General features: G+C 66.9%; 50 protein-coding genes (2 of these 50 cut by a window edge). 22 read left to right on the forward strand and 28 right to left on the reverse strand.

The genetic code is table 11. The features are described from left to right. Positions 1-1,890, reverse strand: partial view of an NAD-glutamate dehydrogenase gene (locus ACZLIF_RS13350; RefSeq protein ID WP_478462033.1) — the 5' portion only. 3,087 nt of this gene lie to the left of the window's left edge; 1,890 of the gene's 4,977 nt are visible here — the first part of the coding sequence; it begins with the start codon at positions 1,888-1,890; the stop codon falls past the left edge of the window. Positions 1,891-2,141: 251 nt separating this feature from the next. On the opposite strand from ACZLIF_RS13350, the gene ACZLIF_RS13355 reads away from it, so the two are divergent. From ACZLIF_RS13355 to ACZLIF_RS13365, 3 genes are read left to right on the forward strand one after another with little or no spacing between them, the layout of a single operon-like run. Next, a complete protein-coding gene (locus ACZLIF_RS13355) occupies positions 2,142-2,798 on the forward strand; it encodes a TetR/AcrR family transcriptional regulator (protein WP_053515419.1) in 657 nt (218 codons plus the stop codon). Then, positions 2,798-4,057: an efflux RND transporter periplasmic adaptor subunit gene (locus tag ACZLIF_RS13360; RefSeq protein ID WP_053515418.1), complete on the forward strand. Its 1,260-nt coding sequence runs from the start codon at positions 2,798-2,800 to the stop codon at positions 4,055-4,057. Before ACZLIF_RS13355 ends, ACZLIF_RS13360 begins: the two co-directional genes overlap by 1 nt. Positions 4,058-4,072: 15 nt before the next feature. Further along, entirely contained in the window at positions 4,073-7,246 is a 3,174-nt protein-coding gene (locus ACZLIF_RS13365) for a multidrug efflux RND transporter permease subunit (protein WP_053515416.1), read from the forward strand. A 79-nt stretch (positions 7,247-7,325) separates the two neighbouring features. Here the strand turns inward: ACZLIF_RS13365 and ACZLIF_RS13370 are convergent, their stop codons facing one another. Next, positions 7,326-7,613 carry a hypothetical protein gene (locus ACZLIF_RS13370; RefSeq protein ID WP_128987765.1) on the reverse strand — a complete coding sequence of 96 codons (288 nt, stop codon included), beginning with the start codon at positions 7,611-7,613 and terminating at the stop codon, positions 7,326-7,328. Between the two features lie 126 nt (positions 7,614-7,739). Continuing rightward, positions 7,740-8,888, reverse strand: coding sequence for an acyl-CoA dehydrogenase family protein (locus ACZLIF_RS13375; protein ID WP_128987764.1), 1,149 nt, complete (start codon positions 8,886-8,888; stop codon positions 7,740-7,742). Positions 8,889-9,040: 152 nt separating this feature from the next. On the opposite strand from ACZLIF_RS13375, the gene ACZLIF_RS13380 reads away from it, so the two are divergent. Genes ACZLIF_RS13380 through metH form a run of 3 tightly spaced genes read left to right on the forward strand, consistent with a single transcriptional unit; the run spans position 9,041 to position 13,817 of the window. Then, positions 9,041-9,970 (forward strand): ArsR/SmtB family transcription factor, encoded by a 930-nt coding sequence (locus ACZLIF_RS13380; protein ID WP_053515410.1) that lies wholly within the window; start codon positions 9,041-9,043, stop codon positions 9,968-9,970. Between the two features lie 13 nt (positions 9,971-9,983). Further along, positions 9,984-11,075, forward strand: coding sequence for a homocysteine S-methyltransferase family protein (locus ACZLIF_RS13385; RefSeq protein WP_065176054.1), 1,092 nt, complete (start codon positions 9,984-9,986; stop codon positions 11,073-11,075). A gap of 57 nt (positions 11,076-11,132) precedes the next feature. Next, positions 11,133-13,817, forward strand: a complete 2,685-nt coding sequence (gene metH, locus ACZLIF_RS13390) for a methionine synthase (RefSeq protein WP_206733955.1) — start codon at positions 11,133-11,135, stop codon at positions 13,815-13,817. A gap of 60 nt (positions 13,818-13,877) precedes the next feature. On the opposite strand, the gene ACZLIF_RS13395 is transcribed toward metH, so the two are convergent. The 5 genes from ACZLIF_RS13395 to ACZLIF_RS13415 form a co-directional block, all read right to left on the reverse strand. Continuing rightward, positions 13,878-14,546: a DUF2058 domain-containing protein gene (locus tag ACZLIF_RS13395; RefSeq protein ID WP_053515404.1), complete on the reverse strand. Its 669-nt coding sequence runs from the start codon at positions 14,544-14,546 to the stop codon at positions 13,878-13,880. Positions 14,547-14,561: 15 nt separating this feature from the next. Then, positions 14,562-14,801, reverse strand: a complete 240-nt coding sequence (locus tag ACZLIF_RS13400; RefSeq protein WP_053515402.1) for a SlyX family protein — start codon at positions 14,799-14,801, stop codon at positions 14,562-14,564. Further along, complete coding sequence (locus ACZLIF_RS13405; RefSeq protein WP_128987763.1) at positions 14,794-16,143, reverse strand: UDP-glucose dehydrogenase family protein; 1,350 nt, start codon at positions 16,141-16,143, stop codon at positions 14,794-14,796. Before ACZLIF_RS13405 ends, ACZLIF_RS13400 begins: the two co-directional genes overlap by 8 nt. Positions 16,144-16,166: 23 nt before the next feature. After that, positions 16,167-17,144, reverse strand: a complete 978-nt coding sequence (locus tag ACZLIF_RS13410; protein WP_065182910.1) for an FKBP-type peptidyl-prolyl cis-trans isomerase N-terminal domain-containing protein — start codon at positions 17,142-17,144, stop codon at positions 16,167-16,169. A 96-nt stretch (positions 17,145-17,240) separates the two neighbouring features. Then, the gene (locus ACZLIF_RS13415; RefSeq protein WP_128987762.1) at positions 17,241-17,828 is read right to left on the reverse strand and encodes a glutathione peroxidase; all 588 of its coding nucleotides are present in this window, start codon (positions 17,826-17,828) and stop codon (positions 17,241-17,243) included. A gap of 613 nt (positions 17,829-18,441) precedes the next feature. Between ACZLIF_RS13415 and ACZLIF_RS13420 the strand changes: the two genes are divergently transcribed. The 6 genes from ACZLIF_RS13420 (at position 18,442) to ACZLIF_RS13445 (ending at position 22,777) form a co-directional block, all read left to right on the forward strand. Beyond that, positions 18,442-18,801 carry a GntR family transcriptional regulator gene (locus ACZLIF_RS13420; RefSeq protein WP_053515392.1) on the forward strand — a complete coding sequence of 120 codons (360 nt, stop codon included), beginning with the start codon at positions 18,442-18,444 and terminating at the stop codon, positions 18,799-18,801. Then, positions 18,801-19,691, forward strand: coding sequence for an ABC transporter ATP-binding protein (locus ACZLIF_RS13425; RefSeq protein ID WP_128987761.1), 891 nt, complete (start codon positions 18,801-18,803; stop codon positions 19,689-19,691). Before ACZLIF_RS13420 ends, ACZLIF_RS13425 begins: the two co-directional genes overlap by 1 nt. Further along, positions 19,688-20,713 (forward strand): ABC-2 transporter permease, encoded by a 1,026-nt coding sequence (locus ACZLIF_RS13430; protein WP_065176060.1) that lies wholly within the window; start codon positions 19,688-19,690, stop codon positions 20,711-20,713. The genes ACZLIF_RS13425 and ACZLIF_RS13430 overlap by 4 nt, the downstream gene beginning before the upstream one ends. A gap of 22 nt (positions 20,714-20,735) precedes the next feature. Then, positions 20,736-21,620 (forward strand): DUF4097 family beta strand repeat-containing protein, encoded by an 885-nt coding sequence (locus ACZLIF_RS13435; protein WP_128987760.1) that lies wholly within the window; start codon positions 20,736-20,738, stop codon positions 21,618-21,620. Positions 21,621-21,650: 30 nt separating this feature from the next. Continuing rightward, entirely contained in the window at positions 21,651-22,262 is a 612-nt protein-coding gene (locus ACZLIF_RS13440; protein WP_128987759.1) for a YggN family protein, read from the forward strand. An 89-nt stretch (positions 22,263-22,351) separates the two neighbouring features. Next, a complete protein-coding gene (locus tag ACZLIF_RS13445; protein ID WP_065176062.1) occupies positions 22,352-22,777 on the forward strand; it encodes a hypothetical protein in 426 nt (141 codons plus the stop codon). A gap of 58 nt (positions 22,778-22,835) precedes the next feature. On the opposite strand, the gene ACZLIF_RS13450 is transcribed toward ACZLIF_RS13445, so the two are convergent. Continuing rightward, positions 22,836-24,272, reverse strand: coding sequence for a class II fumarate hydratase (locus ACZLIF_RS13450; RefSeq protein WP_065182914.1), 1,437 nt, complete (start codon positions 24,270-24,272; stop codon positions 22,836-22,838). A gap of 290 nt (positions 24,273-24,562) precedes the next feature. Here ACZLIF_RS13450 and purB point away from each other — a divergent pair, with 290 nt between their 5' ends. The 6 genes from purB to lpdA all read left to right on the forward strand — a co-directional run bounded on the left by purB (position 24,563) and on the right by lpdA (position 34,700). Next, positions 24,563-25,930 (forward strand): adenylosuccinate lyase, encoded by a 1,368-nt coding sequence (gene purB, locus ACZLIF_RS13455; RefSeq protein WP_128987758.1) that lies wholly within the window; start codon positions 24,563-24,565, stop codon positions 25,928-25,930. Between the two features lie 685 nt (positions 25,931-26,615). Beyond that, positions 26,616-28,025, forward strand: coding sequence for a ribosomal protein uL16 3-hydroxylase (locus ACZLIF_RS13460; protein WP_128987950.1), 1,410 nt, complete (start codon positions 26,616-26,618; stop codon positions 28,023-28,025). A 3-nt stretch (positions 28,026-28,028) separates the two neighbouring features. Next, entirely contained in the window at positions 28,029-28,931 is a 903-nt protein-coding gene (locus ACZLIF_RS13465) for a GNAT family N-acetyltransferase (RefSeq protein WP_128987949.1), read from the forward strand. A 186-nt stretch (positions 28,932-29,117) separates the two neighbouring features. Then, on the forward strand, positions 29,118-31,949 hold the full coding sequence (locus tag ACZLIF_RS13470; RefSeq protein WP_053515372.1) for a 2-oxoglutarate dehydrogenase E1 component: 2,832 nt from the start codon (positions 29,118-29,120) through the stop codon (positions 31,947-31,949). Positions 31,950-31,992: 43 nt separating this feature from the next. Further along, positions 31,993-33,198 carry a dihydrolipoyllysine-residue succinyltransferase gene (sucB, locus tag ACZLIF_RS13475; RefSeq protein WP_065175459.1) on the forward strand — a complete coding sequence of 402 codons (1,206 nt, stop codon included), beginning with the start codon at positions 31,993-31,995 and terminating at the stop codon, positions 33,196-33,198. A 65-nt stretch (positions 33,199-33,263) separates the two neighbouring features. Further along, complete coding sequence (gene lpdA / locus ACZLIF_RS13480; RefSeq protein WP_053515369.1) at positions 33,264-34,700, forward strand: dihydrolipoyl dehydrogenase; 1,437 nt, start codon at positions 33,264-33,266, stop codon at positions 34,698-34,700. A gap of 87 nt (positions 34,701-34,787) precedes the next feature. Here the strand turns inward: lpdA and ACZLIF_RS13485 are convergent, their stop codons facing one another. The 11 genes from ACZLIF_RS13485 to ACZLIF_RS13535 form a co-directional block, all read right to left on the reverse strand. After that, the gene (locus tag ACZLIF_RS13485) at positions 34,788-35,045 is read right to left on the reverse strand and encodes a hypothetical protein (protein ID WP_065175461.1); all 258 of its coding nucleotides are present in this window, start codon (positions 35,043-35,045) and stop codon (positions 34,788-34,790) included. Continuing rightward, positions 35,045-35,263: a hypothetical protein gene (locus ACZLIF_RS13490; protein WP_053515365.1), complete on the reverse strand. Its 219-nt coding sequence runs from the start codon at positions 35,261-35,263 to the stop codon at positions 35,045-35,047. Before ACZLIF_RS13490 ends, ACZLIF_RS13485 begins: the two co-directional genes overlap by 1 nt. A 118-nt stretch (positions 35,264-35,381) precedes the next feature. Next, entirely contained in the window at positions 35,382-36,971 is a 1,590-nt protein-coding gene (locus ACZLIF_RS13495) for an alkaline phosphatase D family protein (protein ID WP_128987948.1), read from the reverse strand. Next, positions 36,971-39,214: a TonB-dependent receptor family protein gene (locus tag ACZLIF_RS13500; protein ID WP_128987947.1), complete on the reverse strand. Its 2,244-nt coding sequence runs from the start codon at positions 39,212-39,214 to the stop codon at positions 36,971-36,973. The genes ACZLIF_RS13495 and ACZLIF_RS13500 overlap by 1 nt, the downstream gene beginning before the upstream one ends. Positions 39,215-39,433: 219 nt before the next feature. Further along, positions 39,434-40,858, reverse strand: coding sequence for a replicative DNA helicase (locus tag ACZLIF_RS13505; protein WP_053515359.1), 1,425 nt, complete (start codon positions 40,856-40,858; stop codon positions 39,434-39,436). Between the two features lie 348 nt (positions 40,859-41,206). Next, entirely contained in the window at positions 41,207-41,767 is a 561-nt protein-coding gene (locus ACZLIF_RS13510) for an NADPH-dependent FMN reductase (RefSeq protein ID WP_128987946.1), read from the reverse strand. Positions 41,768-41,832: 65 nt separating this feature from the next. Then, the gene (asnB, locus tag ACZLIF_RS13515) at positions 41,833-43,773 is read right to left on the reverse strand and encodes an asparagine synthase (glutamine-hydrolyzing) (RefSeq protein WP_128987945.1); all 1,941 of its coding nucleotides are present in this window, start codon (positions 43,771-43,773) and stop codon (positions 41,833-41,835) included. Between the two features lie 3 nt (positions 43,774-43,776). After that, a complete protein-coding gene (locus tag ACZLIF_RS13520; protein WP_128987944.1) occupies positions 43,777-46,056 on the reverse strand; it encodes a thiamine pyrophosphate-dependent enzyme in 2,280 nt (759 codons plus the stop codon). 88 nt (positions 46,057-46,144) lie between these two features. Then, complete coding sequence (locus ACZLIF_RS13525) at positions 46,145-46,804, reverse strand: glutathione S-transferase family protein (RefSeq protein WP_053515351.1); 660 nt, start codon at positions 46,802-46,804, stop codon at positions 46,145-46,147. Between the two features lie 127 nt (positions 46,805-46,931). Continuing rightward, positions 46,932-47,474 carry a GNAT family N-acetyltransferase gene (locus ACZLIF_RS13530; protein ID WP_053515349.1) on the reverse strand — a complete coding sequence of 181 codons (543 nt, stop codon included), beginning with the start codon at positions 47,472-47,474 and terminating at the stop codon, positions 46,932-46,934. A 109-nt stretch (positions 47,475-47,583) separates the two neighbouring features. Further along, on the reverse strand, positions 47,584-48,426 hold the full coding sequence (locus tag ACZLIF_RS13535; protein ID WP_128987943.1) for a glycine zipper 2TM domain-containing protein: 843 nt from the start codon (positions 48,424-48,426) through the stop codon (positions 47,584-47,586). Positions 48,427-48,588: 162 nt separating this feature from the next. Between ACZLIF_RS13535 and ACZLIF_RS13540 the strand changes: the two genes are divergently transcribed. Both ACZLIF_RS13540 and ACZLIF_RS13545 read left to right on the forward strand, forming a co-directional pair. Then, positions 48,589-48,804, forward strand: a complete 216-nt coding sequence (locus tag ACZLIF_RS13540) for a DUF6116 family protein (RefSeq protein ID WP_053515346.1) — start codon at positions 48,589-48,591, stop codon at positions 48,802-48,804. Beyond that, positions 48,801-49,574, forward strand: coding sequence for a TatD family hydrolase (locus ACZLIF_RS13545; RefSeq protein WP_128987942.1), 774 nt, complete (start codon positions 48,801-48,803; stop codon positions 49,572-49,574). The genes ACZLIF_RS13540 and ACZLIF_RS13545 overlap by 4 nt, the downstream gene beginning before the upstream one ends. A 35-nt stretch (positions 49,575-49,609) precedes the next feature. On the opposite strand, the gene ACZLIF_RS13550 is transcribed toward ACZLIF_RS13545, so the two are convergent. Further along, complete coding sequence (locus ACZLIF_RS13550) at positions 49,610-50,425, reverse strand: tRNA threonylcarbamoyladenosine dehydratase (RefSeq protein WP_128987941.1); 816 nt, start codon at positions 50,423-50,425, stop codon at positions 49,610-49,612. A 79-nt stretch (positions 50,426-50,504) separates the two neighbouring features. On the opposite strand from ACZLIF_RS13550, the gene ACZLIF_RS13555 reads away from it, so the two are divergent. Further along, entirely contained in the window at positions 50,505-50,939 is a 435-nt protein-coding gene (locus tag ACZLIF_RS13555; RefSeq protein WP_065175471.1) for a hypothetical protein, read from the forward strand. Between the two features lie 136 nt (positions 50,940-51,075). Beyond that, a complete protein-coding gene (locus ACZLIF_RS13560; RefSeq protein WP_053516924.1) occupies positions 51,076-51,570 on the forward strand; it encodes a glycine zipper 2TM domain-containing protein in 495 nt (164 codons plus the stop codon). Between the two features lie 313 nt (positions 51,571-51,883). On the opposite strand, the gene ACZLIF_RS13565 is transcribed toward ACZLIF_RS13560, so the two are convergent. The 7 genes from ACZLIF_RS13565 to trbJ all read right to left on the reverse strand — a co-directional run. After that, entirely contained in the window at positions 51,884-52,129 is a 246-nt protein-coding gene (locus ACZLIF_RS13565) for a DUF2274 domain-containing protein (RefSeq protein WP_026069911.1), read from the reverse strand. Continuing rightward, a complete protein-coding gene (locus ACZLIF_RS13570) occupies positions 52,126-53,415 on the reverse strand; it encodes a TraB/TrbI/VirB10 family type IV secretion system protein (RefSeq protein ID WP_026069910.1) in 1,290 nt (429 codons plus the stop codon). Before ACZLIF_RS13570 ends, ACZLIF_RS13565 begins: the two co-directional genes overlap by 4 nt. A gap of 2 nt (positions 53,416-53,417) precedes the next feature. Then, positions 53,418-54,380, reverse strand: a complete 963-nt coding sequence (gene trbG, locus ACZLIF_RS13575; RefSeq protein WP_019184028.1) for a P-type conjugative transfer protein TrbG — start codon at positions 54,378-54,380, stop codon at positions 53,418-53,420. Between the two features lie 176 nt (positions 54,381-54,556). Then, a complete protein-coding gene (gene trbF / locus ACZLIF_RS13580; RefSeq protein ID WP_014646150.1) occupies positions 54,557-55,258 on the reverse strand; it encodes a conjugal transfer protein TrbF in 702 nt (233 codons plus the stop codon). Between the two features lie 18 nt (positions 55,259-55,276). After that, positions 55,277-56,650: a P-type conjugative transfer protein TrbL gene (gene trbL / locus ACZLIF_RS13585; RefSeq protein ID WP_014646149.1), complete on the reverse strand. Its 1,374-nt coding sequence runs from the start codon at positions 56,648-56,650 to the stop codon at positions 55,277-55,279. Beyond that, entirely contained in the window at positions 56,647-56,910 is a 264-nt protein-coding gene (locus ACZLIF_RS13590; RefSeq protein ID WP_425520536.1) for a hypothetical protein, read from the reverse strand. Before ACZLIF_RS13590 ends, trbL begins: the two co-directional genes overlap by 4 nt. A 39-nt stretch (positions 56,911-56,949) precedes the next feature. Beyond that, on the reverse strand, positions 56,950-57,254 hold the final stretch of the coding sequence (trbJ, locus tag ACZLIF_RS13595; RefSeq protein ID WP_478462640.1) for a P-type conjugative transfer protein TrbJ. The gene runs 388 nt beyond the window's last position; only the last 305 of its 693 coding nucleotides appear in the window; the start codon falls outside the window, past its right edge; it ends in the stop codon at positions 56,950-56,952.

A 57,254-nucleotide genomic window follows, 5' to 3' on the forward strand; every position in this document is an offset into this window, starting at 1 on the left:
GGCCGTCGATTCGACCTCGAAGTCCTGCACGTATACCGGGGCGTTGTCGACCGACAGGCGGTACGGACGCTCGGCGATCACGCGCAGGCCCATGTTCTCCATCATCGGCAGCGCGTCGGACAGCGGAATGTCGTCCAGCTGGCGGTACAGCTTCAGGCGCAGGCCATCGCCGCTTTCGCGCGGCACCGCCTGCAGGCTCAGGCGCAGATCGTCCGGACCGGTCAGCGCGTCGAGCTGGCTGACGTCGTTGGCGGCAACTGCGGTGCTGTTGTCTTCGATGTAGCCGGCCGGCAGTGCCTTGCCGATGCGGGCCGCGATGCGCAGGCCTTCGCTTTCGCCATGACGGGCCACCAGCGCTTCGCGCAGGTCGTCCTGCCAGTTGCGCAGCACCTGGGCGAGCTTGCGCTCCAGTTCGGCGGTATCCACGTCAAGCATCTCGCCGGGCTTCGGGCGCACGATCAGATGCACCTGCGCCAGCGGCGATTCACCCAGCACCACCGAGCTGTCGACGTACTCGCCATGCAGCGCTTCCTTCAGCATCGCCTCGATGCGCAGGCGCACGTCGGTGTTGAAGCGCTCGCGCGGCAGGTAGACCAGCGCGGAGATGAAGCGGCTGTACTTGTCACGGCGCAGGAACAGGCGGCTGCGCACGCGCTCCTGCAGGCCCAGAACGCCCATCGCGGTGCGGAACAGTTCGTCCTCGCTGGACTGGAACAGTTCTTCGCGCGGCAGGGTTTCCAGGATGTGGCGCAGTGCCTTGCCGCTGTGGCTGGACGCGGCCAGGCCGGACTGCTTCATCACGTATTCGTGGCGCTGGCGCACCAGCGGGATTTCCCACGGGCGGCGGTTGTAGGCACTGGAAGTGAACAGGCCGAGGAAGCGCTGCTCGCCGATGATCCTGCCATTGGCGTCGAATTCCAGCACGCCGATGTAGTCCATGTAGCCTGCGCGGTGCACGCGGGAGCGCGCATTGGTCTTGGTCAGGATCAGCGCGTCCTTCAGCCCCGACGTGGCGTTGAGGCCCTGGGCGGCGAGCGTCTTGACCGGGCGTGCGGCGGACTTGTCCTTGCCGCGCATCAGGCCCAGGCCGGTCTCGTTCAGCGGCGCAAGCACGTCTTCCTTGCCCTGCTTCTCGACGCGGTACTCGCGGTAGCCGAAGAAGGTGAAGTGGTTGTCGGCGGCCCAGCGCAGGAACTCCTGCGCTTCCCTGCGCGAGGCATCGTCGACCGGCAGCGCACGGCTGCCCAGATCGTCGGCCAGTGCCAGTGCCTTGTCCTTCATCGGCTGCCAATCGCGCACGATCGCCCGCACTTCGTCCAGCGCCTTGCCGATGGCCTGCTCGATGGCGGCCATGGCATCGGCCGGCTGGCGGTCGATCTCCAGCAGCATCACCGATTCGGCCTCGCCCTCGCCGACCTTGACCAGCTTGCCGGCCTTGTCGCGGGTGAAGCGCAGCACCGGGTGCCCGAGCACGTGCACGCCCACGCCCTGTTCGGCCAGTGACATGGTCACGGTGTCGACCAGGAACGGCATGTCGTCGTTGATGATCTGCAGCACGGTGTGCGGCGATTCCCAACCGTTCGCCTTCACCGTCGGATTGAACACGCGCACGTTGGCCTTGGCGGCCTTGCGGGCACGGGCGAACTCCAGCGTCTCGGCCGCGAGCGCGGCCCACTCTTCAGCGCTGTGGTGCGGGAACTCGTCCGCCTCCATGCGCTTGTAGAAGTCAGCGGCAAACGCCACTGCTTCGGCCTGGGCGGCCGCCGGGTAACGCTTGCGCAAGGCCGTGTATACCGGCTCCAGGGAGAAACCAGCGGTCACTGCGACCTCCGACTCAGCTGGTTTGGTCTTGTTTTTCACGGTCTTGGCTGCGGTTTTTTGCGGTTTCATGGCAGAGCGATGCGCTTGCTCAGTTGGGAAAATGAAATTGTAGCCCTCCCGCGCGAAAAGGCCTTGCTGCAGGACGGAATAAGCAGATTCGGGTTTGCTGCGGTTTAGACGCCTATTCAGTTCGCCCAGGTACGGAGCGAGCGGGGGGCGGCCGCCTTGCCGACAGGATCGGCAAAGCGTGTTACCGGAAGACACACGCGGGAACGTCGTTTCGATTCCACAATCCTGAACTGGACGGTATAGTCCACCGCGTGAACCCGGCCTACTTCCCCGTTGCCCTCGATGCGCGCGATGAGCGCGTGTTCGATGCCGTGCGCGAACTGCTGGCCCGGCAGGGCATGCAGATGAGCATGGATGCGGTGGCCCAGCAGGCCGGCTGCTCCAAGCAGACCCTGTACTCGCGCTATGGCAGCAAGCAGGAACTGCTGCGGCGGGTGATGCAGCGGCATGTGGGACACGCGACGGGGGCAATGCTGCGTGCACTCCGCAGTGACGACCTGCGTGCCAGCCTGTTGCAGTTCGCCATCGACTTCCTGGAGCATTTCAACCAACCGCATGTCGGCCAGGCCTGCCGGCTGATCGCTGCAGATGCCGCCCAGTTCCCCGAAGAGGCCCGGGCGCTGTACCGGCATGGTGCTGGCGCGCTGACACTTCATCTTTCTGAATGGATTGAAACCGTTTGCAGGCGTGGCCTGCTCCGGCATGACGACCCGCACTTCATGGCCGAACTGCTGCTGAGCATGATCGCCGGTCAGGATTTCGACAAACAGCGCTTCCATACCCCCCATCGTGATGACGCGCTCCTGCGTCGGCGCTGGGCAGAGTTCTCCGTCGACAGCTTCCTGCGCGCGTTTGCGCCGCAACCGTCGCCGGCCCCGTCTACAAACCAACCCCGGAGTTCCTCCTGATGACCGCCCCACTCCGCACCCTTGCCTTGACGTGCGCCGTTGCTGTCGCGCTGGCTGCCTGCAAGAAACCGGAACAGCAGACACCCCCGCCGCCGGAGGTGGGCGTGATCGATGCGAAGCCGCAGACCCTGCCGCTGCAGCGCGAGCTGGTCGGCCGCCTGTCGCCGTTCCGCAGTGCCGATGTCCGCGCACGCGTGCCGGGCGTGCTGCTCAAGCGCGTCTACCAGGAAGGCTCCCAGGTCAAGCAGGGGCAGACCCTGTTCCTGATCGACCCGGCACCGCTGCGCGCCTCGCTGAACGCGTCCGAGGCCCAGCTGGCGTCGGCGCGCGCCACCTACGCCAACGCCAAGGTGGCGGCCGATCGTGCCCGCTCGCTGGCACCGCAGCAGTTCGTCTCCAAGTCCGACCTGGACAACGCCGAATCGGCCGAGCGCACTGCGTTGGCCGCGGTCAAGCAGGCCGAAGCGGCGGTGACCTCCTCGCGGATCAACCTGGGCTACGCCGAAGTGACCGCGCCGATCAGCGGCGTGGCCAACAAGCAGCAGGTGACCGAGGGCGCACTGGTCGGCCAGGGCGACGTGACCCTGCTGACCACCGTTGACCAGCTCGATCCGCTGTACGTCAACTTCTCGCTCAGCGTGGACGAGCTGACCCAGCTGCGCGCGCAGCAGGCCAAGGGCGCCCTGGCCCTGGCCGGCGACGGCAAGGCCACCGTCAACGTGAAGCTGGCCGATGGCAGCACCTACAGCGAGCCGGGAACCCTCGACTTCTCCTCGACTACGGTCGACCCGGCCACCGGCGCGGTGTCGCTGCGTGCGCTGCTGCCCAATCCGCAGCAGATCCTGCTGCCGGGCGCCTTCGTCAGCTTCCAGGCCAACCTCGGCGAGCGCAACAATGCCTACCTGGTGCCGCAGCAGGCGCTGCTGCGCGACACCACGGGCGGCTACGTGATGGTGGTCGGTGCCGATGGCAAGGTGGCGCGCAAGAACGTCAAGACCGAAGGCGCACAGGGCGGCAACTGGCTGGTCAGCGATGGCCTGGCCGCCGGCGACAAGGTGATCGTGGCCGGCGTGCAGAAGGTCAAGGAAGGCAGCCCGGCCGTCGCCAAGCCCTGGACCCCGGGTCAGGACGCCGCCGGCAAGCCCGCCGCCGGCGGTGCCGGCCCGGCCGCACCCGCCGCTGCCGCCGACAAGGCTCCGGCCCAGACCGACGCAGCCGACAAGGCCGCGCCGGCCGCCACCGACTCGAACAAGCAGTAACGGGAACCTTCCGTCATGCCTAAATTTTTCATCGAACATCCAGTCTTCGCCTGGGTGGTAGCGATCCTGATCTCGCTCAGCGGCGTGATCGCGATCCTCAACCTGGGCGTGGAGTCCTATCCCAACATCGCTCCGCCACAGGTGACCGTCTCGGCCACCTATCCGGGCGCCAGCGCGGACACCACCGAAAAATCGGTCACCCAGGTGATCGAGCAGCAGCTGACCGGTATCGATCACCTGCTGTACTTCAGCTCTTCGTCCTCGTCCAATGGCCGCGCGCAGATCACCCTCACCTTCGAGACCGGTACCGATCCGGACATCGCCCAGGTGCAGGTGCAGAACAAGGTGTCGCTGGCGACGCCACGACTGCCGTCGGAGGTGACCCAGCAGGGCGTGGTGGTGGCCAAGGCCAATGCCGGCTTCCTGATGGTCGTGGCCCTGCAGTCGGATACGGCGGCGATCAACCGTGACGCGCTGAACGACATCGTCGGTTCGCGCGTGCTCGACCAGGTCTCGCGCATTCCCGGCGTCGGCAGCACCCAGCAGTTCGGTTCCGAGTACGCCATGAACATCTGGCTGAACCCGGAGAAGATGCAGGGTTATGGTCTCTCGGCCAGCCAGGTCCTGGCTGCAGTGCGCGCGCAGAACGTGCAGTTCGCCGCCGGTGCACTGGGCTCGGACCCGTCGCCGGAAGGCCAGCACTTCACCGCCACCGTGTCGGCTGAAGGACGTTTCAGCTCGCCGCAGGAGTTCGAGAACATCATCCTGCGCGCCAATGCCGATGGCTCGCGCGTGCTGCTCAAGGACATCGCCCGCGTCGCCTTCGGTGCCAACAACTACGGCTTCGACACCCAGTACAACGGCAAGCCGACCGGTGCCTTCGCCATCCAGCTGCTGCCGGGCGCCAACGCCCTGAACGTGGCCGATGCGGTGCGCGCCAAGATGGACGAACTGCAGCCCAGCTTCCCGGCCGGCGTGACCTGGTTCTCGCCGTACGACAGCACGACCTTCGTCAAGATCTCGATCCAGGAAGTGGTCAAGACACTGTTCGAAGCGGTGCTGCTGGTGTTCCTGGTGATGCTGATCTTCCTGCAGAACTTCCGCGCCACCCTGATCCCGACCCTGGTCATCCCGGTCGCCCTGCTGGGTACCTTCCTGGGCATGTGGATGATCGGATTCACGATCAACCAGCTGACCCTGTTCGCGATGGTGCTGGCGATCGGCATCGTGGTCGACGACGCCATCGTGGTGATCGAGAACGTCGAACGCATCATGAGCGAGGAGGGCCTGGCGCCGAAGCCGGCCACGCAGAAGGCGATGACCCAGATCACCGGCGCGGTGGTGGCGATCACCGTCGTGCTGGCAGCGGTGTTCATCCCGTCCGCACTGCAGGGCGGTGCCGCCGGCGAAATCTACAAGCAGTTCGCGCTGACCATCGCCATCTCGATGGCGTTCTCGGCCTTCCTGGCGCTGGGCTTCACCCCGGCGCTGTGCGCGACCTTCCTGAAGCCGACGCACAACGACAACCCGAACATCGTCTACCGCACCTTCAACAAGTACTACGACAAGATCAGCCACACCTACGTGGGCCACATCACCTCGGCGGTGCGCCATGCCCCGCGCTGGATGATCCTGTTCGTGGTACTGACCGCGCTGTGCGGCTTCCTGTTCACGCGCATGCCGGGCAGCTTCCTGCCGGAAGAAGACCAGGGCTATGCGCTGGCGATCGTGCAGCTGCCCCCGGGCTCGACCAAGGGCCAGACCAACGAGGTGTTCGCGCAGATGCGCGGCATTCTGGAAAAGCAGGATGGCTTTGAAGGCATGCTGCAGGTGGCCGGCTTCAGCTTCGTCGGTTCCGGCGAGAACGTGGGCATGGGCTTCATCCGCCTGAAGCCGTGGGAAGAACGCGAGTTCACCGCGCCGGAGTTCATCCAGAACATGAACGGCGCGTTCTACGGCATCAAGGAAGCGCAGATCTTCGTGGTCAACCTGCCGACAGTGCAGGGCCTGGGCCAGTTCGGTGGCTTCGACATGTGGCTGCAGGACCGCAGTGGTGCCGGCTACGAGCAGCTGACGCAGGCCCGCAACATCCTGCTCGGCCAGGCGGCGCAGAAGCCTGAAGCACTGGTTGGCGTGCGTCCGAACGGCCTGGAGAACGCTCCGCAGCTGCAGCTGCACGTGGATCGCGTGCAGGCGCAGTCGATGGGCATGTCGGTGTCGGACGTGTACAGCACCATCCAGCTGATGCTGGCGCCGGTGTACGTCAACGACTTCTTCTACGAAGGCCGCATCAAGCGCGTGACCATGCAGGCCGATGGCCCGTACCGCACCGGCCAGGAGTCGCTGAAGAGCTTCTACAGCCCCTCCAGCCTGACCACCAACGCCGACGGCACCAACGCGATGATCCCGCTGAGCACCGTGGTCAAGTCCGAATGGGTGTCCGCATCGCCGTCACTGAGCCGCTACAACGGCTATTCGGCGATCAACATCGTCGGCTCGCAGGCGCCGGGCACCAGCTCGGGTGAGGCGATGCAGACCATGGAGAGCATTGTCAACAACGACCTGCCGGCCGGCTTCGGCTACGACTGGTCGGGCATGTCCTACCAGGAAATCCTGGCCGGCAACGCAGCGACGCTGCTGCTGGTGCTGTCCATCGTGGTGGTGTTCCTGTGCCTGGCGGCGCTGTATGAAAGCTGGTCGATCCCGGTAGCGGTGCTGCTGGTGGTGCCACTGGGCGTGCTCGGTGCCATCGGCCTGTCGATGATGCGTGGCCTGCCGAACGACCTGTTCTTCAAGATCGGCCTCATCACCGTTATCGGCCTGGCGGCGAAGAATGCGATCCTGATCGTGGAGTTCGCGGTGGAGCAGCGTGCAGCGGGCAAGAACCTGCGCGATGCCACCATCGAGGCGGCACGCCTGCGCTTCCGCCCGATCCTGATGACGTCCTTCGCGTTCATCATGGGCGTGATCCCGATGGCGATCTCCAGCGGCGCCGGCGCCAACTCCCGTCACGCCATCGGTACCGGCGTGATCGGCGGCATGCTGTTCGCCACCCTGCTCGGCCTGCTGATGATCCCGGTCTTCTTCGTGGTCGTGCGGCGCATGCTCGGCGACAAGCTGGACGAGCCGTCGAAGGAATTCCTCAGCCGCCAGCGTGAGGGCGAAGCAGCGCATCGTCCGGATCGCTGATCCACCCTGCGCTGCAACGAAAAGGCCCCGGAGCGATCCGGGGCCTTTTTTGTTTATCGCGGGGGGATGCCAGAGCAGATCAGCGCAGCAGCGCGACCGCCACGCACACCGCCAGCAGAACCAGCGCGGCCCATTGCATGGGTACGAAGAAGAAGTGGTGGGGCGCAGTTTCCCCTTTCTGCCGGGGAGTACGGTTGAGCCACAAGCCCAGCAGCACGTTCACGGTTGCACCAATGCCTGCCCCCAGCAGCACCTGGGGCAGCGGGATGTTGCCCCGGGGGCCATTGTGCGGGAAGAGGTAAGCCAGCAGCAGGATCGCTGCGATCGGCGTCACCAGTGTCAGGATTCCCCAACCTCGATAGATCATCTCTGCAGAACCTGTAAAAAAGGCCCTGCATTGAAACAGATCGGCATCGCCCGACCAACAGGCCCGTGCATGCAGGGCATGGATCTACCGGCTGCGCCGCTGTTGCAGCGGCGCAGCCGTTTCGACTCAGCGCAGCCCGGTCTCGTTGCGGGCGATCACCAGGCGCTGGATCTCCGAGGTGCCCTCGTAGATCTCGGTGATCTTGGCATCACGGAAGTAGCGCTCCAGCGGCATTTCCTTGGAGTAGCCCATGCCACCATGGATCTGCACGGCCTGGTGGGTGATCCACATCGCCGCTTCCGACGCCGTCAGCTTGGCGATGGCCGCTTCATTGCTGAAACGCTTGCCCTGGCCCTTCACCCATGCCGCGCGCAGCGTCAGCAGCAGGGCTGCGTCCAGCTTGCACTTCATGTCGGCGATCTTGGCCTGGGTCATCTGGAAAGTACCGATCGGCGCGCCAAACGCCTTGCGCTCCTTCACATACTCCAGCGTCGCTTCATAAGCGGCACGGGCGATGCCGATGGCCTGCGATGCGATGCCGATGCGCCCGGCATCGAGCACGCCCATGGCGATCTTGAAGCCTTCGCCCTCCTGACCCAGCACGTCGTCCGGCTGGGCGACGTAATCGTTGAATTCGATCTCGCAGGTCGCCGAGGCACGGATGCCCAGCTTCGGCTCGGTCTTGCCACGGCCGAAGCCGGCCTTTTCGGTGTCGATCAGGAAAGCCGTGATGCCACGCGCGCCCTTGTCCGGCTCGCTCATCGCGAACAACACGATGTACCGGGCCACCGGGCCGGAGGTGATCCAGCTCTTCTTGCCGTTGATGACGTAGGTGCCGTCGGCCTGCTTGACCGCGCGGCAACGCATGGCGGTGGCATCCGAACCGGACTGCGGCTCGGTCAGGGCGAATGCACCGATGGCCTCGCCCTCCGCGATGGCGCGCACGTACTTCTGCTTCTGCTCCTCGTTGCCGTGGGTCAGGATGCCGTTGCAGAACAGCGAATTGTTGACCGACATGATGGTCGAATGGGCCGCGTCGCCGGCGGCGACCTCCACCATCGCCAGCACATACGCGATCGGGTCCATGCCGGCGCCGCCGTATTCGGTCGGTACCTCAATGCCCATCAGGCCGTTCTCGCCCAGCAGGCGGATGTTCTCCAGCGGGAACTCGCCGGTACGGTCATGATGCTCCGCGCTCGGGGCGATCTTCTCCTGCGCGATGCGCCGTGCCACGTCCTGCAGCATCAACTGCTCTTCAGTAAAGCTGAAATCCACAACACCCTCCCGGGTACATGAGGTTATGGCCGCGCAGCGCGCGCCCAGGTGCGCCGATTGTACCGGGGCCCGGGGAGTTTCCATACGCCACCGACTTGACCACGGCGGCCGATCCAGCGAATATATCTCTATATCGCGATAGGTAGATATTCATGGATCTGGAAGACTGGTCAACCCGCCTGAAGGTGTTCGCCGATGCGACGCGGGTGCGCCTGCTGGCGCTGCTGGAGCAGGAAGAGCTGACCGTGGCCGAGCTTTCGGCGATCACCCGGCTGGCCCAGCCGCGCGTGTCCACTCACCTGGCGCGCCTGAAGGAAGCGGGCCTGGTCCGCGACCGCCGCGCCGGCGTGTCGGCCTACTACCGCTTCGACGAAGCGCAGCTGGATCCGGCGCAGCGCGCATTGTGGCATGCCTTGAGCAACGGAAGCGACGATCCACTGCTGCGCCAGGACGCTGAACGGGTCGCCGCCGTGCTGGCCAGCCGCGCCGCGGACCAGAACTGGGCCGACAGCGTGGCCGGCGACATGGAACGTCACTATTCTCCGGGCCGCACCTGGGAGGCGCTGGCGCGTACCGCCCTGCCCCTGCTGGAAACCGGCGACGTGCTCGATATCGCGTCCGGCGACGGCGTGCTGGCCGAACTGGTGGCACCGCATGCCAAGCGCTACATCTGCATCGACACCAGCGCGCGCGTGGTGGCCGCTGCCAGTGAACGCCTGCGCCGCCTGCCCAATGTGGAAGTGCGCGAGGGTGACATGCATGCCCTGCCCTTCAAGGACCGCAGCTTCGACCTGGTGGTGCTGATGCACGCACTGACCTACGCCAGCAAGCCGGCGCAGGCCGTCACCGAAGCCGCGCGCGTGCTGCGCCCGGGCGGCCGCCTGCTGCTGTGCAGCCTGGCGCGCCACGAACACAAGGCAGCGGTGGAAGCCTATGGTCACGTCAACCTGGGTTTCAGCGACAAGGAACTGAAGAAGTTCGTCGACAAGGCCGGCCTGCAGGTTTCCAGCCTGGAGACGGTCACCCGCGAGAAGCGGCCGCCGCACTTCGAAGTGATCTCGCTGATCGCCAACAAGCCCTGAGTCCGGAATCATCATGCCCGTCCTGCCCTGGTTGCACCCCGAACGTGCCAATGCCCTGCTGGGCGCGCTGCGCGAGCGGATCCTGATCATCGACGGAGCGATGGGCACGATGATCCAGCGCCATGGCCTGCAGGAAGGCGACTACCGCGGTGAGCGTTTCGCCGATGGCTACGATCACCTGCACGGGCCGGGCTGCGACCACGCCGCGCCGCAGGGCCACGATCTGAAGGGCAACAACGACCTGTTGCTGCTCACCCGGCCGCAGGTCATCGCCGACATCCACACCGCCTACCTGGAAGCCGGCGCGGACCTGGTGGAAACCAATACCTTCAACGCCACCTCGGTCAGCCAGGCCGACTACCACCTCGAGCATCTGGTGTACGAACTGAACAAGGCCGGCGCCGCCGTGGCCCGCGCCTGCTGTGATGCCGTTGAAGCCACCACGCCCGGCAAGCCGCGCTTCGTGATCGGCGTGCTTGGCCCCACCAGCCGCACCGCATCGATCAGTCCCGACGTCAACGATCCGGGCTTCCGCAACACCAGTTTCGATGAGCTGCGCGACACCTACCGCGAAGCCATCGATGGCCTGATCGACGGCGGCGCGGACACCCTCATGGTCGAAACCATCTTCGACACGCTCAACGCCAAGGCGGCGCTGTATGCGGTGGAGGAAGCCTTCGATGCGCGCGGTGCGCGCCTGCCGGTGATGATCTCCGGCACGATCACCGATGCCTCCGGCCGCACCCTGTCCGGCCAGACCGCCGAAGCCTTCCACGCCTCGCTGGCACACGCGCGGCCCCTGTCGATCGGCCTGAACTGCGCGCTGGGTGCCGATGCGATGCGCCCGCATGTCGAAACGCTGTCGCAGGTTGCCGACTGCCATGTCAGCGCGCATCCCAATGCCGGCCTGCCCAATGCCTTCGGCGAGTATGACGAGACCCCCGAAGAAATGGCGGCGACCCTGCGCGGTTTCGCCCGCGATGGCCTGCTCAACCTGGTCGGCGGCTGCTGCGGATCCACCCCCGACCACATCCGTGCCATCGCCCAGGCGGTGGCCGGCCTGCCACCGCGTGTCCTGCCGGACCGCCAGGACCAGGCGGCATGAACGTCGCCGCCACCGTTCCGCACTTCCCGCCCTGCCGTTGCTGAGCCACTGCCTGCCATGACGCCTGTCCGCCCCACCCGCCTGTCCGGCCTGGAACCGCTGGTCATCACCCCGGACCTGCTGTTCGTCAACGTCGGCGAGCGCACCAACGTCACCGGCAGCGCGCAGTTCCGCAAGCTGATCAAGGAAGGCCGCTACGAGGAGGCCGTGGACGTGGCCCGGCAACAAGTGGCCAGTGGCGCGCAGATCCTCGACGTCAACATGGACGAGGGCCTGATCGACTCCGAGGCGGCGATGACCCGCTACCTCAACCTGATCATGTCCGAGCCCGACATCGCCCGCATTCCGGTGATGGTCGACTCGTCCAAATGGAGCGTGATCGAAGCCGGCCTGAAATGCCTGCAGGGCAAGAGCGTGGTCAATTCGATCTCGCTGAAGGAAGGCGAGGCCCTGTTCCGCGAACACGCGCGCAAGGTGCTGCGTTACGGCGCGGCAGCGGTGGTGATGGCGTTCGACGAAAGCGGCCAGGCCGACACCTGTGCGCGCAAGGTCGAGATCTGTACGCGCGCCTACCGCATTCTGGTCGATGAGATCGGCTTCCCGCCACAGGACATCATCTTCGACCCGAACATCTTCGCTGTCGCCACCGGCATCGAGGAGCACGACAACTACGCGGTGGACTTCATCGAAGCCACGCGCATCATCAAGCAGACCCTGCCGCACTGCCACGTCTCCGGCGGCGTCTCCAACGTGTCGTTCTCGTTCCGTGGCAACGAAACGGTGCGCCAGGCGATCCATTCGGTCTTCCTGTACCACGCCATCGCCGCCGGCATGGACATGGGCATCGTCAACGCCGGTGCCATGCCGATCTATGACGAACTGGAGCCGGACCTGCGCGAGCGCGTGGAGGACGTGATCCTCAACCGCCGCCCTGACGCCACCGAGCGCCTGCTGGAGATTGCCGAACGCTACAAGGGCAGCAAGGGCAAGGTGAAGAGCGAAGACATGGCCTGGCGCGCCAAGCCGGTCGAGCAGCGCCTGGCCCACGCCCTGGTGCACGGGCTGGATGCGTTCGTGGAAGAGGACACCGAGCTGGCACGGCAGGCCTCCAGCCGTCCACTGGACGTGATCGAAGGGCCGTTGATGGATGGCATGAACGTCGTCGGCGACCTGTTCGGTGCCGGCAAGATGTTCCTGCCGCAGGTGGTGAAGTCGGCCCGCGTGATGAAAAAGGCGGTGGCCTACCTGCTGCCCTATATCGAGGCGGAGAAGGCCCGCAGCGGTGACACCGCCAAGAGCAACGGCCGCATCATCATGGCCACCGTGAAAGGCGATGTGCACGACATCGGCAAGAACATCGTCGGCGTGGTCCTTGCCTGCAACAACTTCGAGGTGGTCGATCTGGGCGTGATGGTGCCGGCGCAGAAGATTCTCGATGCGGCCCGCGAGCACAAGGCCGACCTGATCGGCCTGTCCGGGCTGATCACGCCGTCACTGGAGGAAATGAGCCATGTCGCCCGCGAGATGCAGCGCCAGGGATTCGACCTGCCATTGCTGATCGGCGGTGCCACCACCTCGCGCGCGCACACGGCGTTGAAGATCGACCCGCACTACCATGCCCCTACGGTTTGGGTGAAGGATGCCTCGCGCGCGGTGGGCGTGGCCCAGTCGCTGATCTCGCGCGACCTGCGCGCGGGCTTCGTTGCTGCCAATGAAGCCGACTACGCCGAGATCCGCGCCCGTCACCGCAACCGTGGCGATGCCAAGCGGCTGGTCTCGCTGGAGCACGCGCGCGGCCAGAAATTCCAGGGCGGCTGGGACAGTTATGTGCCCCCGGTTCCGAACCAGCCCGGCCTGCATGTGTTCGAAGACTATCCCCTGTCGGAACTGGTCGATTACATCGACTGGACGCCGTTCTTCCAGGCCTGGGAACTGGCTGGCAAGTTTCCGGCCATCCTCACTGACGAGATCGTCGGCGCCCAGGCCAGCGAGCTGTACCGCGACGCCCGGGCGATGCTGGCGTGCATCGTCGCGGAGAAGTGGCTGACCGCCAAGGCGGTGTTCGGCCTGTGGCCGGCCAACAGTGTCGGTGACGATGTCCGCGTGCAGCATCCACAGGGCGAGACCACCCTGCACTTCCTTCGCCAGCAGGTCGACAAGCCGGCCGAGCGCCCCGACTTCTGCCTGGCCGATTTCATCGCACCGGCCGACAGCGGGCGACAGGACTGGATCGGTGCGTTCGCGGTCACCGCCGGTATCGGCATCGATGCCCATGTCGCGCGCTTTGAAGCCGAGCACGACGATTACAACGCGATCCTGCTCAAGGCCCTGGCCGACCGCTTCGCCGAAGCACTGGCCGAACGCCTGCACCAGCGGGTGCGCACCGAGTTCTGGGGCTATGACCGCACCGAAGCGCTGGACAACGATGCGCTGATCGACGAGAAGTATCGCGGCATCCGGCCCGCCCCCGGCTATCCAGCGTGCCCGGAGCACAGCGAGAAGCGCCGCCTGTTCGATCTGCTGCAGGCAGAAGCCAACGCGGGGATGACGCTGACCGAAAGCTTCGCGATGCTGCCCACCGCTGCGGTGTCCGGCTACTACTTCAGCCATCCACAGAGCCAGTACTTCGTGGTCGGCCGTCTCAGCCGCGAACAGGTGGGCGACTACGCGCGGCGCAAGGGCGTGGATCGCGCCCAGGCCGAGCGCTGGCTCGCATCCAACCTCGACTACGATCCCGAATAAACCGCGCAGAAACAGCAACGCCGGGCATTGCCCGGCGTTTCCGATCACTGCGGTGCAGGCTTACCAGACCAGGTCATCCGGCACCTGGTACTGCGGATCGGCGTAGGGATCGTCCTCGGCCGGGGCATCCGGATCGACCTTCAGCGCCACCGAGGCCGCGAACACGGCTTCGGCCTGGTTCAGCACCTCGGCGGTGACCAGCAGATAGCGGCCATTGAGCTGCACCACGCCCAGCTCGCCGGCATTGAGCGCGGTCAGCTGTGCCGCGGTGACATAGATCCGCTTGATCTTGCCGCCATACGGGAAGTGCCGCGCGATGTCGGCCGCCTCGTCATTCAGGCCCTTGTCCTTCAGCAGTTCTTCCAGCTTCGCCTTCGCCTCGCGGCGCTGACGCGCTTCCTCCTGCTTCAGGCGCTCGGCTTCGATGCGCTCTTCCTTCTCCTTCTGGGCACGGATGGCATAGGCCTTGGCCAGATCCATCTCCTCGGCACTGCGCGGCCTGCGCGGGCCCTGTCCACGGTGCTGCCCCGGCTTGCCCGGCGCACCACCGGGACCGCGACGCTCACCGGGCGTGTGCTCGCCCTTGCCTGCGCCCTGTGGCTTTCCATTGCCGTTGCCGCCCTTGCCCTGCGGGCGGCCATCACGGCGGGGGCCATCATTCTTGCGCTCGGGCTTGGGCGCGGGCTTGAAGCCCAGGCCCAGCAACTGGTCGCGGAGGGTATCGCTCATAGATAAGGGTATGGATCAGTAGTGCGGCGGCGGCGGTTCGCTCGCCGGATCGGAGGAATTCAGTGCGTTGCGGACCTTGCCCAGGTCTTCCAGCAGCACGCGCAGCACATCGGCGTTGCGGGTGCCCTGCATCCGGGCATCGGCCAGTGCGTCGCTCAGTTCGGCCAGCGCGTGTTCCTGGAAGGACACACGCATCTCCAGCTCGACCAGGCGCGCTTCCAGCGCCTGCTCGCGTTCGGTCGGCAGCTCAGACATGCAGTGAACGCCCCCGGCCGATGCCGTAGTACGCCAGGCCCGCCGCTTCGACCTCGGCGGGGTCGTACAGGTTGCGGCCGTCGAACACGACCGCGTCCTTCAGCCGTTCGCGCAGCATCGAAAAATCAGGGCTGCGGAACTGCTTCCATTCGGTCACCACGATCAACGCATCGGCGCCCTGCAGCGCGTCATCGGCGCTGTCACAGAACACCAAATCATCGCGCTCACCGAAGATGCGCTGCGCTTCGTGCATGGCTTCGGGGTCGAACGCACGTACGGTCGCCCCACCCTCCCACAGCTGCGCCAGCAGGCGGCGGCTGGAGGCCTCGCGCATGTCGTCGGTATTCGGCTTGAAGGCCAGCCCCCACACGGCGAAAGTCCTGCCGCGCACGCCCTCGTCCTCGCCCTTGTCGTAGTGGCGCTGGACCAGGGCGAACAGGTGGCCCTTCTGCGCATCGTTGACCGCTTCCACCGCGTTCAGCAGCTTCGGCTCCAGGCCGCTCTGCTGGGCGGTGCGGGCCAGCGCCTGCACATCCTTGGGGAAACACGAGCCACCGTAACCGGCGCCCGGATAGATGAAATGCCAGCCGATGCGCGGGTCCGAGCCGATCCCCTGGCGGACCTGCTCGACGTCGGCGCCGACACGCTCGGCAATGTTGGCAATCTCGTTCATGAACGAAATCTTGGTCGCCAGCATCGCGTTGGCGGCGTACTTGGTCAGCTCGGCCGAGCGTACGTCCATCTCCACCACGCGGTCGTGGTTGCGGTTGAACGGTGCATACAGGCGACGCATCACCGCCACCGACTCGTCGCTGGTGGCACCGATGATGATGCGGTCCGGTCGCATGCAGTCGGCGACCGCGTCGCCTTCCTTCAGGAACTCCGGGTTGGAGACCACATCGAAGGCGATGTCGGCGCCGCGCGCCGCGAGTTCGTCGGCGATCGCTGCACGGACCTTGTCGGCGGTGCCGACCGGCACCGTCGATTTGTTGACCACCACGGTCGGCACGCTCATGTGCCGGCCGATGGTGCGGGCCACGGCCAGCACGTACTGCAGGTCAGCGCTGCCATCCTCGTCAGGCGGTGTGCCCACGGCGATGAACACCACCTGGCCATGCGCGATCGCCGCGGCCGCGTCGGTGGTGAACGCCAGCCGCGCCGCAGCGTGGTTGGCCTTCACCATCGGCTCCAGGCCCGGCTCATAGATCGGGATGATGCCCTGGTTCAGGCCATCAACCTTGCCCTGGTCGATATCGACGCAGATCACCTGGTGGCCGACATCGGCCAGGCAGGTGCCCGTCACCAGGCCGACGTAACCGGTACCGAAAATCGCAACGCGCATGTCCGTGCAGGCTCCGTGGTGGCTTACGGCAGGACGCCCAGCAGTTCGACGTCGAAGGTCAGCGTGGCGTTCGGACCGATCGGGCCGCCCGGGGTGCCGTTCTCACCATAGGCCAGCTCGCCCGGGATCCAGAAGCGGTACTTGGAGCCGACCGGCATCAGCGCGACGCCTTCGGTCCACCCCTTGATCACCTGGTCCAGGCCGAACTCGGCCGGGCCACGGCTGGCGGAGCTGTCAAAGACGGTGCCGTCGAGCAGCTTGCCTTCGTAGTTCACGCGCACCTTGCTGGTCGGCAGCGGACGCTCGCCGCTACCCGGGCGGATCACCTGGTACTGCAGCCCAGAGGCCGTGGTCACCACGCCCGGCTGGGTCTTGTTCTTGGCCAGGAATGCATTGCCTTCCTGACGGTTGGTCTGGGCAGCCTGGGCGGCCTTGGCCTGCATTTCGGCCTGCTTGGTGCCCATGAACGCCTGGATGGTGGCCGTGGCGTCAGCCTCGGTCATCTTCGGCTGGCCCTTGCTCAGACCAGTGCTGATTGCGTCAAACAGCGACGCAACGTCAATGTCGTCCTTCAGCTGTGCCAGCGACGGACCCACCGAGTAGGAACCGATCATCTGTGCGACCTTCACCCGATCGACCTTCGGCGGCTGCGAGCCCGGCGCAACGCCCGGCACCTGCTGGCCGCTGCGGGCCATCACGACCTGGCGCAGGGCGGCATCGGTGGCCTTGGCCTGTTCCTGGGTGATCTGCGGCTGCAGGCCTTCGAACGAACGCTCCACGGCCGTGCGCAGGGCAGCGACGTCGATTTCATCGGCGATCGGGGTGAACGACTTGGCGACATCCAGGCCGATGGCGTAACCGAGCTTCTGCTTGGGGGAATTCAAGGTTGCGGTCTCCTTGGCGGCTGCGGGGGCCGCCGGTTGTTGCGACAGAGCGACACCCGAAGTGCCCATCGCCAGAATCAGAACCGACGCCGCTGCGCCGCGCATTCCCATCTTCATTCGCTGCATTCCTGGAAGTGACTGGGCGCCGACGTCGGCGCGAAAAGAAGCATTGTCGCACGCATGCCGTCGATGTCGAGGCATCCGTGCCGGATATCAACGCGTGGCGGCGGGCGCGGCCAGTGCCTTGTCGATGGCCGCGATCAGCTGCGGATCATCCGGCGTGACCTTGCTGGCGAACTGGGCGATGACCCTGCCGTCGCGGCCGACCAGGTACTTGTGGAAGTTCCAGCCCGGCGCCACGCCGGTTGCCGCGGTCAGGCGCTGGTACAGCGGGGTGGCCTGCGCGCCGACCACGTGGACCTTCTCGAACATCGGGAACTTCACGCCATAGGTCAGCGTGCAGAATTCCTGGATCTGCGCTTCGTCACCGGGTTCCTGGCCCTTGAAATCGTTGGACGGGAAGCCGAGGACCGCGAACCCGCGGCGTGCATAGCGCTGCTGCAGCGCTTCCAGGCCTTCGTACTGCGGCGTGTACCCGCACTTGCTGGCGGTATTGACCACCAGCAGCACCTGGCCGTGATAGCGCTGCTGCAGGTTGACCTGCTGCTTGCCGGCCAGGGGCCGGTAGTCCACATCCAGCAGATCGGCGGCCAGGGTGAGGCCGGGAAGGGCCAGCCCGGCCAGCAGGGTCAGCAGGGAAAGACCGCGCAGGCGGCACGGGAAGACGGTCGGCAGGGGCATCGGAGCGGTCCGCGGTGGCCATTCACAGGGCCCGGCCGGGAGCGGCCGGGAATCGGCCGAACTATAGCACCGGCCCCGGGGGCACCCGGCCGCGCGACCGCCCCGGCGCTTTGCGCGGATTGGCGGCAACGCAGCCGGAGCCAGAAGCTGGCCGGTGCTTGACATAGCATGGACGCAGCTGAATGGAAGCGACGCGACGGCCTGCGCCCACCGAGCATCATTCCGCATTCAAATCAATGGCTTACAGAATTGCGTCTATGCCATGACACCCCCTGCCATCAGTTGGGTCATGTCGGGGGTTGCACGTCGGCGTGCCGGTGTTATAGTTGCATACAACACCAGTCACCTGAGACAGGGGGTATGCCATGAACACCCGGATGCATCGCAACGTCACCGCTCCCGCGATCACCGCCGTTTCGACCCTGCTCGTGATGGCGTGGCTGGCTTCGCCACGCGCGCCCACTGCCCCCTCTCTGTCCGATACCCCGCAGGACGCGCCCACTCCCACGGCCGGGACGCCGGAAGCTTCACCCTCCCCCCCGCGTCGGCTGCACAGCTCCCTGTCCATGCCGTATTTCTCGTTCGCACAGCCGCTGACCCCACGGAGCTGACCATGAGCGACATCCAGTGGAGCGACGGCGCTCCCATCTACCGCCAGCTGAAGGAGCGCGTGATCGCCATGATGCTCGACGGAATCCTCAAGCCGGGCGATGCCCTGCCTTCGGTGCGCCAGGTGGCCGCCGACTACCAGCTCAACCCCATCACCGTTTCGCGCGCCTACCAGGAACTGGCTGACGAAGGCCTGGTCGAGAAGCGCCGGGGCCTGGGCATGTTCATGACCGAGCAGGCGGCCACGCAGCTGCGCAGCAGCGAGCGCGAGCGCTTCCTCAATGAAGAATGGCCGGCCGTCCTGGAGCGCATCCAGCGCCTGGGGCTGAGCCTCGACGAATTGCTGACCCAGGGGAAAGTCTGATGAATGCCAGCCTCACCAGTACCGCTGCAAGCGACGCGGTCATCACCGCCCGCGGCCTGCGCAAGGCCTACAAGAGCACGGTCGCACTCGACAATGCCAGCTTCACCATTCCGGCGGGCCGGATCATCGGCCTGATCGGACCCAACGGTGCCGGCAAGACCACCGCGTTGAAGGCCATCCTCGGCCTGACCACGGTGGAAGGCGACCTCAGCGTGCTCGGCCGCGACCCACGCCTGCATCGGGATGAGCTGATGAAGGACATCTGCTTCATCGCCGACGTCGCGGTGCTGCCTCGCTGGCTGAAGGTGCGCGAGGCCATCGACTTCGTCGCCGGCGTGCATCCACGCTTCGATCGCGCCCGCTGCGAGCGCTTCCTGGCCAACACCAAGCTGCAGCCGAAGCAGCGCGTGCGCGAACTGTCCAAAGGCATGATCGTGCAGCTGCACCTGGCCCTGGTGATGGCCATCGACGCCCGCGTGCTGGTGCTGGACGAGCCGACCCTGGGCCTGGACATCCTGTACCGCAAGGAGTTCTACCAGCGCCTGCTGGAGGACTACTTCGACGAGCAGAAGACGATCATCGTCACCACCCACCAGGTCGAAGAGATCGAGCACATCCTCAGCGACGTCATGTTCATCCGCGACGGCCGCATCGTGCTCGACGCAGAGATGGACGATGTCGGCCAACGCTACACCGAGCTGCTGGTCAACGCCGAGCAGCTCGACACCGCGCGTGCGCTCAGGCCGATCGACGAGCGCGCCCTGGCCTTCGGCAAGACCGTGCTGCTGTATGACGGCGTGCCGCGTGACCAGCTCACCTCCCTCGGCGAGACCCGCAGCCCGGGCCTGGCTGATCTGTTCGTCGCTGTCATGAAGGGGACCTACGCATGAACGCCGTCAATCATCCCGTCGGTCCCGCCGGCACGCTGCGCTGGCTGCTCAAGCGTGAATACTGGGAGAACCGTGGCGGGTTCCTCTATGCGCCGCTGATTGCCGGCGTGGTGTCGCTGCTGATGAGCGGTGTGGGCATCGCCTTCGGCCTGTTCGCCCTGCATCGGGCTGCGCGCGACGGCAATCTGCACATCGATGGCGAGGACGTGAACATCAACGGCCTGGACCTGGCGCTGCTGACCCGCAACATCAGTGCCAAGGACATGGCCGACCTGGGCAACGGCCTCGACCTGACCCTGGTGCTCAGTTCGGCCTGGCCATTCCTGGTGCTGGCGTTCGTGATGTTCTTCTACTGCCTTGGCGCGCTGTATGACGACCGCCGCGACCGCAGCATCCTGTTCTGGAAATCGCTGCCACTGTCCGATACCCAGACCGTGCTTTCCAAGGTGATCAGCGCGCTGGTGATCGCCCCGCTGATCGCAGTGGTCGCGGGCATCCTGACCATGTTCGGCTTCCTCGCCATCATCAGCCTGGTGGCCGCGCTGCACGGTGGCAGCCCGATGAACCTGATCTGGGGACCGGCCAGCCCGCTGACCCTGGCCGCCGGCCACCTGTCCTGGATTCCGGTCTATGTCCTGTGGGCGCTGCCGACCGCCGGCTGGCTGCTGCTGTGCTCGGCCTGGGCCAAGTCAAAGCCGTTCCTGTGGGCGGTGATGCTGCCACTGTTCGCCGGGATCATCGTCTCCACTACCAAGGTCATGACCCTGTTCGGGCTCACCAGCGGCTGGTTCTGGCAGAACGTCGTCGGTCGCCTGCTGCTCAGTGGCGTACCCGGCATGGACCTGATCTACCGCACCGGCCTGCAGGATTCGCGTGCGGACCTGGAATCGGTCACCGCGCTGATGGGCCCGGTCGCGCAGCTGAAGTCGCTGGCGATGCCGGGACTGTGGATCGGCGCTGCGTTCGGCGCGCTTTTCATCTTCCTTGCCATCCGCCTGCGCCGCCGCGCCGGCGAAATCTGACCCCTTACCGGAGCCACCACCCATGCGTTCCCTGCTCGCCTGTACCGCGTTGTTGCTGATGCCGCTGTCGGCCCTGGCCGCCGATGCACCCAACTGCAAGTTCACCGCTGCACGCACGTTGAAGCTGGACGCGGCCGGTGCCAAGGCGGTGGTGTTCGAGGTGAACCAGTTCGATCTGAAGGTGACCGCCCGCAGTGGAGGCGGTCAGCTCGACGGCCGTGCCTGCGCGTCCAGCCAGGATCTGCTGGACCAGCTGGTGCTGGACCAGCGCCGGGAAGGCGACAAGCTGGTGGTCAGCCTGCGCCGCGCAAGCCGTGCCGGCCTGAACCTGGGCAACTTCTACGCCTGGCTGGACATCCGCGGCAGCGTGCCGGACAACCTGCCGCTGCAGTTCAAGGTCGGCTCTGGCGATGCCAGCATCGACAACGCGCAGTCACTGAGCGTGGATGTCGGCTCCGGCGACGCCGTTGCGCGCGGCACCCGCGGCACCATCCATGCCTCCGTCGGCTCCGGCGACCTGGAGATCGACGGTGGCAGCGCACTGAACCTGCTGTCGCTCGGCTCGGGTGACGTCAAGGCGCGCAACATCGGGGGCGACGCGATCGTCGGCACGGTCGGCTCCGGCGACCTCACGATCAGCGACGTGCGTGGCAACGCACGCCTGGACACGGTCGGATCGGGCGACGTCGACTTCAAGCGCGTGCAGGGCAGCGTGCAGATCGGCGTGGTGGGCTCGGGGGGCATCGACCTGGGTGACATCGGCGGCGATGTGCACGTGCGCAGCCATGGCTCCGGCGACGTCGAGGTCGATGGCGTGCGCGGCAACCTCACCGTCGATCACAGCGGCAGCGGCGACGTCGTGCACCGCAACGTCAGCGGCAGGGTCACCCTGCCCCGCAACAAGTAAATCCCAACCCACCGATTCGAGGGGAATGCCATGAACCTGATGCGCCTGCTGCCTGCCACCCTGCTGTGCCTGCCGCTGATCGCCTGCGGTGGCACGTCTTCCGCGCCCGACACCAGTGTCGGCAAGAGCGTCGCCGAAACCTCCAGCGGCGTTGGCAGAAAAGTCCAGGAAGCCATGGATGAGGCCCGCAGGGAGATCACTGAGGGCAACATCAAGATCTCCGCCGACAGTCAGCCGCGCGCGGAGATCACGCCGGACGGACAGCTGCTGATCGGCGGCAAGGATGTGCCGACCAACGACGCGCAGCGCCGCCAGCTGCTGGAGTACCGCGGTCACGTGGTCGCCATCGCGACGGACGGCATGAATGTCGGCCTGGCCGGTGCCAAGCTCGGTGCCAGCGCTGCCGGTGAAGCGCTCAAGGGTATCTTCAGCGGTGACAGCGAAGGCGTGGAGAAGCGGATCAACGCCGAGGCCGCCAAGATCGAAGCGCAGGCCAAGCGCATCTGCGACCGGCTGCCGGCGATGCTGGCCAGCCAGCAAGCGCTTGCCCGCGAACTGCCGGCCTTCAAGCCCTACGCCAGCATGGACCAGAGCGACGTTGACGACTGCGGGAAGGACGGCTCGGTCACCTTCTCCAACTGAGACACTTCAGCGCACCCGGCCGGCAGCGGGCCCCCGCTGCCGGCACCGGGCTTACAATGGGCACCCCGGATGCCCCCGATCGAATCGTCATGAAGAAGCTGTTTCTGCTGCTGGCTGCCCTGTTCTGCCTGGGCCTGGCCGGCTGTGACCAGGATTACCGCAACCACCGCGCAGAGCGTGGCAAGCCCAAGATCTCCGTCAGCGAAGGCATGGTGACCGTGCGCCGTCCACCGGCACCGAACATCATCATCCTGGCCGACGGCACGATGAAGATGGACGAGATCCAGATCCCGCTGGACGACGCGCAGAAGCAGATGCTGCAGACGATGTTCGGCAAGCTGCAGGTCCTGCGCCAGAACACGCTGGTGGCCGCCCCGGCCGATCCGAACATGCAGCCGGTGAAGATCCAGCCGCCGGAGGGCATGGACGTCATTCCAGACGATCTGATCCAGCGCATCCCCGAGTTCAAGGACTACACCGAGACCTTCGGCAACATCGTCGCCGACCGTCGCTGAACGCAAACGCCGCCCGAGGGCGGCGTTTCTCATTGGCCCGGCACGCCTGCTCGGCAGATCAGCCGCCGCCACCGCCTCCCGCATGGATGCCGCCAGCGGTCAGCGCCGTCGGATCCAGCAGGCGCCGCAGTTCCGCTTCGCCCAGGCCGCTGTCCTCCAGCGCCACCTCCAGCACCGGCCGCTGTTCCTTGTAGGCGCGCTTGGCGATTGCCGCGGCCTTCTCATAGCCGATGATCGGGTTCAGCGCAGTGACCAGGATCGGGTTGCGCGCCAGCGCCTCCGCCACGCGATCCTCGCGCACCTTCAGGCCTGCGATGGCGCTGTCGGCCAGCAGCGTCGACACGTTGGCCAGCAGGCCGATGCCTTCGAGCAGGTTCACCGCGATCAGCGGCAGGGTCACATTGAGCTGGAAATTGCCGGTCTGCCCGGCCACCGTGATCGCCGTGTGGTGACCGATCACCTGCGCGCAGGCCATCACCGTCGCCTCCGGAATCACCGGATTGACCTTGCCCGGCATGATCGAGCTGCCCGGCTGCAGGGCCGGCAGTTCGATCTCGCCCAGCCCCGCCAGCGGCCCGGCATTCATCCAGCGCAGATCGTTGGCGATCTTGATCAGCGCCACCGCCAGCGCATTGAGCTGGCCGGACAGCTCCACCGCATCGTCCTGCGCGGCCAGGCCTTCAAACTTGTTGTCGGCACTGTCGAACTTGAAACCCGAGTGCTGCTTGAGGGCCTTGGCCACCTGAGCGCCGAAACGCGGATCGGCATTGATGCCGGTACCGATGGCGGTGCCGCCCAGCGGCAGCCGGCGGACGCGCTTGAGGCTGTCCTCGATGCGCGCCTGTGCCGATGCCAGCTGTGCCGACCAGGCGCCGAACTCCTGCTCGAAGGTCAGCGGCATGGCGTCCATGAGGTGGGTACGGCCGGTCTTGACCACCTTGCGCAGGCTGCGGCCCTTCCTGTCGATGGTCCTGCGCAGATGCGCCAGCGCGGGCAGCAGTTGTTCGTGCGCCGCCAGCACCGCCGAGACGCGCAGCGCGGTCGGGATCACGTCATTGGAGCTCTGCCCCTGGTTGACGTGGTCGTTGGGATGGACCGTGGTCTTGCCGGCCTTGCCGGCGCGGTTGGCCAGGGTCGCGATGACCTCGTTGGCATTCATGTTCGAGGACGTACCCGAACCGGTCTGGTAGACATCGATGGGGAAATGCGCGTCCCAGTCGCCCGCCGCCACTTCCGCGGCGGCGGCCTGGATCGCCTTGGCCACGTTCCTGGGCAGGTGGCCCAGTTCGGCATTGACGCCGGCAGCGGCGCCCTTGACCAGACCCAGCGCACGGATGAACCCGCGCGGCATGCGCTGGCCGGACACCGGGAAATTCTGCACGGCGCGCTGGGTCTGCGCGCCCCACAGGGCATCGGCAGGCACCTGCAGCTCGCCCATGCTGTCGTGTTCGATCCGGAACGCCCGGGAGGCACCCTTGCTTGCAGCTTTGCTCATTGCATCGACTCCGCACTACTTCAGTTGGGGAAAGGGAAGCGGCGGCTGGCAGGGTGTCGCTTCCCGGGCTGGCGGCGGCAATCACGATACTCTCTTGCCCGTTGCATGGCATGACGGAAGCGGGCCGGATCGTTTCATCTGCGGCACCGTTGCCCATCGGGAGCGCCGGGCCCGGCCGGGCGAGGACAGCGCGCAGCCTCCCTGCGCCCGGCGTGGCCCGGTGCTGCCAAGCATGCGAAGGCCACGCGTCGTAGAATATCGGCCCCGCCGCTCGCTCCCGCCCTGCCGACATGTCCGATTCCGCCCTGCTCGCCCTGTCCCCGCTCGATGGCCGCTACGCCGGCAAGGTCGATGCCCTGCGCCCGATCTTCTCCGAGTACGGCCTGATCAAGGCCCGCGTCACGGTCGAGGTGGAGTGGCTGCTGGCGCTGGCCGCCGAGCCGGGCATCGTCGAGCTTGCAGCGTTCTCCGAAGCCGCCACCGCCCGTCTGCGCGCGCTGGCCAGCGGTTTCAGCCCCGCCCATGCCGCCCGGGTGAAGGAGATCGAGCGCACCACCAACCATGACGTCAAGGCGGTGGAGTACTTCATCAAGGAGCAGCTGAAGGACGACGCCGAGCTGGCGCCGGCACTGGAGTTCGTGCATTTCGCCTGCACCAGCGAGGACATCAACAACCTCAGCTACGGCCTGATGCTCGAGCAGGCGCGCCGCGAGGTGCTGCTGCCGACGCTCGACGGCATCGCCGCCACCCTGCGTGGCCTGGCCCACGCCCAGGCCGCGCAGCCGATGCTGTCGCGCACGCACGGCCAGACCGCTTCGCCGACCACCCTGGGCAAGGAGCTGGCGAACGTGGTGGCGCGCCTGGAGCGTCAGCGCCGCCAGATCGCCGCGGTCGAGCTGACCGGCAAGATCAACGGTGCGGTTGGCAACTACAACGCGCACGTCGCCAGCTACCCGGACGTGGACTGGCCGGCCTTCGCCGAACGCTTCGTGACCGGGCTGGGCCTGGTGTTCAACCCGTACACCACGCAGATCGAGCCGCACGACAACGTCGCCGAAATCGGCGATGCCGCCCGCCGCGCCAACATCATCCTGATCGACCTGGCCCGCGACATCTGGGGCTACATCTCGCTGGGCTACTTCAAGCAGCGCCTGAAGGAAGGCGAAGTCGGCTCGTCGACCATGCCGCACAAGGTCAACCCGATCGATTTCGAAAATGCCGAAGGCAACTTCGGCATCGCCAACGCGCTGTTCGAGCATTTCAGCGCGAAGCTGCCGATCAGCCGCTGGCAGCGCGACCTGACCGACTCCACCGTGTTGCGGGCGCTGGGTACCGCCTTCGGCCACAGCCAGGTGGCGCTGGACTCGCTGGCCAAGGGACTGGGCAAGCTGGAGGTGAATCCGCAGCGCCTGGATGCCGACCTGGATGCGGCGTGGGAAGTGCTGGCCGAAGCGGTGCAGACGGTGATGCGCCGCCACGGTCTGCCGAACCCGTACGAGCAGCTGAAGGCACTGACCCGCGGCCAGGGCATCACCGCCGAGTCGATGCGGGCGTTCGTACAGGGGCTGGAGCTGCCGGCGGATGCGAAGCAGCGGCTGCTGGAGATGACCCCGGGCAGCTATACCGGTCTGGCCGAGGCGCTGGCGAAGAAGATCTGAGGGGTTTTCTCTGCGGCGGCGGCCGCGGCGCTGCCTGCGGCAGGCGTGTACTGCCAGGGCAACAGCAACAGCAACAGCAACAGCGGTCCAGGCTCTGGATTGCTGGGAGTTGGGCGGGGCGGGTTGGGTTCGCGGGGGACGCCGTGAACCCGTCCCTGGGGGCTTGGCCGCGGCATCCATGCCGCGGACACCCCCGCGAACCCAATCCGCCCCACCTCTGACAGCATCCCGGTGACGGATCGAAGAGCATTTGTTGTCGGGACGGAATGTGAAGGAGGGACGCGGCTTTGCCGCGTCCCTCTTTGGTTTTTTGGATTCTGCAGGGCCGGGCAAGCGCAGCGCGCGAGCCGCTGTTGCCTTTGATTTTCTTCTTCCATTCCGTGGCGGACCCCGCAGGAAACTGTCAGGGGCCGGGCGGGTGGGCTGCGCGGGGGTGTCCGCCGCATGGATGCGGCGGCCAAGCTTACAGGGACGTACTTGCAGCGTCCCCCGCGCAGCCCACCCGCCCGGCCAAGCACGGCTTTTTGCCTTCACGCGACCAAGCACCCGCCACGAGGGGCTCCGCCGTTGGCCGGACACCCCGCGACAAACCACCGCACGTGCGCAATCCCAACGAACGTCGGACAATGGACGCCTTGGCGGCACGCCGCGCCGCCCTCCCGCTTTCCGCTGCAAGGATTCCCCCATGGCCGCCCGCAAGTCCTCCGCCCCGCTCATCGAAGTCACCGCCCGTCCCGGCCAGCCGCTGGGCATGTCCCCGGCCGTGTTCCTGCGCGATTTCTGGCAGAAGCGTCCGCTGCTGATCCGCAACGCCTTCGCTGATTTCCAGTCTCCGGTGCAGCCGGAAGACCTGGCCGGGCTGGCCTGCGAGGAAGGCGTGCTGGCACGCCTGATCGAGCATGACAAGCGCCAGGACGGCTGGCGCGTACGTACCGGCCCGTTCCAGGAAGACGTATTCCCCGCCCTGCCCGACCACGACTGGACCCTGCTGGTGCAGGACGTGGACAAGTGGGACCCGGACGTGCGCGCGCTGATCGAGCACTTCCGCTTCCTCCCGCGCTGGCGCATGGACGACGTCATGATCAGCTTCGCCGCCACCGGCGGCTCGGTCGGTGCCCACGTCGACCAGTACGACGTGTTCCTGCTGCAGGCCCAGGGCCATCGTCGCTGGCAGATCGACGCCAGCGAGTCGATCAAGGGCCGGCGCCCGCCGCTGGGGTTCCGTCCGGACGTGGAACTGAAGCTGCTGGAGGTGTTCAAGCCCACCCACGACTGGGTGCTGGCGCCGGGCGACATGCTGTACCTGCCGCCGAACGTGCCGCACCATGGCGTCGCCGAAGACCCCTGCCTGACGTTCTCCTTCGGCATGCGCGCGCCGTCCTCGGCCGAACTCATCAGTGACTACCTGGACACCCTGATCGCCGATGCCGACGAGAACATCCGCTACCAGGACCCCGACCTGAAGCTGCCGGCCGATCCGAACGAGATCGACACGGTGGCGATGGCACGGGTGATCACCGCCCTCAACGCCATCCGCATGAACGACCCGGACAAGCTGGGCGACTGGTTCGGCCGCTTCATCACCACCTACCGCGCCGCCGGCGAAGTGATGGCCCACCAGGCCGCGCCGGAACAGGAAGAGGTGGTCGCCGCCCTGCAGTCCGGCCTTCTGCTGCAACGCCACCCCTGGGCCCGCCTGGCCTGGCGCCGGGCCAAGCGGGGCGCCAGCCTGTACGTCAGCGGCCAGGACTTCGCGCTGCCGGTGAAGGATGCGCAGCGCCTGGCCGGTGCCGAGCAGCTCGACGCGGCCGCCTATCGCGGACTGTCGGACAAGGGCCGCGCGGTGGTCCAGCAGCTGCTGGTCGGCGGCGTGTTCCAGCTGATCGACCCCAGCGAGCTGTATGGCGCCGACGACGAGGGCGAGGATGAAGACGTCCTCGGTGAGGTGGTCGAAGGCCGCGACCAGGTGGAGGTGATCGATGACGACGCCGTGTCCGACGATGTCCACGTGGTGACCGTGCATGACGATGGCATCGAGGTCATCGTCAACTTCGAAGACGACGAAGAAGACGACAGCGACGCCGGTCGCGCCTGAGTCATGCCCTCGATCCGCGTCCATCAGGTAGGTCATGCCGATGCGCATGGCGCCATCCACGCTGTGCGCCAGCAGGTGTTCGTGCAGGAGCAGGGCATTGCCAGCGACCTGGAGCGCGACGCGATGGACCCGGTCAGCGCCCATGTACTGGCGCTGGATGCCGACGGCACGCCGGTCGGCACTGGCCGGCTCACACCTGATGGCCGCGTCGGCCGCATGGCGGTGCTGGCGAGCCACCGCAGCCAGGGCATCGGTGAAGCCCTGCTCGAGGCCCTGGTCGAGTCCGGCCATGGCCTCGGCCTGGCCGAGCTGCATCTGCACGCACAGCTGCCCGCCCGCGACTTCTACGCGCGGCAGGGCTTCCTGCCTGAGGGCGAGGTCTTCGAGGAGGCCGGCCTGGGGCACCAGCAGATGCGCCGCCGGCTGGACGCGGCCAGCGCGATCAACAGCCACGCCGAGGCCGTGGCCGCCACCACCGCCCTCCTCCACCGTGCCCGTCGCCAGGTATGGCTGCACAGCCACCTGCTGGACCCGGGCCTGCTCGATGCCGGCCCGGTACAGGCCGCCCTGCGCCGCTTCGCCAGTGCCCGCCACGACAAGCAGCTGCGGGTGATCGTGCATGACGCGGCAGCCATTGGCCGTGCCGGCGCGCCGCTGCTGGCGATGGCACAGCGGCTGCCCAGCGTGATCCTGTTCCGCGAGGTGACCGATCCGGTCGACCGGGCACTGGCGTCCGCCTGCCTGATCAATGACAGGGGCGACTTCTACTTTCGTCTGATCGGCCATCGCCTCGACGGCGAGGCCGGCATCGCGCTGCCGGCACGTTCGCGGCAGTTCGAGCAGCAATTGCAGCGCGTCTGGGACCGTTCGCGCGATTGCAGCGAACTCCGCGCGCTCGGCCTCTGAGCGCGACGGTCGGGTTCAACCTGTCTGGAAGCGGCACCGGGGGACGCACGATGGCCTCCGCGATGCCCCTTCGTGTCCGGATGGGGGTACAATTTGGCTGTTTGAACGCGCCTGCGCAGGGCTATTCATCTTCCTGCCGGGTCCTTCTTAAGCCATACCCCACAAAGCGAATCAACACCCTCCATCGTGGACAATCTACTGAAGCAGTTTGCGCAATCTTCGCAACTCGCCGGCGGCAACGCCTCCTATGTCGAGGATCTGTACGAGCAGTACCTCGTCTCCCCGGACAGTGTCGATCCCAAATGGAAGACCTACTTCGACGGCTTCAAGGGCCGCGAAGCAGGTGACATTCCGCACTCGGCCGTCATTTCCCACATCGCGGACGCGGCCAAGGATGCGCTGAAGGCCGGCACCGGCGCAGGTGCGGGCGACGAGCGTGAGCGCAATGTCGGTCGTCTGATCACCGCCTACCGTTCGCGCGGCCACCTGGACGCCCGCCTGGACCCGCTGGGCCTGGCTGCGCCGGTCAATACGCCGGACCTGGGCCTGCCGTTCCACAGCCTGTCCGATGCCGACCTCAACAGCGAGTTCAGCACCGGTGGCGTCGGCGGCCAGCCGCGCATGAAGCTGCGCGATCTGCTGGCGCGCCTTAAGGCGACCTACACCGGTTCGATCGGTGCGGAGTTCATGCACATCGCCGAGGTCGAGCAGCGCCAGTGGATCTACAAGAAGCTGGAACTGGCCGGCGGCAACTACCAGCTGGACGCTGACACCCAGCGCCGCACCCTGGAGCGCCTGACCGCGGCCGAAGGCCTGGAGCGCTACCTGCACACCAAGTACGTCGGCCAGAAGCGCTTCTCGCTGGAAGGCGGCGATGCGCTGATCCCGATGATGGACACCATCATCCGCAGCGCCGGCAAGGACGGCGTCAAGGACGTGGTGATCGGCATGGCCCACCGCGGCCGCCTGAACGTGCTGGTCAACACCCTGGGCAAGAACCCGCGCAAGCTGTTCGACGAGTTCGAAGGCAAGTTCGAGCACGACGAGCACGCCTCGGCCGGCGACGTGAAGTACCACATGGGCTTCTCCGCCGACGTGGCCACCGAGGGTGGCCCGGTCCACCTGGCGCTGGCGTTCAACCCGTCGCACCTTGAAATCGCCGACCCGGTCGTGGCCGGTTCCGTGCGTTCGCGCCAGGAGCGCCGCAAGGACACCGCCCGCAAGCAGGTCATGCCGATCCTGATCCACGGCGACGCGGCCTTCTCCGGCCAGGGCGTGGTCATGGAACTGTTCCAGATGTCGCAGGCCCGCGGCTTCGCCGTCGGCGGCACCGTGCACATCGTGGTCAACAACCAGGTCGGCTTCACCACCTCCAATCCGCTGGATACGCGCTCCACGCGCTATGCCACCGACGTGGCGAAGATGATTGCCGCACCGGTGCTGCACGTGAACGGAGATGACCCGGAAGCGGTGGTGTTCGCCGCGCAGCTGGCGTTCGAGTTCCGCCAGAAGTTCGCCAAGGACGTGGTCATCGACCTGATGTGCTACCGCCGTTGGGGCCACAACGAGGCCGACGAGCCGGCGATCACCCAGCCGCTGATGTACCAGGTGATCCGCAAGCACCCGACCACCCGCGAGATGTATGCCGAGCAGCTGGAAAAGGCGGGCGTGATCGCCGCCGGCGCCGGCAAGGCGATGGTCGATGCCTACCGCGAGAAGCTGGACGCCGGCGAAGTGACCACCGAACTGGCCAAGGTCGAGAAGACTCCGCCGAGCAGCCCGCTGTTCGTTGATTGGCCGAAGCTGCTGGAAGGCAAGCTGTCCGACCCGGTCTCGACCAAGGTCGAGAAGAACAAGCTGGTCGAGCTGGCCAAGCTGATCAACACCATCCCGGACGAAGTGCAGCTGCACTCGCGCGTGGCCAAGGTCTACGACGACCGCCGCAAGATGGCCGCTGGCGAGATTCCGGGCGACTGGGGCTTTGCCGAAAACCTGGCCTACGCCACCCTGCTGGACGAAGGCCATGCACTGCGCCTGGTCGGCCAGGACGTCGGCCGCGGTACGTTCACGCACCGCCATGCGATCCTGCACGACCAGAAGACCGACAACTACTACATGCCGCTGCGGCAGCTGGTGGATTCGCCGGAGAAGGCCACCGTCATCGATTCGCTGCTGAGCGAAGAAGCGGTGATGGCCTACGAGTACGGCTTCTCCACCACCGATCCGAACACGCTGTGCATCTGGGAAGGCCAGTTCGGCGACTTCGCCAACGGCGCCCAGGTGGTGATCGATCAGTTCATCGCCGCCGGTGAAGCCAAGTGGGGCCGCATTTCCGGCCTGACCCTGCTGCTGCCGCATGGCTATGAAGGGCAAGGCCCGGAACACAGCTCGGCGCGCCTGGAGCGCTTCCTGCAGCTGTGCGCGCTGGAGAACATGCTGGTGGTCGTGCCGTCGACCCCGGCCCAGGCCTTCCACATGCTGCGTCGCCAGCTGCACATGACCACCCGCAAGCCGCTGGTGGTGATGTCGCCGAAGTCGCTGCTGCGCCACAAGCTGGCGGTGTCGACCCTGGACGAGCTGGCCAACGGCGAGTTCCAGCACCTGATCGGCGATGCCAATGCCGACGCCAAGAAGGTCAAGCGCGTGGTGCTGTGCTCGGGCAAGGTCTACTACGACCTGCTGGAAGACCAGACCAAGCGTGGCCAGGACGACGTGGCGATCATCCGCGTGGAGCAGCTGTATCCGTTCCCGCGTGCGCTGCTGGCTGCCGAACTGAAGAAGTATGGCAAGGCCACCGACGTGGTGTGGACGCAGGAAGAACCGCAGAACCAGGGCGCGTGGTACCAGATCCGCCACCACCTGCAGTTCTGCCTGGCCGAGGGCCAGAACCTGCATTACGCCGGTCGCGCACGTTCGGCGTCGCCGGCTGCCGGTCACATGGCTGACCATGTCCGCGAGCAGCAGCAGCTGATTGCCGACGCACTGGTCAACCCGTTCAACGACCAGGTCGCTGAATAACTCTCCTCCCCCTTATTTAGAAGACAAACCAGGAAGCTCCCGCATGGCCACCGAAGTCAAAGCCCCGGTACTGCCCGAATCCGTCGCCGACGGCACCATCGCCACCTGGCACAAGAAGGTGGGCGACGCCGTCAAGCGCGACGAAAACCTGCTTGACCTGGAAACCGACAAGGTCGTCCTGGAAGTGCCGTCGCCGGTCGATGGCGTGCTGAAGGAGATCAAGTTCGACGTGGGCGCCACCGTGACCTCCAGCCAGGTCGTGGCGATCATCGAGGAAGGCGCCGTGGCGGCTGCCCCGGCTCCAGCCGCTGAAGAGAAGAAGGCCGATGCCCCGGCTCCGGCCGCAGCCGCTGCTCCGGCTCCCGCCGCGGCTCCGGCCCCGGCAGCCAAGTCGGCTGCCGATGCGCTGCCGCCGGGTGCCCGCTTCACCGCCATCACCGAGGGCGTGAACCCGGCCGACGTGGACGGCACCGGCCGTCGCGGCGCGGTGACCAAGGAAGACATCGTCAACTTCGCCCGCAACGGCGGCGCCGGCAAGGCCGGTGGCGCACGTCCGGAAGAACGCGTGCCGATGACCCGCATCCGCAAGCGCATCGCCGAACGCCTGATGGAGTCCAAGAACTCCACCGCCATGCTGACCACCTTCAACGAAGTCGACCTGTCCAAGGTGTCGGCCGCGCGCAAGGAACTGCAGGACGAGTTCGTCAAGGCCCACGGCATCAAGCTGGGCTTCATGAGCTTCTTCGTGAAGGCCGCCGCCAACGCGCTGCAGCGCTTCCCGCTGGTCAACGCGTCGATCGATGGTGACGACATCATCTACCACGGCTACTCGGACATCTCCATCGCCGTGTCGACCGAGAAGGGCCTGGTGACCCCGGTGCTGCGCAACGTCGAGCGCATGTCGTTCGCCGACATCGAGAAGACCATCGCCGACTACGCCAAGAAGGCCCGTGACGGCAAGCTGAGCCTGGAAGAACTGCAGGGCGGCACCTTCACCGTGACCAACGGCGGCACCTTCGGCTCGCTGTTGTCCACGCCGATCATCAACCCGCCGCAGAGCGCCATCCTGGGCATGCACGCCATCAAGGAGCGTCCGATCGCCCAGAACGGCCAGGTCGTGATCGCGCCGATGATGTACCTGGCGCTGTCCTACGACCACCGCATCATCGACGGCAAGGACTCGGTGCAGTTCCTGGTGGACATCAAGAACCAGCTGGAAAACCCGGGCCGCATGCTGTTCGGCCTGTAAGACCTCCCGCCCCCTTCCGCGCCCGCGCGGAAGGGGGTTCCGGTAAAGCATCAAGGACTAATTCAATGGCTGAACAATTCGACGTCGTCGTCATCGGTGCGGGCCCGGCCGGTTACCACGCTGCCATCCGCGCGGCCCAGCTGGGCCTGAAGACCGCCTGCATCGACGCAGCGCTGGGCAAGGATGGCAAGCCGGCGCTGGGCGGCACCTGCCTGCGCGTGGGCTGCATCCCGTCCAAGGCGCTGCTGGATTCCTCGCGCCAGTTCTGGAACATGAGCCACATCTTTGGCGACCACGGCATCAGCTTCAAGGACGCCAAGATGGACGTCGAGGCGATGGTTGGCCGCAAGGACAAGATCGTCAAGCAGTTCACCGGCGGCATCGCCATGCTGTTCAAGGCCAACAAGGTCGCCACCTACTACGGCTTCGGCGAACTGCAGCCGGGCAACGTGGTCAAGGTGAAGCAGCACGACGGCTCGGAAGTCGAGCTGAAGGGCACCAACGTCATCATCGCCGCCGGTTCGGATTCGATCGAACTGCCGTTCGCCAAGTTCGACGGCGAGACCATCGTCGACAACGTCGGCGGCCTGGACTTCACCGAAGTGCCGAACCGCCTGGCGGTGATCGGCGCCGGCGTGATCGGTCTGGAGCTGGGCAGCGTGTGGAAGCGCCTGGGCGCTGAAGTCACCATCCTCGAGGCGCTGCCGGAGTTCCTGGCCGTCGCCGACGCCGAAGTCGCCAAGACCGCGGCCAAGGAATTCAAGAAGCAGGGCCTGGACATCCGCCTGGGCGCCAAGGTCTCCAAGACCGAGATCACCGGCAAGGGCAAGAAGAAGGAAGTCGTTGTCACCTACACCGACAGCGAAGGCGAGAAGACCCTGACCGTGGACAAGCTGCTGGTGGCCGTCGGCCGTCGCGCTGCCACCAAGGGCCTGCTGGCCGAAGGCACCGGCGTGAAGGTCAACGAGCGTGGCCAGATCGAAGTCGATGCGCATTGCCACACCGGCGTCGATGGCGTCTGGGCGGTGGGCGACTGCGTGCGCGGCCCGATGCTGGCGCACAAGGGCTTCGAGGAAGGCATCGCCGTGGCCGAACTGATCGCCGGCCTGCCGGGTCACGTCAACTTCGACACGATTCCGTGGGTCATCTACACCGAGCCGGAACTGGCCTGGGTGGGCAAGACCGAAGCACAGCTGAAGGCCGAAGGCATCCCGTACAAGGCCGGCAGCTTCCCGTTCGCCGCCAACGGCCGTGCCGTGGCAATGATCGAGCCGGCAGGTTTCGTGAAGATCCTGGCCCATGCCGAGACCGATCGCATCCTCGGCATGCACCTGGTCGGCGCCAACGTGTCCGAGCTGGTGCACGAAGGCGTGCTGACCATGGAGTTCAGCGGTTCGGCCGATGATCTGGCCCGTATCTGCCACGCCCACCCGTCGCTGTCGGAAGTGGTCCACGACGCGGCGATGGCGGTCAGCAAGCGCGCCATCCACAAGGCCAATTGATCGGCCCGGTGGCATGACAGGAAAACCCCGCCTCGGCGGGGTTTTTTCGTTTGGCCTTCTGATGTGGAGCCGAGCATGGGCCCGGCGCTACACCTTTCCAGCAGGCGGCTCCGGTGCATCGTCACAGATGCGATGCTGCACCACGGTTTCACCCACCTTCCATTCCTTCACCACCCTGCAGCGTTCCTTGGGCCTGTCAGGCTTGGCGAGCTTGGCCGCCGCAGCATCCGCTTCGTCGGCAGCGGCGGTCTGCTGGCGTTCCAGCCAGGCGGACGGCGGTGTCGCGGGCGTGGCAGGGGCCGGCGCCGCGAGCGCCAATACCAGTACCGCGATGGCCGGCGTCATCACGCAGCCACCGGACCGCGGCCGCCACCCAGCAGGCGTGCCGGCAGCATGAACAGCGCGCGCAGGAAAGCGAACAGCGCCGAGAACGTAATGCCGACCAGGCGGAACGGCAGGCTCAGCAGCCACACGAACGGCCAGGCGATCAGGGCAAGGATCGCCAACGGCCAGCACAGCACGAACAGCAGGCACCACACGCCCAGCGCGAACAGGGTCTTCATCACGGTCTCCTTGCAGCGGCCCCTTGCCGCCTGCGACCACAGTGACGCCCTGCACCGGAGGGAGCAAACGGTTTGCGACGAAACCCGGCAGGGCGCGATGAAACCCGGAACGCAGCCGCTATACCTGCACCGCCCCCGGGCGGCCGTGGGCGACCTGGAAACGCGCGGCGGTCCGCACCGCGGCATCGGTACGCAGCACGCTGTCGGCCAAGCGCAGTTCCGCATCCACGGCCTGCCGGTTGAGCTGCAGCTTCCACCAGCCACGACGGTCGCCGTCGAAATAGCGGATGTGCGGATTCAGGGGAATCGACGGTCCGTAGTAAGGGCCATACGGTGTGTCGTCTCCGCCACTGCTGATGGCGGGGGCGATGAACTCGGTGGCCACCACGGGAGCATCGGCCGCATCGAAGTCCAGCTTCAGATCGTTGACGAAGGTGGAATGCCAGTCGCCTCCCAGCACGATCGCATTGCCCTGCCCGCCCGCCTGCAGCGCCTGCAGCAACCGGTTGCGCGCGGCAGGATACCCATCCCAGGCATCGTTCCAGAACCGCTCGCGCGGGGTGCCGCCGTCCAGCCGCAGCTGCGCCATCAGCAGCTGCTGCACCACCACATTCCAGCGCGTGCCCCGCGCGGACGCCATCGACTGCGCGAACCACGCCTCCTGGCCGGGCCCGAGCATGCTCATGCGCGGGTCCAGTGCCGCCTCGCAGCGCGGTGACTCGCCCACGCCGCAGGGGTTGGCCGGACGGAACTGGCGGCAATCGAGCAGGCTCAGCTGCGCGAGGTCGCCGTAGCGCAGGCGCCGGTGCACCCGCAGGCCACCATTGCCGGCCGGAGTGCTGCGCATGGGCAGGTGCTCGTAGAAGGCGCGATAGGCAGCGGCCCGCCGGACGATGAAGTCCTCCACCGGAACGCTGTCCTTTTCAGGATGGACGCCGGAATAGTCGTTCTGCACCTCATGGTCATCCCAGATCACCGCAAAGGCGTGCGCCGCGTGCGCTGCCTGCAGGTCCGGATCGAGCTTGTACAGCGCGTACTGGTCGCGATAACGCTGCAGACTGACGGTCTCGCCGCTGAATCGCTCCGCATCCAGTGTGCGGCCGCGTGCGTTCTGCAGTGGACTGTACTCGTACAGATAGTCGCCGGCATGCAGCACCAGGTCGACATCGCTCCGCGCGATATCACGCAGTACCGGGTAGTAGCCGCTGTTCCAGGCCTGGCAGGTGCACAGGGCCAGGCGCAGCTGCTGCAGCCGCGCGTCCGGCAGCGGCGCGGTGCGGAAGTGGCCGACCGTGCTTTCCTCATCACCGTCGCAGGCAAAACGGTAGTAATAGTCACGGCCGGGACGAAGGCCATTGATCTCCACGTGCACCGAATGCGCCAGCTCGGGCACCGCTGCGGCGACGCCACGCTGCACCGGACGGCGCATGCCGGGATCTTCGGCCACGAACCAGCGCACCGGCACCGCCCGCGGCGGCATGCCACCGCCGTTGAGCGGATCGGGGGCGAGCCGTGTCCACAGCACCGCCCCCTGCGGATCCGGATCGCCGGCGGCGACGCCGAGGGTGAACGGATCGCGGCCCAGACGTGGCCGTGGGCCTGCCGTGGCCAGCCCCGGCATCGCCGCCAGTGCGATCGCCACCCCCGTGCCCTGCCACGCCATGCGCAGCAGGCGGCGACGGTGCTCCGGATCCAAGGGCCGCTGCATCAGAAGCGCACGGTCGCCGTCGCCATCACCTGCCGCGGCGCCCCCACCTGCATGGTCGCCAGGCTGCGCGTGGGATCTGCGGCATAGGTGCCGTTGGTGTTGATCGAAGACAGGTAACGCTTGTCCGCCAGGTTGGTCAGGTTCACTGCCACTGTCAGGTTCTGCGCGGGCCCCAGGGAGCCGAAATCGTAAGCCACCGAGGCGTTGACCAGCCAGTAACTGGGAACCGACAGGTCATTGGTATAGGTCACGTAACGCTTGCCGACATGGTTGGCGGACAGGCGCATGTCCCACGGGCCCGGCGTCCAGGCCAGGGTGCTGGCGAACATCCATTCCGGCGTATCCACGGTCTTCCTGCCGCGGGTCGGTACCACCCCGTTGTTGACGTAGTCGTCGTCGTAGGTGCTGTCGTTCCACGACAGCGCGTTGGACCAGGTCACGTCCTGCACCGGCTTCAGCTGCAGGGTCGCCTCGGCACCGCGGCTGGTCACCGAACCGACGTTGGAGAACAACGCAGGGCAGCCGAGGATGCCCACGCACTGGGCGATGGCAAGCAGGCGGTTGTCGAACTTCACGTCGTACACCGCGACCGACGCCTCATACCCCTGCCCGTAGCCGCGCCAGCCCAGTTCGATCGTGCGCGACTGCTCCGGCTTGAGGTTGCGTGCACTGGCGTCGAAGGCCTGCTGCGGCACGTTGAACGGACTGCCCACGCCCAGCGCATAGGCGGCGATGTTCCTGGCGAACGAACCGAAGATTTCATTGCCTTCGTTGAGCTTGAAATTGAAGCCGGCCTGCGGCAGCAGTCCCTTGCTGGAGGTCAGGCTGCTGTTGTTGGCATAGCTGCCCAGCGGCGTGCGGACGCGGGTGCGGGTGTGCGGCGACTTCGCGCCGATGTCCACCGTCAGGCGGTCGTCGAACAGGCGGAAGCGGTCCTGCACATAGAACTGGCGGGTGATGGTGGTGTAGAGCTGGCGCCACACGCGCTGGTCCGGATTGCGCAGGAAGAAGTCATCGGTGATCGGGCCATCGATGTAGTAGAAGTTGCGCTGCACGCTGTGGCCGTTGTCCTCGTACCACAGGCCGGCTTCCAGCTCGTGCCCGCCGACGTTCCAGGTGAACGCGGAGGTCACGCCGGTACGGTCGATCGCGTACTCGGTGGTGCGGATCGAGATCGGAATCTCGCGCGCGGTGCCCGGATTGGAGGGATTGGACGGACTGAACCAGTGGCCCTGCCCGCGGTTGCTGTGATTGTAGACATTGACCTTCAGGCGCATCGCTTCGTTGAGGCCGAAGTCGCCGGCGACGCTGGAGATATCGTCGTTGCGCAGGCCATGACCGGAGTAGTACGCATCCCAGGGGCTGTTGACGCCGCCACTGAACTGCCCGCGTGCCGCGGCCAGCGCGCGGTCCCAGTCCGGCGCGTAGTTGTCCCAGTTCCAGCCCAGGCGGTCGATCATCTCCAGCGACAGATCCTGGTAGTCCGCCTCGACCCGGCGTGATGCGTTGAACAGTGCGGTGATCCTGCTGTCCACGCCGAAGTTGTAAACGGCCTTGCCGTTGAACTGCTTGAGCTCCTGCGAGCCCTTCCCCTTCCACTTGTCGCCTTCGGAGTACACGCCGGACAGGTACGCGGCGAACCCTTGGTGCTCGCCGGTCTCCAGGCGGGCATAGCTGCGCCGCGCGTTGTCGCTGCCAAAGCCCTGCGCCAGCACCACGCCGTACTCGGTGGAAGGATCGATCGAATAGAACTGGAACACGCCCCCCAGGTTGCTGGTGGACGGCGTCCCCAGCGCGCCGATGCCGGTGGAGACTTCCGCACCGCCCAGGTTCTCGCTGATGACCGCGCGGCTGACATGAAGGCCGTTGCTGTTGCCGTAGCTCATGTTGCCCAGCGGAATGCCGTCCAGCGTGTAGCCAAGCCGGTTCTGGTTGAAGCCGCGCAGGCTGATGCTGGTCGACCACTCGTAGGCACCGGTGGCGTCACCCGACTCGAAATGCACGCCCGGCTTGCTGGCCAGCAGCTTGAGCGGATTCGCGCCCGGCGGCAGCACCTTCATGTCCTCGGCGGTGACACGCTGCACCTGGCGCGCTTCGCCGCGGCCGATCACCGAGATCGAATCGAGGGTGGTCGCCGACTGTGCATCGGAGGTGGGGGCGGTTTCAGCGGCCGCCAGCGACGGCAGCGAGGCACAGACCAGCAGAGCCAGCAGATTGCGGCGGAGCGGAGCGTGGGACGGCATGGGAGGCGGATTCCTTGGACGCGCTGGACGCCAGCGACGGGCGTCGGAAGTGGGAGGACAGCGGCGGCATGGTAGGAAGGCCCAGTTACATGTCAGTTACACGTCATGTGACCATCGCCCGGCAAGGTACGCGCCTTGCGCTCGCACCAACGCAAAGAGCCGGGCACGCGCCCGGCTCCTGCAGGACAGAAGGAGATCGCCGGCCCGCGGCCGGCAGCCCTACTCGAACGAACCGACCGAATCGTGGGCCAGATTGTCGAAACGCGTGTACTCGCCGAAGAACTTCAGTTTGCACGAACCGGTCGGGCCGCCACGGTGCTTGCCGATGATGATTTCGGCCAGGCCCTTGTCCGGTGAGTTTTCCTTGTTGTAGTAGTCGTCGCGGTAGATGAACACGATCATGTCCGCGTCCTGCTCGATGGCGCCCGATTCGCGCAGGTCAGCCATCACCGGGCGCTTGTCGGTACGCGTTTCCAGCGAGCGGTTGAGCTGGGAAAGTGCGATCACCGGCACGTTCAGCTCCTTGGCCAGGCCCTTCAGCGAACGCGAGATCTCCGAGATTTCTGTCGCGCGGTTCTCGCTGTTGCCGGGCACGCTCATCAGCTGCAGGTAATCGATCACGATCAGGCCCAGGTCGTGCTCGCGCTTGAGGCGGCGGCACTTGGAGCGCAGCACTTCCGGCGATACGCCCGGCGTGTCGTCGATGAAGATCTTGGTTTCCTTCAGCATCTTGATCGCGCTGGTGACGCGGCTCCAGTCCTCATCTTCCAGCTGGCCGGTACGCAGGCGCTGCGCGTTGATCCGGCCATTGGAGGAGATCAGTCGCATCGCCAGCTGTGATGCGGACATTTCCATCGAGAACACCGCCACGCCCTTCTTCGACTTGATCGCCGCATACTCGGCGATGTTCAGCGCGAAGGTGGTCTTGCCCATCGCCGGGCGTGCGGCCAGGATGATCAGGTCGGTCGGCTGCAGGCCGGCCGTCATCGCGTCGAAATCGTTGTAGCCGGTTGGCAGGCCGGTGATGTTGCCGCCGTTCTCGAAGCGGTTGCGCAGTTCCTCGAAGGCATCCTTCAGCGCGCCGGGCATAGCGACGAAATCCGTACGCCCGCGTGCGCCCTGCTCGGCAATGGCGAACACGCTCTTTTCCGCCGACGCCAGCAGCTCGCTGCTGTCGCGGCCTTCCGGCTGGAAACCATCGTTGACGATGTCGGTACCGACCTGGATCAGCTGCCGCAGCACCGCCTTGTCACGTACGATCTCGGCGTAGGCAGCGATGTTCGCCGCCGACGGCGTGGTGCTGGCCAGTTCGATCAGATAAGCGCCATCCCCTACCAGCTCCAGCTTGCCCTGCGATTCGAACCATTCGCCCAGCGTCACCGCATCGAAGGGTCGGTCACGCTCGGACAGCTCTCGGATCGCGCGGTAGATCATCTGATGATCGCGGCGATAGAAGTCGGTCTCGGTCAGCTGGTCGTTGACCCGGTCGAACGCTTCGGGTGCCAGCATCAGGCCACCCAGCACCGCCTGCTCGGCCTCCACCGAATGCGGTGGCACCCGCAGCTGGTCGATGCGCGAATCATCGCGTTCGAAGCCATCACCGCGGTCTCTGCGGTTGGAACGGAAGCCGGGACGGGCGGACATGCGGCGGTGTTTCCTGCAAAAGTGGGGCCAGACGAGTGTAGGCATGCGCCGACCCTGGCGGCCATGGACAAGCCTGTGGATAAGCCGTGGAAGAACGGGGGATATCCGCCGGAGCCTGGCCAGAATGGCGCGGAGGCGTCGCACTGCCTGCGACGGGCGCCCGTGCGACGCCCGAGTGCGTCATTATCGCAGATCAGCCGGCCAGGGTCGGATTCCGTGCAGCGTACGGGCTCTGGCCCGCTCAGCTGCAAGTGGGGTCAGAGCCCGCCGCTGCGCGCCGGGATCCGACCCCGGATGTGGCTGGGGTCGGATCCCTCTGCAACGCAGAGGGCTCTGACCCCATACGTCTCAATCGCCCTTCGCGTGCACCGCGATCAGCGCCAGGAACCGGTCCACATACCCCTGCAGGAATTCCCGCGTGGCGTCGTTGTGGATCGTACCGTCGGCGTCGATCAGGCCGTCCTTGAAATGAATGAACGCCTCCGGCTGGCCGAGCACATGCATGTCGAGGAAGGCCAGGCTGTTGCGCAGGTGCTGCTGGGCCACCGCGGTGCCGATCTGGCCGATGGACGCACCGATCACCGCAGCCGGCTTGCCTGCGAATGCGCTGTCGCCATAGGGGCGCGAGCCGATGTCGATGGCGTTCTTCAGCACACCCGGCACAGAACGGTTGTATTCAGGCGTCACGAACAGCACAGCGTCGGCGGCACGCACCTGCTCCTTCAGGCGGACACACGATGGCGGGTAATCGGCGTCGAAATCCTGGTCATACAGGGGAAGGTCGCGGATCTGCACGTACTGGAACCGGGCCCGGTCGCCGGCAAGCTTTTCAAGTGCATGGGCCAGCCGGCGGTTGCATGACTCCCGGCGCAGGCTTCCGACGAACACGGCGATGGTGGGAACGGACATCGGACGGACTCCTCATGGTGCGGGAAACCCATCCTATTCACCGTCCCCTTTCCAGGCAGTGAAGGTCAGCCGCTGATGCTGGCCCGGACCTGGCGCCAGTGGGCCTGCCATGCCTGGAACATCAGCACGTTCCACAGATGCGTGTGCCACTTGCGCTGGCCGCCAAGGAACTGCTGCCACAGCGGCTGCACCGCGGCCGCCGACAGCACGCCTTCGCGTTCCAGCCGCGAAGGCTGCAGCAGATCGTCGGCCCACGGCCGCAGGTCGCCCTTCAGCCAGTCGCTGACAGGCGCACCGAAACCACGCTTGGGCCGGTGCACCATCGCGTGCGGGACGTATCGGCCCAGCACGCGCTTGAGCAGGACCTTGCTGGTCGTTTCACTGCGCTTGAAGCCCAGCGGCAGCGACCAGGCGAACTCGGCCACCCTCCAGTCCAGCAACGGCGCACGCGCCTCCAGGCTGACCGCCATCGAAGTGCGGTCGACCTTGCACAGCAGGTCATCAGGCAGGTAGGTCACGAAATCGGCCAGCATCATCGCGTCTGCCGGCGTGCCCGCGCCGTGCAGCGGATCGGCCAGGTCATAGAAGCTGCCAGCCGGCTGCGCACCGGGCACCACCGCCGCCGGGTCACGCCAGCGCGAAATGCGGTTGCGGTATACATCGCCGATGCCGCGGGCGCCGGTTTCGGCCAGCAGCGCCGCCAGGCCTCCCGTGCGCGATGCCTCGCCCTGCTGCTGCGCGCGGGCACCCATCCAGCGCCGCAGCGGGCCCGGCACGCGACCCAGCATCTGCCAGTTGCGCAGCGCGCGCACGTAGCGGGTGTAGCCGAAGAACAGCTCATCGCCACCATCGCCGGACAAGGCCACGGTCACCCCCTGCCTTGCCAGCCGGGCCACCAGCGCGGTCGGCACCTGCGAGGCATCGGCAAAAGGCTCGTCGAACATCGTCGGCAACTGCGGCACCACCGCCAGTGCGTCGGCCCCGCTGACGTAGAGCTCGGTGTGGTCGCAGCCCAGATGCGCGGCCAGTTCCCTGGCCAGCGGTGCCTCATCGTGGCTTGAATCCTGGAAGCCGATGCTGAAGCTGTGCACCGGCTGCCTGCTCTGCGCCTGCATCAGCGCCGCCACCAGCGACGAATCGGTCCCCCCGGACAGGAACACGCCGACGGGCACGTCCGCGACCATGCGCAACGCCACGGCGTCGCGCAGCAGGGCATCAAGCTGCTCCTCGGCCTCCTCGATGCGGCCCTGGAAGGGTGCGGCCAGTGCGGCCTGCATGCGCGCACGCGCGTCCCAGTACGGACGCTGCGCCTGCTCCGGCCGGTGCGCGCCGGCTCCGGCGGCAACCATCGCCGCATCCACCCGCAGCACCCGGCCGGGCATCAGCTTGTAGCAGCGCTGATGGATGCTGTGCGGCGCCGGGATGTAATCCAGCCGCAACAGCAGCGTCAACGCATCCCGATCGATATCGTTGTCGAACGCTGGATGCTGCCACAGTGCCTTCAGCTCGGAACCGAACACCAGCGCGTCACCGGCCCAGCCGTAGTACAGCGGCTTCTTGCCGACCCGGTCGCGGGCCAGCCAGAGGCACTGCTCGCTGCGGTCCCACAGAGCGATGGCGAACATGCCGTTGCAGCGCTGCAGGGTGTCTTCCAGGCCCCACTGCAGGATCGCAGCCAGCAGCACCTCGGTATCGGAGTGGCCACGGAACGCATGGCCCAGCGGCTCCAGCTCGTCGCGCAGGGCCGCGAAGTTGTAGACCTCGCCGTTGTAGGCCATCACATAGCGGCCGTCGGACGATGCCATCGGCTGGTGGCCCAGCGGGGACAGATCGAGGATGCTCAGCCGGCGGTGCGCCAGTGCGAACCCGGCAGCGGCATCGACCCAGGTGCCACCATCATCCGGCCCGCGATGGTGCAGCGCCTGGCCCATGGCCAGGGCCTGTGCCTGCAGTTCCTCGGCCGGCACCACCGGTGCCGGCAACAGCATTCCCGCCAATCCACACATGCATCAGGGTTCCTGCGCCAGGTCGAGGGCGGCGCCAATCACCGCATTGTCGCTTGGAAGACCGAACATTGCTGCCCCCGCCAGTGGTGTATAGGTATCGGCCCCGCAGACCCGGCGCAGCGGCAGGTGACCGAATCCGGCCTCGACCAGGGCCGTGACCACCCCCTCGCCCACGCCCCCGCTGTGACGCCCCTCGTCCAGCACCAGCACACGCCGCGCCGTGGCCGCCTGGGTGGCAATGAATCCGCCGTCCAGCGGCACCAGCCAGCGCAGGTCAACCACCCTCACCTGCCACCCGAGCTGCTGGTCGATCACCCGCGCGGCACGCAGCGCCATCGGCACGCCATTGCCATAGGTGTAGATCACCAGATCCTGCGCCTCGGGGGCATACACCCGGCCCTCCCCCGGCAGCAGCGCCTGGCCCTGTTGCGGGTAGTCGAACAGCCACTGGCCGTCACCCGGCTCGTGCAGGTCCTTGCTCATGTACAGCGCGATCGGCTCCAGGAACACCGCCACGCGGCCATCCACCCGGGCCAGCGCCGCCAACGTGCGCAGCATCATCACGGCGTCGTCGCCACGCGAGGGACAGCCCACCACCAGGCCGGGAATGTCGCGCAGGGCGGTGATCGAATTGTCGTTGTGGAAATGGCCACCGAATCCCTTCTGGTAGCCCAGCCCTGCCACCCGCACCAGCATCGGGTTCCGGAACTGGTCATTGGAGAAGAACTGCAGCGAACACGCCTCGCCACGTATCTGGTCGATGGCATTGTGCAGGTAGGCCAGGTACTGGATCTCGGGGATCGGCAGCATGCCCATGTTGGCCAGCCCCTGCGCCATGCCCAGGATCATGGTCTCGTCCAGCAGCGTGTTGAACACCCGACGCGGGCCGAAACGACGCAGCAGGTCGCGGGTCAAGGTGTACACGCCTCCCTTCTGCGCCACATCCTCGCCGAACAACAGGCTTTGCGGATACTTGCACAGCAGTTCCTGCAGTCCGTGATTGATCTGGACGGCCAGATGACGCGGCGGTTGTCGCTCCGGCAATGCGTCGGCGCCGCCATACAGCGACAGTCGCGCCTCGTCCGCGACCGCGCGCCGGGCCTCGGCGTGCACCGCTGCAGGCGTATAGGGCGCCAGCGGTGCCATCACCTGCTCAAGGGACTGCAGCTTCGGCTGGCGCTCGGCATCGGCGGCGGCCGCCATGCAGCGCACACGCATCGCTTCATAGGCCGCCTCGACGGCCGCGGCATCCATCCAGCCCGACTCCATCGCGATCTGCGCCGAGCGCAGCAGCGGATCCTGCGCCTCCGCCGCACACAGCTCCGGCAACGCGCGCCACTCCACCTCGAAATCGGTACCGGCATGCCCCATCAGCCGCGTGGTACGCAGGTGCAGGAAGGTCGGCCTGCGGGTTGTCCGGCAATGCTCGACCGCGGCCTGCACCTGCGCATGGCCGCTGGCCAGATCCAGCCCATCAGCGAAGAAGTAGTCCAGTCCCGGCTGGCCGCCAAAGCGCTCGGCGATCCATCCCTCCGGTGTTTTCACCGAAATGCCCAGGCCATTGTCCTCGCAGACGAACAGGATGGGCGCCGGCAGTTTCTGGTAGGCCGACCACATGGCGGTGTTGAACGCCGTCTGTGCGGTGGCGTGATTGGCCGAGGCGTCGCCGAAGGAACAGACCACGATGCTGTCGGCCGGAATCGGCAACGGCCGGCCCAGGCGCTTGCCGCTCTCGATGGCCAACGCAGTGCCCAGCGCCTTGGGCAGGTGCGAGGCGATCGTCGAGGTCTGTGGCAACACCCACAGCGGCCGGCTGCCCCACACCTTGTGCCGGCCTCCGCTGGCAGGATCGTCGGCGCTGGCGGCGAACGACAGTGCCGCGTCGCGCACTGGATCCATGCCCGGCACCTGCCGCGCGCGCTCGGCCATGAAGGCGCCGGAGCGGTAGTGCAGGAACGCAGGATCGGTGTGCCGGCAGGCCCGCGCCAACAGCGCATTGCCCTCGTGTCCGGACGAGCCGATGGTGTAGAAGACCTTGTTCTGCACGCGCAGCACGCGTGCCATCAGGTCCAGCTGGCGGCTGGCCAGCTGCGAATCGAACAGGTCGGCAAAGGCCGCCGCGCTGAGCGTGCTGCCTGGCAGGATCGGCGCGTGCGGCGCGGGCCGTGGCCGTGGCGTGCCCCGCCAGCCGCGCACCGCCTCCAGGAAATTGACGTCGCACACTTCGGCGCGGTTGAGCCCGCGCATGCGCGCGGGAATGGGATCTGGAACCACAGCGAACATCGAACACCCTCCGTGTCGTTGTTGCGTAGCGTGGCGCGGGCCCGCCCGGCGTCCCCCGCAGTCGGCCTGCCCGACGCTCCCCTTGGAATCAGGCCACCGCGTTGAATCGCGCCAGCACCTCCGCGCCCACGGCCGGCATCGGCACGAACCGCGGCTGCGCCCGGACCCGCTGCAGCCAGGCCTGCACCTGCGGGAACGGATCAAGGCGGATGCCACCATCGCTGGCAACGTCGGTGTAGGCAAACAGCGCGATATCGGCGATGCCATAACTGCGGCCGGTGAACCAGGGCGACTGCCGCAGGTGCTGTTCCATCACCGCCAGTGCGGTGCTGGCGCGCTCCTGCAGGCGCGGCAGTTCGGCGCGCCGCGGGGAATCGGCCGGCGTCCAGCCACGGATGAAACGGGCCACCGCCACGCAGGGTTCATGCGTGTACTGCTCGAAGAACATCCAGCTCAACGCCTGCGCCCGCTCCCAGCCATCGCCGGGCAGGTAGGGCGTGCCCTCGGCCAGCCAGAACAGGATTGCATTCGATTCGGTCAACACGCGGCCGTCCTCGCGCACGATCAACGGCACCTTCGCATTGGGATTCAATGCCAGGAACTCCGGCGTGTGGGTCTGGCCATGGGCGCTGTCCACCTCCACCCAGCGATAGCGGCTGCCGAGGTGTTCCAGCAGCATGCGCACCTTGTGGCAATTGCCTGAAACGGACATGCCATGCACCGTCAACGGAACGCGTTCTTCCACCATTGCCTGCTCCAGGAGACCCGGCCAACGACCGGTTGCGCGCAGTCTGGCAAGCGCGCCCGCCGATGCCAAGCGCGGGTGCAGCATGCCCACCGCGCAGCCCGCCGCTGGATGCAGCCCGTCGGGCCCCTCAGCGCACGCGCTGCTGCCACTGCTGGCGCGACTGCCCCCAGATCTGCATCGGTTTGCCCTGGTACGGCGGCGGCAGCTCGCCCATGCGCAGCAGCGTACTGCCCAGCTTGCGGGCCACGACACGGGAATTCTCGTTGTCCTCGGCAATGGTATGGATCACCTCCTCCCACCCGAGTGCGTTGAATGCCCAGTCGATCGCAGCGGTCGCCGCCTCCGGCGCGTAGCCCTTGCCCCAGCTGGCACGCCGGATGCTCCAGCCGACCTCGGTGCCCGGCCAGTCCTGTGGCTGCCAGGGCCCCATGCGACCGACCCACTCACCACTGGATTTCTCGATCACGCTGAACATCGAAAAGCCGAACAACTGCCACGCGCCAGCCAGGCTGCAGAATCCGCGCCATGCCACTGACGGTGGCTGTACTCCGCCCAGCGTGCGCATCACCTCTTCATCCGCGCAGAACGCCAGATAGGGCTCGAAATCCTCGCGATGCGGCGGGCGCAGGATCAGGCGCTCGGTTTCCAGGCGCAGGTCGAAGATGCTCATGCCGACTCCAGGGCGATGACGGAGCGCCATCATCGCAAATGTCACCCGGCCACAAAAACAGACAGGCCGGCAGAAGCCGGCCTGTCGCCTGTCCGCTGCGGCGGCAGGATTACTGGCGGGTCGGTGCCGTGGCGCCGGCTGCCGCTGTCTGCGTGACCAGCTGGCCATCGACCACCGGCAGGCGATCGCTGGCTGGCTTGTTGTCCATGCGCACGGTCTTCTCGGCACCGTCATAGCGGTAGGTCACGTTGTAACCCTTGACCACGTCGTTGGTGCCCATGGCGATGCGGTTGCCGGGCTTGCTGGCCATGCGCATGGTGCCGGTGGTGCCGTCCTCGTTGCGATAGGTGACGTTGTAGCCGGTGACACGACTCGACTCGGAGGTGGCGGTCTCGGTGTGGCACTGGCGCTCGGTGCGGTTGACCACACGGCCACCGACGTGGCGCTTGTCCACCTGGTTGCCTATCAGGCCGCCGGCCACGGCACCGGCTGCGGTCGCCGCCTTCCTGCCATTGCCGCCGCCAACCTGATTACCCAGCAGGCCACCGATCACCGCGCCGGCGACGGTGCCACCGACGTTGCCATCACGCTCGGGCAGGCGTTCCTGCACGACCACATCCTGGCAGACCTCGTGCGGCGTCTGGGTGGTAGAGGTTTCGCGCACCGCGTCGGTGCCGATGACCGTGGCGTACGCCTTCTGCTTTTCGGTGATCGGGTCGACCTTCAGCACATCGGCATACTCCAGGCCGCGCGGCGCGGTGGCATCGAGCTGGTTGCCACGCGCACCATCGTCGGTGGCGCTGCCATCGGCCAGGCGCGATTCGCCGTTGGGGGCGCCGGCGCTGATGGAATCCGACGACGGATTGCCGCTCTTCATGAAGGCGGCCGTGGCGATACCACCCACCAGCAGCGCGCCCGCTGCGACCAGGACAGTTGTAGTTGTGCTTTTCATGACCTGCTCCTTGCGGACCGTCCGCAACGTTCTCGGCACAGATTGCAGCACGGCCTCCCTGAACGGAATCTCCACATTTCCTGCTCGTCGCCGTAACCCATTCAGCATCGGGAAATGCTGGGCCCGTGGTAGCGTTTGCATATTCACCAGGAGGATCCCGCCATGGCCAACCCGATGCTGCTGCCGGTACTGCAATGGGCGCGCCGGCTGCGCTACCCCACGCTGTTCAAGCTCACGGCAGGGCTGTTCGCGCTGACCCTGTTCATTCCCGATCCGCTTCCCTTCGTCGATGAGCTGGTGCTGGGCCTGGGCACACTGCTGCTGGCCAACTGGAAGAGCCGCGGCACCCGCACGCCGCCACCGCTGGAGCAGCGCTGAGCGTGCTGGTCGACAGCCATTGCCATCTCGATGCAGGCGAGTTCGACCCCGACCGTGCCGCCGTGATCGAGCGCGCGCGCGTGGCCGGGGTGCAAATCCAGGTCGTGCCGGCCGTCACCGCCGCCAGCTGGCCGAAGCTGCGCGAGGTCTGCCAGCAGGCACCCGGCCTGTACCCCGCGTACGGGCTGCATCCGATGTTTCTTGCCGAGCATCGCGCCGGGCACCTTCCGCTGCTGCGGGAATGGATCGAGCGTGAGCGTCCGCGGGCGATCGGCGAATGCGGCCTGGATTATTTCGTGGAAGGCCTGGATGCGGAGGCGCAGCAGACCTATTTCACCGGCCAGCTGCGCTTGGCGCGCGACTTCGACCTGCCGGTGATCGTGCATGCGCGTCGGGCCGTGGATGCGGTGATCGCAGCGATCCGCCGCATCGGTGGCCTCCGCGGCGTGGTGCACAGTTTCTCCGGCAGCCCGGAGCAGGCGGCACAGCTGCACCGGCAGGGCTTCCTGCTGGGTCTGGGCGGCCCCCTGACCTACGAACGGGCACAGCGCCTGCAACGGCTGGTCCGGGAGATGCCGCTGGAGCAGCTGCTGCTGGAGACCGACGCGCCCGATCAGCCCGACGCGGCCATCCGTGGGCAGCGCAATGAGCCGGCACGCCTGTCGGTCATCGCGCGCCACGTCGCGGCGTTGCGGCAGACGGACCTGGAGACGGTGGCGAAGACCACGACCGACAACGCACGGCGGCTGTTCGCGCTGCCGGCCGCCTGATCGCCGTTCCGCCAGGCGTGGCCCGGCGCTACCGGTCAAGCCTCAACGGATTCCGCCTTGACCCTCTTCGGCTCCAGCAGCATTTCCAGCGCCTTGCCGACGGCGGCAAAGGCGAAGGCACCGGTGATATGGGTGGCCGCTCCCAGCCCTGCACCGCAATCAAGCTTGAGCGCAGCGTCCGCCCCCAGGTTGGGACGGAGGCCGCAGACACTGCCATCGGCCTGCGGATACTTCACATTCTCCAGCGAGTACACCGCCGGCACGCCGAAGTAACGCTTGGCATTCTTGGGGAAGTTGAACTCGCTGCGCAGCTTCTTGCGGATCAGCGCCAGCATCGCGTCGTGCTCGGTGCGCGAGACATCACGGATGCGTACCAGGGTCGGATCGGTGCGGCCACCCGCGGCGCCGACCGTCAGCAGTGGCAGCTTGCGGCGGCGGCACCAGGCGATGGTCTCCACCTTGACCCGGAAGCTGTCGCAGGCATCGATCACCAGATCGAAGCGACGATCAAGCAGTTCCGCCATGTTGGCGGTGGTCAGGAACGCCTGCACCGCGTCGACATCGAGTTCCGGGTTGATCGCCCGGCAGCGCTCGGCCATGGCTTCGGCCTTGTTGCGCCCGTAATTGCCCTCCAGCGCCGGCAGCTGCCGGTTGGTGTTGGACACGCAGATGTCGTCCGCATCGATCAGGGTGAGATGGCCGACCGCCGAGCGCGCCAGCGCCTCGACCACCCACGAGCCGACCCCGCCCATGCCGACCACCGCTACGCGGCTGCCCTGCAGGCGCTCGAGCGCACCCACGCCATACAGCCGTTCGATGCCGGCGAAGCGTTGTTTGACCTGTTCGTTCATCGGTCTATTTTAACGTGCAGCGGCCGGCGTCCACAGCACGCCGGGTCGAACCTACCGTTGCACACCCGGAGAGCCCGCCATGAACGCCAGCCCCCCTCGCCCGCCGTCTTCCGCCTATCGCTACCTGTTCGTGCTCGCGCTGGGTCTGCTGATCGGCCTGATCGCCACGGTGATGGTCGGCCGCGCCCTGCAGGCCCGCCGTGACCCCTTCCCGGACAGCCTGATGCAGGTGATGCAGCGGCAATCCCAGTTGCTGCAGCAGGCTCAACAGCAGAACCGCTGCAGCCTGGCCGACAGCGTGCCGCGCCTGCAGACGCTGCGCCTGCTCTCCAACGACCTGGACCTGGCCTTCCCCGGCCTGAAGGACAGCGCGCAGTTCCAGCAGCATGCCAGCCAGTACCGCGCCGGCCTCAATGCCGCCCTGGCGACGCCACCGGCAGACTGCACCGCGCTGGCCCAGGTGGTGCAGACGCTGCAGGCGGACTGCCGCGCCTGCCATCAGGATTTCCGTTGAACAGCGTTCATCCCGCAGCCGGTCATGGCGGCGTTGATTGGCGTCTTGTTCACGTTGGAAAGGAGACGATTCGCGCACCCTGCTGCATGACGCAGTACCACCCAACACATCCGCCTTCACGGCCAGGAGACGCCCCATGAAGATCCAGCTCATCGCCGCCAGTGCAATCGCCACCCTCGCCCTGGCCGGCTGCGCCACCTCGCCGGGTTACGGCGGCGGCGGCTACAACAATGGGTACAACAACGGCGGCTACGGCAACAACTCCGGCTACAACCAGGGCCGTTGCGCCGACTGCGGCATCGTCACCCGCATCAACACCGTGCAGTCCGGCCGCACTGCGCCCAGCGCGACCGGCGCGATCCTCGGCGGCATTGTGGGTGCGGTTGCCGGCCATGAGATCTCCGACCACACCGGCGGCAGCCGCGGCAACAAGAACATCGCCGCAGCGGCGGGTGCCGTGGGTGGCGCGCTGGCCGGCAACCAGATCCAGAAGAACGTGACCAGCGATACGTATGACATCAGCGTGCGCATGGATGACGGACGCACCATCGTCGTCAACCAGCGTGATCTGGGCGGCATCCGCGAAAACACCTACGTTCGCGTGGTCAACGGCCGGGTGATCCTGCGCTGATCCGCTGCCGGCCCCGGACAAAAAAGGGCCTGTGTCAAGCCCTCGGCGAAAATCGCCAAGAGTCCGAAAGCTTAAACAAGACAGGGAGTTAGCTCTACTTCGGGCCGCTTTGCGGGGCGGCGGCCATATGGACTAGGAGCCACATGGGAGCGTCGCGGTAGAGGGCCAAGTCGTGCTGCATCGGGGACGATCACCGGCAGACGGCGGGCTTGCCGCACGATCATAGCCCACTCTGTCGCCATCCTCCAGAACGAAGAACGCGCAGCGTTGGGCTGCGCATTCGAGGGATGGCCGCCGGCGAGACCGTGCATCGTCAGCCCGGCTTCGCTGGCACCGTCCTGCTCACGCTTCCCTTCCTGAATCCCCGGTCCCCCGCGATGAAGGCTTCGAGCATGTGCGGGATCAGCGTCACGGCATCGACTGCTTCGCCATAGGTCTGCGCATGCAGCGCGGCGTAGCGGTCGAGGTCGGCTTTCAGGCTGGCCGGGCAAGGAAAGGTCAGCTTGATGTTCTCGGTCTTCGGCAGCGGTCCCAACCGCAGCTTCCTGGTCGTGCTCATCGTGAAGTCCCTCGGTTGAAGAACAGGGGCTGGTAGGGGCGCAGCGCCAAGTCCCGACTCACGACCAGACGCACCGGCAGACCGGGGCGCGCGCTCAACGTCGGTTGGATGTTCATGTTGCGCCGGGTCATCTCCTGGCCGACCTGGTTGATGCTGTCCTGCGCGCTGTCGCGGCCGGCGATGACGATGCGGTTGCCGTCCTGGCGGTTCTCCGGCGCGGCCAGCTCGGCGCCGACGCCCAGCAGCGTCGTCAGCGCCGCCCCGGCGAAGATCCGATCCCAATGCCAATCGACTTCATCCTCCAGCCCGGCATAGCCGGCCGGATCGGTGCCGACCAGGTTGTCGAGCGTCACCGACGACGTATCGGGCAGAATGATCCGGTTCCAGACGACTTGAACCCGGCTCTGTCCGTAGCTCACCTGGCTGTTGTAGCGACCGAGGATGCGCGAGCCCTGCGGGATCAGCAGGAACTTGCCGGTGGCCGTGTCATAGACCGGCTCCGTCACCGTGGCGATGACATCGCCCGGCAAGTCCGACTTGATGCCCGTCACCAGCGCGCCGGCGATGACCGTCCCGGCCATGACCTGATACGGGGAGGCTGGCAATTGCAGGTTGCCGGAATTACGGGTTTGCGTGGAACCGCCTTGCAGGAACGCCTCCTTCTGTTCCTGCCGGTTCTGTACTGCGGTCGGGTCGGCAGGCTGGGCTGCCGTCGAGGCCGGCCCGGCGGCCATCGGATCGAACGCCGCATTGGCGGCGAAGCCCGGCGCCACGGTGGCCTGTGACTGCGCCACCGGCGCGGCGCGCTGCGTACCCGAGCGGAAGAACACCGATGACGCCGCCGCTTCCTCGGCTTCCTTCAACCGGGCCAGGCGCTCGGCCTCGGCCGGATCGTGGCCGGGCGGCGCGTAACCTGGTGTCGGTTGCTGCGCATTGACGATGGCCGGCCCGAGGTCGCCCGGCAGCGGCGGCCCCAGCTCCGGCACCGGGGACGGCGCGGCCGGCGGCAGCTTGGAGTAGTCGGTCGGAAGCCGCTCCAGCCCTTCGGAGCGCGAAACGCGATCGACGTTGTAAAGCTCGGTCTGTTCGCTGGCGCCGTGTCGCTGCGGTTGCAGCGACCACATCAGCGCGCCCAGCACGGCGACCGACAGCCCGCCGGCCAGGATCGCCAGCATGCGACGATTCAAGCGCGTGACCGGACGCGGCTGGGCGCGCAGCGCTACCGCCTCGGGCGCTGCCTTGGCCGCCTGCGGTGCGACCGGCTCGGGGGTGTCGTCCTGGCGCATCATCAGTTCCTCCGCGCCACGCCGTCGGTGCGCTCGATGCGCACCACGTCGCCCTTGTCGCCGCCCAGACGCAGTTCGGCCGCGCCGAACAGCCGGTCCACGATGTAGTACGGCGAGCGGAAGCGGTAGTTCACCAACTGCCCATCGCCCTGCACGCCGATGACGAACAGCGGCGGCAGTTCACCCTGGGCGATGCCGGCAGGGAACTGGATGTAGACCTTCTCGCCGTCATCGAAGGCACGCAGCGGCTTCCATGACGGATTGCTGCCGCTGATCGCGTAGCGGAAGCGGATGCGCTCCAGCGATAGGCCCGTATCAACCGGCGCCGCCACCTGCGCGGCCTGCGCCTGGCGCTGCAAAGCCAGCATCCGGTCCTTCGGGTAGTCCCACGACACCGACGCCATCCAAGCGCGCTCTGTCGAGGTCAGCTCCAGCAGGTAGGTGCGCCGATTGGTGGTGATGACCAGATTGGTCTTGAGGCCCGAGCGGACAGGCTTGACCAGCACGTTGACGCGCAGCTCGTCGCCGGCACCGCTGGACGTGTCGCCGACGATCCAGCGCACGGTATCGCCGGCGGCGACCGTCACCAGTTCTTCGCCGGGCTGGAGCGAAACCACGGTCACGCGCCCCGGCGCGGCATAGACCTGATACAGCGCGCCATCGGTGAAGGGCCAGACCTGGATGGCATTGACGTAGCCCTCGCGCGTGGGCGCGACCCGCGCCTCGGTATTGGCCTTGGACACGCGCACGGTTTCGTCGGCCGGCTCCGGCCCGGGCTGGGCTTCGTCACCTTCCGGCAGCGGCTTCAACTGCTCCGGCAGCGCCAGCGGTTCGGGGACGGCGACCACCTCCACCGGCGAGGGTGGATCGGGCACGAGCTGCGCCTGCACTGGCTCATCGAGTGGGATCACGGGCGGCGGCTTGCCCTGTGTGGCGCAGCCCGCCAAGGCCGCCACCAGCGTCAACAGGCAAACGTGGCGAAGTGTTCGATCGTCTATCCGCAGATTCGGGGCGAACAAGGGCCATACCGATACGACGCCATCCCGCAGACGCTGCTGATACGCCTCCTGAGACATCCGCCACCGCTCATCGAGGGGAAGATCATCCTGACGCGAAACGGGATCATGCGATTGGAGAGTGTTCATGGTTTCGTTCCTTCCGAGGGATCAAGTTCGCGGCTCCACGACAGGCCGTTGACGTAGATGCCCAGCGGGTTCTTGCGCAGGCGCTCCTCGGTGCGTGGGGTTTGCAGGACGATGGAGATGACGGCGTTCCAGCGCTCGGTGCCGGCCGGCGCGCCGTTGGAGAAGCGTTGCTCGGTCCAGCGCACGTTGAACGACGTGTCGCTGGCGCGCACGACGCTGGTGATCTGCACCGTGACCGACTCCTTGCCGACGCGCGCGAAGGGATCGTTCTTGCTGGCGTAGTCGTTGAGCATGGCGGCGCCTCGGTCGGTCGCGTAGTCGTAGGCGTCCAGCCAGTTCTGCCGGACCACGATCGGGTCGATGGACAGCGAGCGCACCAACGTCACGAAGCGCGCCAGGTGATGCGCGATCTGCGCATCCGTGGGCTTGTACGGCGTGGCCGCCTCGCCTACGGCGCGCACGTGCTCCTTGTCCACCTCCACCACGTAGGGCGTGACGATGGACTGCGCCGAGCGCCAGACCAGGCCGCCGGCCATCAGCAGCGTCAGCACCAGCAGGCCGAAGGCCATGAGGCGCCAGTTCTTGGCCTGCACGCGGGGCGCGCCGATACGCTCGTCCCACACCTGCGCGGCAGATTGATACGGCGTGGCAGGCTGCGGCGTGTCGGCATAGCGCACCTGCGGTCGTTTGAATCGCATGGGTGTTCTCCTTGAAGGTCAGGAATCGGAATCGCGCAGGCTCGGGCCTTGCCCGGAGCCGCCGCCGTCGCCGCCGCGCAGCGCATGGGCGGCGGTGGTCGCGGCGTGGGTGAGCTGCTGGCGGCGGTGCAGCCGCTTGGCCCAGGCCGGTTGCTGCCCGGTGTTGGACGTGGCTTCGCCGCCGGACTGGCCGCCGCCGGACGCGGCGCCTGCGCCTTCATCGGCCGGCGGCCCGTTCCAGCCGGCGCGGAAAGGCGCAGCCATGCGTTGCCCGATGGCGGAAGCGCGGGATGCGGCACCGCGCCCGGCCGCCTGCGCGCCCGTCTTGGCGACGTTGCCCAGGCCGGCCGCAGCGCCCTTGGCCCCGCCGCCGGCAGCGGCGGACCCGGCCCGGAACGCTGACCGGGCACCACCGGCCGTTGATGTCGCGGCGCGCGCACCGCTGCCGGCCAGCTTGGCGGCAGCAGGCGCCATGCGCGCCCCGGCGGCCACCGCCCCGCCCACGCCGGTTGCGGCAGCACCGATGGCGACGGCCGTGCCGGCAGCGCCGACAGCGGCACCGGCCATCGCCCCCGCACCGAGCTGCGGTGCACCGGACACCAGGCCGGTGGCGATGCCGGGGCCGAAGATGCCCAGCGCCAGCAGCGTCAGCGAGGCCAGCATGATGACCAGCGCGTGGTCGATGGATGGCTCGTCGGGATGCACCTGGAACTCGGCGAACAGGCCCGAGCCGATGCCGACGATCACGGCTAGCACCAGCACCTTGATGCCGGCCGACACCACGTTGCCCAGCACCTTCTCGGCGAGAAAGCTGGTCTTGTTCCACAAGGCGAACGGCACCAGCACGAAGCCGGCGAGCGTGGTCAGCTTGAACTCGATCAGCGTGATGAAAAGCTGGATCGCCAGCACGAAGAAGCACAGGACCACCACCAGCCAGGCCAGGAACATCACCGTGATGGCGTCAAGGTTCACGAACACCTCGGGGAAACCAGCCATCTCGCCGACCTGCTCCAGGATCGGCGTGCCTGCGTCGATGCCGGTCTTCGCCAGCCGGCCCGGTTGCAGGAAGTTCTCCATGCTCAAGGTCGAGCCGGTGGCCGTCAGGCCCAGGCCGGCGAAGGACCGGAAGACGATGCCTGCCAGCCAGTTGAAGTTGCCGATGATGTAGGCGAAGGCACCGACGTAGAGCACCTTGCGCAGCAGCTTGGCGATCACGTCCTCGCCTTGGCCGGTGGCGTGGCTCATGGCCCAGTAGAGGCCGGCGATGGTCATGTCGATGACGATCAGCGTGGCCGTCAGGAACGCCACCTCGCCCTGCAACAGCCCGAACCCGGAGTCGATGTAGCGCGAGAACGTATCCAGAAAGCGGTCGATGATCGTCACGTCGTTCATGGCGTTTCATCTCCAATCGGCTCATCGAAGGTTGGGGGAATGGGCGGCAGCTCCTCCAGCGTTCGGTACTCGTCCGGCCCGGTTTGGCCGGCGAAGAAGCGCCGGCGGAAGGCTTCTGCGGCGGCCAGGCAAGCGTCCTCGCCGACGGCCTGCCGGTCGGCCGCGCATTGCGCGCGCAGTGCCTTGAGCCGCACGGGATCGGCGGCCAGGGCATCGGCGCGGTTGTCGGCCGAGTGCTGGCCGCAGGCTGTCAGCAGCACGGCCAGCAGGAGGCAAGCGCATCGCATGGCCGTCTCCCGTCAGTTGCGGTAGAAATCCACGCGCTGCGGCGTGTACGGCGTGCCGGTGCCGAGGAAGCGCCGGCGCACTTCGCGGGCGCGCTCGGTGGCCGCCGCCTGCCGCGCCAGTTCGAGCGAGGTCGCGCGGTCCTGGGTGATCTGGAGCTGTTGCGCCTGGATCGACTGCTTGGCCTGCAAGGCCAGGAGCTGATTGGTCGCCTGCGCGGCCTGCAAGGCGCCGGTGGCGGACTGGCTCTGGCTCACGAGGTCGGCCAGCGCGGATTCGTCCTCGCGCAGGTTCTGCGATACCTGCGCCTGCATGCGCA

Source organism: Stenotrophomonas sp. 2201_Sma, assembly GCF_056486685.1.

Bases quoted from the DNA above. Each gene is read 5' to 3' on its own strand.
- ACZLIF_RS13360 (WP_053515418.1), top strand. From the start codon at position 2,798: ATGACCGCCCCACTCCGCACCCTTGCCTTGACGTGCGCCGTTGCTGTC.
- ACZLIF_RS13365 (WP_053515416.1), top strand. From the start codon at position 4,073: ATGCCTAAATTTTTCATCGAACATCCAGTCTTCGCCTGGGTGGTAGCG.
- ACZLIF_RS13370 (WP_128987765.1), bottom strand. From the start codon at position 7,613: ATGATCTATCGAGGTTGGGGAATCCTGACACTGGTGACGCCGATCGCA.
- ACZLIF_RS13380 (WP_053515410.1), top strand. From the start codon at position 9,041: ATGGATCTGGAAGACTGGTCAACCCGCCTGAAGGTGTTCGCCGATGCG.
- ACZLIF_RS13385 (WP_065176054.1), top strand. From the start codon at position 9,984: ATGCCCGTCCTGCCCTGGTTGCACCCCGAACGTGCCAATGCCCTGCTG.
- metH (WP_206733955.1), top strand. From the start codon at position 11,133: ATGACGCCTGTCCGCCCCACCCGCCTGTCCGGCCTGGAACCGCTGGTC.
- ACZLIF_RS13395 (WP_053515404.1), bottom strand. From the start codon at position 14,546: ATGAGCGATACCCTCCGCGACCAGTTGCTGGGCCTGGGCTTCAAGCCC.
- ACZLIF_RS13400 (WP_053515402.1), bottom strand. From the start codon at position 14,801: ATGTCTGAGCTGCCGACCGAACGCGAGCAGGCGCTGGAAGCGCGCCTG.
- ACZLIF_RS13405 (WP_128987763.1), bottom strand. From the start codon at position 16,143: ATGCGCGTTGCGATTTTCGGTACCGGTTACGTCGGCCTGGTGACGGGC.
- ACZLIF_RS13410 (WP_065182910.1), bottom strand. From the start codon at position 17,144: ATGAAGATGGGAATGCGCGGCGCAGCGGCGTCGGTTCTGATTCTGGCG.
- ACZLIF_RS13415 (WP_128987762.1), bottom strand. From the start codon at position 17,828: ATGCCCCTGCCGACCGTCTTCCCGTGCCGCCTGCGCGGTCTTTCCCTG.
- ACZLIF_RS13420 (WP_053515392.1), top strand. From the start codon at position 18,442: ATGAGCGACATCCAGTGGAGCGACGGCGCTCCCATCTACCGCCAGCTG.
- ACZLIF_RS13425 (WP_128987761.1), top strand. From the start codon at position 18,801: ATGAATGCCAGCCTCACCAGTACCGCTGCAAGCGACGCGGTCATCACC.
- ACZLIF_RS13430 (WP_065176060.1), top strand. From the start codon at position 19,688: ATGAACGCCGTCAATCATCCCGTCGGTCCCGCCGGCACGCTGCGCTGG.
- ACZLIF_RS13435 (WP_128987760.1), top strand. From the start codon at position 20,736: ATGCGTTCCCTGCTCGCCTGTACCGCGTTGTTGCTGATGCCGCTGTCG.
- ACZLIF_RS13440 (WP_128987759.1), top strand. From the start codon at position 21,651: ATGAACCTGATGCGCCTGCTGCCTGCCACCCTGCTGTGCCTGCCGCTG.
- ACZLIF_RS13445 (WP_065176062.1), top strand. From the start codon at position 22,352: ATGAAGAAGCTGTTTCTGCTGCTGGCTGCCCTGTTCTGCCTGGGCCTG.
- ACZLIF_RS13450 (WP_065182914.1), bottom strand. From the start codon at position 24,272: ATGAGCAAAGCTGCAAGCAAGGGTGCCTCCCGGGCGTTCCGGATCGAA.
- purB (WP_128987758.1), top strand. From the start codon at position 24,563: ATGTCCGATTCCGCCCTGCTCGCCCTGTCCCCGCTCGATGGCCGCTAC.
- ACZLIF_RS13460 (WP_128987950.1), top strand. From the start codon at position 26,616: ATGGCCGCCCGCAAGTCCTCCGCCCCGCTCATCGAAGTCACCGCCCGT.
- ACZLIF_RS13465 (WP_128987949.1), top strand. From the start codon at position 28,029: ATGCCCTCGATCCGCGTCCATCAGGTAGGTCATGCCGATGCGCATGGC.
- sucB (WP_065175459.1), top strand. From the start codon at position 31,993: ATGGCCACCGAAGTCAAAGCCCCGGTACTGCCCGAATCCGTCGCCGAC.
- lpdA (WP_053515369.1), top strand. From the start codon at position 33,264: ATGGCTGAACAATTCGACGTCGTCGTCATCGGTGCGGGCCCGGCCGGT.
- ACZLIF_RS13485 (WP_065175461.1), bottom strand. From the start codon at position 35,045: ATGACGCCGGCCATCGCGGTACTGGTATTGGCGCTCGCGGCGCCGGCC.
- ACZLIF_RS13490 (WP_053515365.1), bottom strand. From the start codon at position 35,263: ATGAAGACCCTGTTCGCGCTGGGCGTGTGGTGCCTGCTGTTCGTGCTG.
- ACZLIF_RS13495 (WP_128987948.1), bottom strand. From the start codon at position 36,971: ATGCAGCGGCCCTTGGATCCGGAGCACCGTCGCCGCCTGCTGCGCATG.
- ACZLIF_RS13500 (WP_128987947.1), bottom strand. From the start codon at position 39,214: ATGCCGTCCCACGCTCCGCTCCGCCGCAATCTGCTGGCTCTGCTGGTC.
- ACZLIF_RS13505 (WP_053515359.1), bottom strand. From the start codon at position 40,858: ATGTCCGCCCGTCCCGGCTTCCGTTCCAACCGCAGAGACCGCGGTGAT.
- ACZLIF_RS13510 (WP_128987946.1), bottom strand. From the start codon at position 41,767: ATGTCCGTTCCCACCATCGCCGTGTTCGTCGGAAGCCTGCGCCGGGAG.
- asnB (WP_128987945.1), bottom strand. From the start codon at position 43,773: ATGTGTGGATTGGCGGGAATGCTGTTGCCGGCACCGGTGGTGCCGGCC.
- ACZLIF_RS13520 (WP_128987944.1), bottom strand. From the start codon at position 46,056: ATGTTCGCTGTGGTTCCAGATCCCATTCCCGCGCGCATGCGCGGGCTC.
- ACZLIF_RS13525 (WP_053515351.1), bottom strand. From the start codon at position 46,804: ATGGTGGAAGAACGCGTTCCGTTGACGGTGCATGGCATGTCCGTTTCA.
- ACZLIF_RS13530 (WP_053515349.1), bottom strand. From the start codon at position 47,474: ATGAGCATCTTCGACCTGCGCCTGGAAACCGAGCGCCTGATCCTGCGC.
- ACZLIF_RS13535 (WP_128987943.1), bottom strand. From the start codon at position 48,426: ATGAAAAGCACAACTACAACTGTCCTGGTCGCAGCGGGCGCGCTGCTG.
- ACZLIF_RS13540 (WP_053515346.1), top strand. From the start codon at position 48,589: ATGGCCAACCCGATGCTGCTGCCGGTACTGCAATGGGCGCGCCGGCTG.
- ACZLIF_RS13550 (WP_128987941.1), bottom strand. From the start codon at position 50,425: ATGAACGAACAGGTCAAACAACGCTTCGCCGGCATCGAACGGCTGTAT.
- ACZLIF_RS13555 (WP_065175471.1), top strand. From the start codon at position 50,505: ATGAACGCCAGCCCCCCTCGCCCGCCGTCTTCCGCCTATCGCTACCTG.
- ACZLIF_RS13560 (WP_053516924.1), top strand. From the start codon at position 51,076: ATGAAGATCCAGCTCATCGCCGCCAGTGCAATCGCCACCCTCGCCCTG.
- ACZLIF_RS13565 (WP_026069911.1), bottom strand. From the start codon at position 52,129: ATGAGCACGACCAGGAAGCTGCGGTTGGGACCGCTGCCGAAGACCGAG.
- ACZLIF_RS13570 (WP_026069910.1), bottom strand. From the start codon at position 53,415: ATGCGCCAGGACGACACCCCCGAGCCGGTCGCACCGCAGGCGGCCAAG.
- trbF (WP_014646150.1), bottom strand. From the start codon at position 55,258: ATGCGATTCAAACGACCGCAGGTGCGCTATGCCGACACGCCGCAGCCT.
- trbL (WP_014646149.1), bottom strand. From the start codon at position 56,650: ATGAACGACGTGACGATCATCGACCGCTTTCTGGATACGTTCTCGCGC.